Source organism: Carnobacterium maltaromaticum DSM 20342 (genome assembly GCF_000744945.1).
Lineage (GTDB): Bacteria > Bacillota > Bacilli > Lactobacillales > Carnobacteriaceae > Carnobacterium > Carnobacterium maltaromaticum.
Genome location: NZ_JQMX01000001.1, coordinates 115,344 through 173,014, shown reverse-complemented (window position 1 = coordinate 173,014; position 57,671 = coordinate 115,344). Strand labels below are relative to the sequence as shown.

Below are 57,671 nucleotides of genomic sequence, written 5' to 3'. Positions count from 1 at the left end.
TGATATCCATTTCGGCTTTTTTATGCTCTTGTAAATAAAGGAGTAATTCTTTCATAGATTTTGCTGTTGCTGGATCTGTTTGAGTTTCTTGATTAATAAACCAACCATCAAAACCATAATAATCAGCTAATTCTAATAATTTGTCTGCTACAATAAAACGACCATTTTCATCTTTTTCAACAAATTGTTGCACCCATTCTGACTTTCCACCATAAGCTGCCGGTGGAAAAAAGACCGTTCCTAAAACTGGAACTCCATTGCGATGAGCAGAGTCAATAACATCCCCACTTGGTGGAACGATAATGCCTTCACCTGCGGACCCCGCCCAAGCAACCATCGTGTCAATATATTGCCAATAGCTAAAGTTATAAACGGCTTTATCTGAACTTCCTTGTGAGGGTGTTCCACTGGTGTTTCGATTTGTAATAGCCAATGAAACTACCTTTGCTTCCGTACTTTGATCTTGATTTGTTTTCGATCCTTGCACCCGTTTTGCTAAAGGTACATTTGATCTATTGTGACTAGCATTAGCATCTGTCTCCGGTGACCACTTCAATAGCTCTTTTGGGAAAAAATGTGAAGCATATGGTGCTTCTTTTATTTCAGGAATACTCGTGCTTGCTACCTCAGTAGGGCTCTCTTGTGAAGTTCCAACAGCTGTCACAGATTCTTCTAAAGGTAGTATAATAGCTAAAGAACATAAAGCGCTTACAGTTATAAGTGAACGTAAAATTGATTTTTTAATAGACAAAATGCAACTCTCCTTTTTATGTTAATTTTCAACTTAATGCAACACGGTCTCCTTTCATTTTATTCCTTACCTTATTTAGCATAACAAACGTAAAGGGTTTTCTATATAAACATTTTATAGTTTTTTAAGGACATACCATAGTTTTTTAGATTGTATTTGTTTTTCTGCACAAAAAAAATACGAATTTCTAAAACAAGTTTCTTAGCTTGTTTTAGAAATTCGTATGGTTTAACGGTTAAATTTAAAATTAAGTCCGCCAACAGGTTTATGGGTTGGGTCATAATAGGTAACATCAATTTCTTCTGGAGTTGTCTCAACAATCGCATACGTTTTGATACTCGCATATTGCCCTCTAGGTAAGCGAATACTCCCTGGATTTAAAAACAAAATACCATCGACATATTCTACAGCTAGTTCGTGGGTGTGCCCAAAGAAAGCAAAATTAGCTCCAACTTCCTTAGCTGTATACAATAAGGTGTTCATTGTAAATTTGACATCATGTAAATGTCCATGAACTTGTAAAATTGTTTCGGATCCAACTTTTGTTACTCTCGTATCGGGATATGCTGAATCATAATCACAATTTCCTCGAACGGTAAGCATTGTATCCCAAACTGAATCTGTTGCTTCTAATTCTGAATCACCACAATGAAAAAATCTATCTACTTTACCTTCATAAGTGTTAATTAAATCAACCAATACATCACGATCTCCATGATTGTCACTGACAACTAAAACTTTCATTTATTTCACCTCGTTTTATTCTTTTGTTTCAATCCAAGTATCCCAAACTTTTTTTAAATTCTGTAAAGCTATCGCCCGATGGCTTAGTTTATTTTTTTCATCACTCGTAAGCTCTGCCATTGTTTTTTCTTTTTCTGGCAAATAGAACAATGGATCATAACCAAATCCGTTTTCCCCACGAGGTATAGCGATAATTAAGCCCGCTACTTCGCCAGATACAACCAGACTTTCTTTACCAGGCATCGCTAATGCCAGTGTGCAATGAAATTGTGCTGTCTTATCTTCTGGTTTTGTTGAACTCAGTTCATGAAGTAACTTTGCATTGTTTGCTGCATCACTTTTAGGTTCACCAGCAAACCGTGCGGAATACACTCCCGGTTGCCCATCAAGTGCGTCTACTTTCAACCCAGAATCATCTGCTAAAACAAGCATATTTAGTTTCTTCGCAATTGTTTCAGCTTTCAACAAGGCATTTTCAGCAAACGTTGTTCCAGTTTCTTCAACTTCAGGAATTTCAGGGTAGTCTAATAATGTTTTGACTTGCCAGCCTTTTTTGGCAAATAAGGCTTCAAATTCCCGTGCTTTTCCAGGATTATTCGTTGCAACTAAAATTTCATTGGTTGGAATTTCTGCATGTCGCTTTACTGGTGAAGCAGTATCCTTGATCACACTATTTTGAAGTTCAATCAAAGTGGCAATTCCATTTTTCCCTAATGCTAGCATCTGGTTTAGTTCTTCAGCCGAAAAAGTCGCTTCTTCCCCTGTTCCTTGAATTTCAACAAACCGTCCAGAAGCTGTCATAACTAGATTCATATCAACTAAAGCCGAGCTATCTTCTGGATAGTTCAAATCTAAAACAGCCTCACCTGATGGAAGTATTCCAACACTAATTGCCGCCAAATTTTCTTTAATTGGGTCTTGTGTTAATTCACCTGAGTCTAGCAAGGTTTGAATCGCTAATTTTAGTGCCACGAATGCACCAGTAATACTAGCCGTTCTTGTGCCACCATCAGCTTGGATAACATCACAATCAACTGTAATCGAACGCTCACCTAATACTTCTAAATCAACAACAGAGCGTAATGAGCGAGCAATGAGACGTTGAATTTCCATTGTTCTCCCTTTAACCTTGCCTTTGGCCGATTCACGAATAGATCTAGACTCCGTAGCTCGAGGCAACATGCTATACTCAGCATTTACCCAACCACGACCTTCACCACGCATAAAAGGCGGTACTCTGGTTTCAAGAGTTGCATTACAAATTACCTTGGTGTCCCCTACTGAAATTAAAACGGACCCTTCTGGATGTTTTAAATAATTGGTTTCAATTGTTACTTTACGACCTTCGTCATACTCTCTTCCATCACTGCGCATTTCATTGACTCCTCTTTTCGTTTTAGTCATTGCCAAGTTTGATTTGTTCGACTTGCATATCAGGTAAATTAAGCCATTCTGAACCGATTTCTTTGAACATCTGTGCCGAACCTGTCGTATAAAAATGACGTTCTGAAACTAGCTTACTTTTACTATCTTCCGCAATTGCAAAATAGTCTAAAATTGTACTAACTTCACTAACCGTCTCTGCTCCAGAATCAATCAATGTGACTTTAGAACCCATCACGTTTTGAATAATTGGACGTAGTAGAGGGTAATGGGTACACCCTAAAATCAAAGTATCTACTCCCTGTTTCTGCATAGGTTTTAACGTTTCTGCCACAACTTTTTTGGCAATGGCACTATTGTATTTATGACTTTCAACAATAGGAACAAACTTTGGACAAGCTAAACTAGATACTTGTGCCAAACGATCCTTCGAGCGAATCATTTGACGATACATATCACTCTTGACTGTCCCTGCTGTTCCAATTACCCCAATTGCATTCGTATTCGTCGCTTTAATAGCTGCTCGACTTCCTGGTAAAATCACTCCAATAACAGGAATTGCCAATTTCTTTTTAATATCTTCTAGTGCTGCTGCAGTTGCTGTATTGCAGGCAATCACTAGCATTTTTATATCTTTATCTAATAAAAAATGAGTCATTTCCCACGTAAATTGACGAACCTGTGCTTCTGGTCTCGGACCATATGGACAACGTGCGGTATCCCCAACATAATAAATAGATTCATTTGGTAGTTGACGCATCGCTTCTTTAACAACTGTTAGACCGCCTACTCCAGAATCAATAAAGCCGATTGCTTGTTTTTCCATAAACTACCCTCATTTTTTAAATTCATTTAATGATCACTAATTTGATACTAGTTCTATTTTCGCTTTTTTTCAACCAAAATTCAAGTCCTAGGTCAATCTTTTACATTTTTCTTACTAAATTGTCTTTAGATTTTATTAAGGAAATTAAAAAAGATAGGCTTCCTAAGCGTTTCACGTTATAATAGAAAAGAAGACAAAATGAGGTGACTTGAATGAAAAATGAAGAACAAGCAAAACCAATTGATTTAGAAAACTTAACAGGCTCTATCTCCATGTTTGGGTATGAGTTAATTCGTGATAGTCTCATACCTAATCTACTAGGGAAAGAAACGAACGAAATTTTATACTGGGCTGGAAAAGAATTAGCTCGTCAATATCCAGTTGCAAATTATTCTGATTTAGTACTATTTTATAAAAAAGCCTGTTTTGGTGATTTAGTTTTAATTAAAGAAAAAAAACACCAAAAATTATTTACCTTGACTGGACCCACTGTCACTAAAAGGATGGAACAACACAACCCTAATTTTAGTTTAGAAGCTGGATTCCTAGCAGAACAGATGCAAATGTTGCAAGAATTGTATGCTGAAGCTTTATCAGAAATCAATCTTCGAACAAAAACTGTTACGATCACGTTGCAATGGGATGCTAAAGAACCTGTCTCAATTGATCAACCTTTAGAAACAGTCGTTTTAAGCGAGGACTATTTATCTGATGAAGAATTAGAAGCTGAGTATCAAGAACTCGATTTATCTAAAAAAATCATCGATGAACCAGAATTTTCTGAAGATGAACCTGAAGAAATCGCTAGTTTTCCTGATTTCCAAGAATTTAACAAAACTCAGGAATTAGATAATGAAGAAATAAATTATCCTGAACTTGAGGTTAAAGAGGCTGATTTAGAAGAAAATTCACTTCCTGAGGAAACAGAAGAATTGCCTTTGGAAGAAAAAGAACTTGATGACGAAGAAGAAGACATCATTGTGATTGAATCGATTCCACCATTTATTGAAGTAGAACCTGCTATTTTTGATGATTTAACGGAGACTCTTGCTGATGAAACATTTTCAGATTTAGAACACTCTGATTCTGTTATTGTTGAACCAACAATTCCAACTGAACATTTAACAGCTGAAGAAGCCTTGCATGAATTCGATGCACTAAGCCAAGTATTTAGTGATATCAATAATGAAGCGGCTCCGATTGAAGAAGAAGAGTTATCCATTTTCGACTCGCTTCCATCTCGTTCTTCTCGTCACAATAAAAAGAAAAAATAATAAAAAATCTTACTTCAGCTAAATCTAGCTTGAAGTAAGATTTTTATTTAGTTTATTTTTTAGTTCGTTCATTTCGCATAATCACCCAAGAATTTTTCATGGTTTTAAATAAACCTGTATCTGAGTAGACTAATACGTTTGAGCGGTACATCATCAATGACAGATAGGTTACAACGCCAGTAAAGACAAAAGTAATCAAAATTGATGTCAGGACACCGCCTGAACTAACTGTATCATTTGCAATTCTAAATGGCATTATAAAAGGAGTAAATAGGGGCACATATGAGCCGATTTTAACTAACGGCGCATTGGGTGAACTCATTCCATAAATTCCAGCAAAAAAACCAATCATAATGACAAAAGTTAATGGTGTTACAGCTTTACTAGCTTCTTCTACTTTGGATACTAACGAACCTAAGAAGGCTGAAAGAACAGAATACAATAGCATTCCTAAAATAAAGAAAATCAATGAGTAACTAATTAACCCTTTTAGAATTTCAACCAAATCAATACCGTTCATTAAATTCTGAACAAAATCAAGTGACTTACCAAATCGATAAGCAATGGTACCCATCACAATATAGGCAACGATTTGAGTTAAACAAACTAATAAAATTCCAACTAATTTTCCAAAGAAATGTTCTGTAGCAGAAACGCTAGATAAAATAATTTCCATAATACGGGTGCCTTTTTCTGAAGCAATTTCTTGTGCAATAATGGCTGAGTAGTAAATCATCAACATATAGATCACAAAACTAACAAAGTAAGCACCAAATACTTTAATCATTGTATCCGTATCATTATTTGTTTGTTGTTTATCTCCATCAAACTTAATTGTTTTCACTTTGATATCCGCAGGTTGTGTTAAAGAGCCTACTTCTTCTTGACTCAAACCTAAATTGGAGGCAATTTGATTCGTTTGAAGAGCTGTTAATGTTTGTAGCATCAGTGTCGTATCTACATCAGCACTTGTGGGAGTCTTAATAAACTCGCCTGTAATCGCCGATTTAGACTCATTGATGACTAAATACCCAGCAATATCATCTTTTTTCAACGCTTTTTCTGCATCTGCTGTTGTTGTGATTTTCGCGTTTACTTTATAAGACTTCTTGTCTGTTTTTAGCAATTGGACAATCTCTTGATTATCAGATACAATCGCAATTTTTGGTACTTCAGAACTTGAATTAACAAAGAAAGCTACTATTCCAATAACTGCTATAATAATAACTGGCGATAAGACCATTGACAGAAACGCCCCTGATTTTACATTTTTCTTATAGACTTCACCGACGATAATCCAAAATTTATTCATGTAAGTCACCTGCTTTCATTTTGAAAATTTCTTCTAATGTTGGTGGCATTTGACTAAAAGTTGGGATATAGCCGTCTTTTGTCACAATATTAAAAATTTCTTGCCCATAAGCAGGATCTGTTAAATGCAGCACAGATAACCCTTCTGTCGTCGTTGAAACTTCACTTACACCTGGTAACGCTAACAGCTCATTCTGATTTAATTTTGAATCAATAAAGATTTTCGTCCGGCCAAATTGCTCCCGGATATCTTTCACTTTTCCATTTAGAACCATTTCTCCATTTCGAAGCATGACTAAATGATCACAAATTTCCTCAACATTCTCCATTTGGTGACTAGAGAATATAACGCAAGAACCTTTTTCACGTAACTCAATAATGCCTTTTTGTAATAAATCTGCATTGACTGGATCTAAGCCACTAAAGGGTTCATCTAAAATAACTAGTTTAGGTTCATGGATTAATGTGCAAATTAATTGAACTTTTTGTTGATTTCCCTTAGATAAAGATTTTACTTTATCTGTTTTTTTGCCTTTTACTTGAAATTTTTCCATCCAACCATCAATAAGAGGCTTGATTTCTTTTTTACTTTTTCCACGTAAGCGCGCAAAATAATAAATTTGATCTTCAATGGATACCTTTGGATAAAGACCACGTTCCTCAGGTAAATACCCAATAATATCATAATCTGTTTTCTTTAATGGATGACCATTCCACAATACTTCTCCCGAATCTTGTGTTAAGAATTTCAGAATCAATCTAAATGTTGTCGTTTTTCCGGCTCCATTTTGACCAATCATTCCTAAAATTTCTCCATCTTTAATTGTGAATGATAAATCATCCACTGCGGTCAAATTTCCAAATGTTTTCTTTAGATGTTTGACTTCCAACATTGTTCTTCTCCCCCATTCAACAAACTTATTCATTGGTACTCCTTAAAGCATAAGCTTGATTCAAAAAGAAATCAATATAAATTTTAATTTCTTCGTTTTAAAATAACGATTCATATAAATAAAATAGTGTTCCTATGTCTGACTTAATTCAATAAAATCAGCTTTTCAGTTGACTAAAAAAAACTTCCGATAACAGACACTTAAATCACTTTATTTTATCATATCTTCTTGTTCCAAGGCAAAAAAATCCCACTAGTTCAACATGCTAGCGGGATTTTTTTAGTTTATTTAGTTGGAATATCTTTAGCTGGTAAATCCTGCCATTCCTTAGATAGAAAATAATTATTTAAGGTAATCTTGGATTTATCAGGTTTCTCTGCTGATAAAAAGGGGTCTAATTGCTTATCTAAGGCAACCCAACCACGCCATCCAATATGAATCGTATCCTGCATAAAGTAGTCCTCAGATCCGTCACCAGATAGGTCTATTACTTGAAAACCTTGACTAGTTAACTGATGGGTAATTTTTTTCGAGAAGTTATTCAACATTTCTTGTGAAAGTCCTGTATATTCTAGCCATTTTTGATTCACTGGAGGAATCACAAAACGCACATTCATATTGTTCGCTTCCATTTTATCTAAAACAACTTGAAAATCTGAAAATTCTTTTGAGAATTCATAATCAAATGTTTTCTGTGAGCCAGCTAATTCTCCTTCGATTGGTTGAATTCGAGTCTTGTAAAATCCATTTTTGATTTGGTAAGGATTATTTGTACTTGATTTCTTCCCAACTTCATAAGCTTTTTGATCTAGCTGCTCATTGTCATAGGTATTAGGTAAATTCTTAAGCTGATTTTGCACCTTTTTGGCATTTTTGCCAGATACATAAGCGCCAAATAGTTTATCTTCATTACGTAATACTTGTCGTTTCAACTTGGCATAACCTTTTTGTCCTTTAGTGATTGACTCGCCTTTTTCAATTTTATGGAGCATCTTTTCCATATTTTGATCAGAACAAACTGCTTTATACTCTAAAAAACGTTCTGCTGCATAGCGTCTTTGCGGACTATCCACTTCATCGGATAAAATAAATTCATATGTTTGAAGTGGTGAAAAATGGGAATCAAACATCATACTTGGCGCTCCACCTTTGACAAACCATTGTGGAGAAATAATAAAAACAGCTTTTTTATTGGTTAGACTTTCGCCCATCCCTTCCATAGCTAGAAAGTGTGTCAATGATTGTGAACCCGCGTTTCCGATTAAATAAGGTGTGTAGTTACGATCATATTTTTCGGCTAAAACAGAAGGATGAAAAGCATCAAAACGCGAAAGCTCAGATGAGCCAAAAAATGGAATCATCCGTTTTTCTTCCATCGCTGCTTGATAAACTTTTTCACCTTTCATAATATTCGTACTAATTGCTGTTGCTGAATTGTTAATTTGTTTTTGGCCGGTTGGTAAAATGGTAACTGGTAAAAATAAAAGCCCTAGTAGCACGACCACTGCTACAACAAGCGGTCCAACGGCCATAAAGAGTTTGCGTTTCATGGTCATTACATGTTCTCTAACTGTTGTAAAATCAAATTAGGTGTAGCCCACTCTGTACGGTCAAATTCAGAAACAGGTACGGATATTCCCATAGTTGATTCAATTTCAATTAAAAGCTGAACCGTTCCTAATGAATCTAATAATCCTTCATCAAATAAAGCTACATCCATATTTTCACGCGCTTCATCGCTACCTGTTAAATCTTCTAAAATATCTAATAATGCTGCTTTCTTATCCATGTTTCATTCCTTCTTTCATTTTCTAAGTGATTTATTTATTAACTTGATTTCTCTTTTAATGAAGCATTTTAGCAAAAATACCTGAGAAAATCAAAAAGCTAAAACAAACTGTGTTAAAGGTAATAAAAATAGCCAGGGCCTTGGTTGCCCAATTACTTGGTAAATTCTTATGTTTTTTCTTATAGCGCAACCAAGCATCATTGATACACATTGCTACGCCATGAAATAAACCATAAGCGATATAAAACCAAGTTAATCCATGCCAAATTCCCATTAAGAGAAAGAGAGTCATGTACCCAATATTTGAAACTGTAATACGACTTTTAAAGACTTTTTTCTTCATTAAAGTAAAGACCATGCGCATAAAAACGTAATCTCTAAACCAGAATGAAAGACTCATATGCCATCTATTCCAAAATTCTTTTAAGTTTGGACTTGAAAAAGGCTTATTAAAGTTAACTGGTGTTTGAATCCCCATCAGGTAGCTAGTCCCGACTGCGAATAAACTGTAGCCGGCAAAGTCAAAAAATAAATATAAGCTATAGCTATACATATACATTAAGAGACTAATTGAAAAACCTCCCACATCTAAAGCTAATCTTTCAGTATAGGGAACGGCAAAAGTTCCAATGTAATGAGCAATGATAAATTTGTATAATGAACCTAACATAATCATCCAAATACCTTTGCTAATTAAGGCAATGTACTCTTCTTTTACAGGAGGTTGTTTAAAATCTTTCTCAAAGCGACGGTAACGATCAATTGGTCCCGATGAAATTGTTGGGAAAAATAGTAAGAATTGTAAAAACATTTTTGGATCAAATTCTTTAATCAGACCGTCGCGGATTTCCATTACCATTTGAACAGCTTTGAATGTTAAATAAGAAATACCTAAAAAGCCAATAATTGACACATGTCCTGAAGTAAATGGGACAATTTTAACGATAGCTAATGGCGCAATGGCTAAAAGTACTGCACCAACAAATATATTGGTAGCATTCTTTTTTTGGCGATAATTAAAATAGCTATAAACAAGCGCCCATTGCCAGATCAAGTAGATAATAATAGATATCCCTTGATGCCAACTTTTTCCACCAAAAGTCAGAAAGAGCATGATTAGTGTGACAATATTTTGATAGACTAAGTAACGTTTGCCACGCAATAATCCAATAATAATTGGCAGTAACAAAGCACCTATTATAATAAAGTAAGACGGAGCATCATATGGTTGAATCATTTGTTCACCTCATTCATTAGACCCTTACGATCCACCTTGCCATTACTTGTTAGAGGCAATTGATCTACATAGATCCATTTGTTTGGCATCATATAGTCCATAATTAACGGAGCTAGTTCTTTTTTGATTGCATTTGTCAATTGATACTCTTTTTCAAATTCATGAGGCTCTGCCACCACATAGGCAACTAAGCTATGCGCCTTATGCTCTTTTAATTTTGGTACAACCGTCGCAGCTTTAACGTAGGAAACTTGTTCAATATTGTGATCAATGTCTTCTAGTTCAATCCGATAGCCATGTAATTTAATTTGAAAATCAAGACGACCTTGATAAAATAATAAGTCTCCTTCGTATTTACCAGTATCCCCAGTCAAATATGCTCCTACACCATCAATTTCATAAAATGCGGCATTTGTTTTTTCAGGGTTATTCAGATACCCTTTCGAAACACTCGGACCGGTTATAACCATTTCCCCAACCTGACCCGGTGGGACCTCTTTTAAGTTTTCATCCACTAAAATAATTTTTGTGTCTGACTTTACGCGTCCAATTGGTAAACGAGAATATTTGCTAAGTGTCTCTGGTTTGATTTGCACTTGTGTGACTGCAACTGTCGCTTCTGTTGGTCCATAGGTATTAAAAATTTGCGCATTAGGGAAGCGTTGCATTAAAAGCGTCGCCGTACTATTGGTTAATTCTTCACCACAGAACAAGAAAGTTGTCAGACCAGGATATTCTTCACTAGAAAAGTTCTTATCTAATAAGCAAATATCAATAAATGAAGGAGTCGAAACCCAAACATTTACTTTTAGTGTTGGTAAAACTTCAAATAACTGTTTGAAATTATTGGTAATTTCTTTTTCTAAAGGCACTAGAGTTCCTCCTGATAACAAAGCTGGATACAGATCCATTACCGATAAATCAAAAGAATAAGGAGCTTGTGCTAAAAAACGTTGTCCTTTTATTAAATCAAAATCTGACAACATCCACTCACTAAAGCTCAACAAATTATCATGACTGATTTGCACGCCTTTTGGAGCTCCAGTTGTTCCAGAAGTAAAGATAATATAAAAATTATCTGATCCTTTAACGGCTATGTTTGCATCAAGATCTTTCTGCGTTGGAGTTTGTCTAATGCCCTCTAGTTCTTCAGCTGTTATTTCTTTAGTCATTTCACTTAGTTGATGCGGTAATTCAGATAAAGTTACAACTACCTCAGGTTCAGCAATAGCTATAATTTGCTCTAAACGTTCAGAAGGAGTGTGGCTATCAACAGGAATATAGGCATGTCCTGCCTTGATAGCGCCAATAAAAGTAGCCACCATTTCAAATTCTAACCCTCCAAAAACTAAAATTGGACTTTTTGGAGTTAGATTAATTGATTGAAAGTAGACTGCAATCCGATCCGACTGCTCTTTTAAATCTAAATAAGTATATGTCTTTCCTGCTTTTTCATAACAGATCGCTGTTGGATCTGCTATCGCTAGGTCATTTAAGCGTTGAATAATTGTTTGTTTCATATTAATTGCTGTTTTACTTAAGTAAAAACAGCGGCCCTCCTTTTTTATCTAGAATTCATTGTAAATAAAATTCCCACTATTTGTGTTAGTATAATCATATAAGTAAACTAGAATTAGTAATACAACAAAATAAAAAACAGTTTTAGCACAAAAAATAAAAATTTGATTTTCTTTTAATTTTTGAAGTTTGGCAAACATTTTGAAAACCTCCAATCATAAAATGTTGAACTAGTTGTTCTAGGCTCAACTAGAAAATAGGTGCTTGATAAAAGAGCATTTAGTGACGTATTTATCATTACCCCTCTACCTCAAGAGCTACTGCTAAAAACTAACTTTAATCAAACATATCCCCTAGGTTGCTCTTAAATATTATTTCAAATATTACATTTCCATTACGTGTCAAATCATTTTAACACTTATCCGATTGATTTCCTATAGGAAAATTCATAGGATTTCCTAACATTTTTGTCACTTGTGTTAAGAAACCTATAAGAATATAATTTTTTTTATAAAAACAGGATGAATACAAATAACTTAGCTAAATAGTTCATTTTTTGATAAGTACTTTCCCTATTAATAATAGGTAATTCAAACTATTTCAGCATCCGTCTTAAGGTTGATTTCTTTCTCACACCTTTGCCCAATATGTACGGTTTAAACACAGAAAAACAGGAATAAAATCGACATAAATTAGAAGACTTTACTCCTGCTTCATTTTTATTTATCTGAATCTAATTCCGGATTTAATTCAGGTTGCTTAAATTTCTCATAGACATTTTCTGCAACATTCTTAGGCAAGCCAATAGCTTTTAACTCTTCAATACTAGCCTCTTGAATATTTTTCATCGACTTAAAAGCTTTTAAAAGATTTTTTTTACGTGTAGGACCAAGTCCATCAATCCCATCTAATTTTGAAGCAAAGCTATTTTTGTTTCGCAATTGACGATGGAACGTGATTGCAAAACGGTGGACTTCATCTTGAATTCGTTGTAGCAAGAAAAATTCCTGGCTATTTCGCTTCAAAGGAATAGTTTGCAATTCTGGACCAAATAATAATTCGCTTGTTCGATGTTTATTATCTTTAGCTAAGCCAGCAATTGGAATATCTAAGCCTAACTGATTTTCTAAAACTTCCCTAGCTGCGTCAACTTGCCCTTTTCCACCATCAATAACAACTAAGTCTGGCAAAGGTAGGTCTTCTTTCAAAACTCTTGCATACCGCCGATAGATTACTTCACGCATAGAAGCATAATCATCAGGCCCGACAACCGTTTTAATTTTGTATTTTCGATATTCATTTCTGGCTGGTTGACCATCTAGAAATACAACCATTGCTGAAACTGGATCAACACCCATTGTATTAGAGTTATCAAAAGCTTCAATTCGGCTAGGTAAGGGAATGTTCATTGCATCACCTAACTTTTTAACGGCTCCATAAGTACGTTCTTCTTTCTTTTCAATTAAAGAGAATTTCTCGGATAAGGAGACTGCTGCATTTTTATTAGCAAGTTCAACCAATTCTTTTTTCTGACCACGTTTTGGTTGCAGAACATTCGCCGTCACTAAGGCTTCAACGCTTTTAGCATCGCTATCTTTAGGGATTAAGATTTCTTTTGGAATAAAATGGTGATTTTTTTGATAAAACTGACCAATAAAAGCTAAAAAGTCTTCTTCTGGTTCATTATAAAATGGGAAAAGTGAAACATCTCGTTCAATTAATTTGCCTTGACGAACAAAAAATACTTGTACACACATCCAGCCTTTATCAACTGCATAACCAAAAACATCTCGATCAACAAAGTCGGCACTTGTCATCTTTTGTTGCTCCATTGTTGTCACAATAGAATTGATTTGATCTCTAAATTCAGCAGCTTTTTCAAATTCAAGATTAAGACTAGCTTGTTGCATTTTTTCTTCTATCTCTTGTTTTACTTCTTGATAACCACCATTTAAAAAACGTTTAATCTCTTCGACCATTTCAGTGTAAGTTTCTTTGGGAATTTCTTGGATACAAGGCGCTAAGCATTGACCCAAATGGTAATATAAACAAACCCGATTAGGCAAAACTTTACACTTACGAAGCGGATATAATTTATCCAATAACTTTTTCGTTTCATTTGCAGCTTTAACATCTGGATAAGGACCAAAATAAGTGGCTTTATCTTTTAAGACTTTACGAGTAATCAATAATCTAGGATATTTTTCATTCGTAATTTTAATAAAAGGATAGGTTTTATCATCCTTTAACATGATATTGTATTTAGGATCATTTTTTTTAATCAAATTAATTTCCAGCAACAAAGCTTCGATATTTGACCCTGTAACAATATATTCAAAATCAGCAATTTCACTAACCAGACGTTCAGTTTTCGTATCATGGCTACCTCGAAAATAAGAGCGCACACGATTTTTCAAAATTTTCGCCTTGCCAACATAAATAATAGTACCATTCTTATCTTTCATCAAATAGCATCCTGGTTGATTAGGTAGTAGAGCCAATTTGTGCTCAATATGTTCATTCTTCATTTGATAGTAACACCTCCATAAAAAGCTCATTGAGCCGGTTAGCTCTATTAAAAGCTTGTTGAGTTCGCTCAGGCTCGATTGAAGAATAGGGAAATTTGATGTGACGCTTTTTGTCACCTCGAAATTTCATCTTTCTTCCGAGAGGCTAACTCAAAAAAGCTGGCCTTGGCAAGAAAATAGGAAAAATTGATGGGGCGCTTTTTGCCACCTCGAATTTTTATCTTTTTCTCGAGGAGTTGGCTCATAAGAGCTAGCCTGATAAAAAGCTCGTTAAGCCGATTATCTCCATTAAAAGCTTGTTGAGTTCGCTCAGGCTCGATTGAAGAATAGGGAAATTTGATGTGACGCTTTTTGTCACCTCGAAATTTCATCTTTCTTCCGAGAGGCTAACTCAAAAAAGCTCCTTGAGCCATTCAACTCTTGCAGAAAACAAGAAAATTCCTCTGATTCTCGAAAGTTTCATCACTTCAAAAAACTCACTCATAATAAAAAATAATGCCAGACTTTTGCATATAGTTATTAGTTAGCATTTACCTCAGTCTTATCCGAATTAAACAGCAAAAATTCCAAGGCTAATTTGTTAAACATTTCTGGATGCTTCATAATAAAAAAATGATCCGCAGCTGGAATAATGGCTAGCTGAGCATTGGGAATTGACTCAGCAATTAATCTCGTATGCTCTTCTTCAATCATATCCTTTTCTCCAGCAATTACCAATGTTGGAACATTTATTGTTTTGAGTTGATCTGTTGTTAAATTTAATTGTTTTAACATTAGATCAATAATTTGTTTACGTTGGTTAAACTTCGAACTAAAATTCGCTAAAAATGACGTTGTACGATAGGCTAATTTCACCCCTAAAAAAGATGTTTTTTTCATCCCTTTTGGTTCCAAATTCGCTCCAATTAAAATTAAGGATTTTACATAACTTGGATGCTTCACAGTCAAGTACATAGCGCTATTTCCACCGTCACTAAATCCAATAAAATCAGCTTTTTCAATTGATAAATAGTCTAATACGGCCACAATATCCAAAGCAATTCGAGTGAAATTCAAAATATCCGTACCATGTTCTGATCGTCCATGACCTCGTGTATCAATAGCAATGACTTGATAATGCTCGCTGAAAAATAAAATTTGCTTTTCAAAAATACGACTGTCTTCCCCGTTTCCATGTAATAAAACTAAAGGAGACCCTTTGCCATCTATCCGAAAAAAAATTTCTGTTCCCTCAACTGGGATATAGACTGATTTCATAAAAAAACTCCTTAGTAGAACTAACTTATATTTAACTTACAAACGTATATATTACTAATTTCATTTTAAATGTATACAAAAGCAACAATCCTATCTTACCACTTTTTCACTATTTAGTCATTGTTAAAAAAAAGTTGTTATTCATTTTTCACAACTAAAAAGCTTCACTTTCTCAAGTACTTGAGAAAGTGAAGCTTACTTTAAAACTAAGCGTACTTAGCGATAATTTCTTCTAATTGTTCTTTAGCATGGTAGCCAACTAATTTTTCAACTACTTCGCCATCTTTTTTAACTAACAACGTTGGGATACTCATAATTCCAAAATCAGCTGGAACTACTGGATTGGCATCCACATCCATTTTTACGATTTTAACTTTATCGCCAATTTCTGTTTCTAATTCATCTAGGACTGGAGATTGCATACGACATGGACCACACCAAGTTGCCCAAAAATCTGTAATAACTAATCCCTCTTTTGTTTCTGTTTCAAATGTTTTATCTGTTACTGCTAATACCATAATTAATTCCTCCTCGTTATTTTCTCAAAAACTTAGTCTATTAAGTCTAAGTTCGAGTATATCTAGTTACTTTTAACTTATAATTTGTAAGCTTAATGTTATTATAGCAAAAGTAAGGGTAAAAAACTAAATTTTTGCTTCATTATTTATTTTTTAGCTAAAATAAACAATGGTCGCTCCATTTCCACCTTGATTTTGCGGAGCAGTTTCAAATTTTTTCACTGAACGATGATTTTTAAGTGCTTCTGTAACGCCTTGTCTTAATGCTCCAGTGCCTTTTCCATGAACAATAGTGACTTGTGGGTAACCCGCTAATAAGGCGGCATCTAAATATTGGTCCATTTCACTTAAGGCTGACTCATAACGTTCGCCACGTAAATCTAATTGTGTTGATACATGACTATCATTGCTAGAACGAACCGTCGCAACCATTTTACGTGTTGGCTCTTTCTCTGGTTGCGCTAAGGTCATGTCGCTCTCTTTGATTTTCATTTTTAGAATCCCTAATTGAACTAGCCAATTATTGCCTTCGACTTTCTCCATTAGAGTTCCTCTTTGTCCATATGAAGCGACGATTACTTCGTCCCCTTTTTTAAATTGTTGTTTTGCTTTAGCTTTTTTTAGAACTTTATTCTTCGTTAGTGTTTCTTCATGATGAAGATTCGCTAATTTTGATTTAGCGTCAATCAATTCATGCTCTTTAATTCCGCCTTCAAATTGACCAGTTAGCTGCATTTTACGTAAGTCACTCACGATTTTACTGGCTTCTTCTTCAGCTTCTGAAACTATTTGATTCGCCTTTTCACGAGCTTTTTTGACTAAGTCTTCTCGTTCGCCAAAAAATTGCTCTAATGCTGTCGTTAAGTCTTGATAGAGCGTTTCTGCTTCTTCAACATATTGTCGAACTTCATGGTATTCCATTTCAGTCATTTTACGGCGATTCTCTAAGTCCGCAATCATTTCATTTAAATTTTGACTTTCGCCATCAATTAAACTTCTAGCAGAGTCAATAACTGCAGTATCTAAGCCCAAACGTTTTGAGATTTCAAAGGCATTACTTCGACCTGGCACACCAATTAATAAGCGATAAGTTGGACTAAGTGTTTCCACATCAAATTCCATGCTTGCATTGATGGTTCCAGGACGATTATAACCATAGGCTTTCAATTCTGGATAATGAGTAGTGGCCATAACATAACTGCCCACGGCCCCAACTTGATCTAAAATCGCAATAGCTAAAGCTGCACCTTCTTGGGGATCCGTCCCAGCACCTAATTCATCAAATAGAATTAGGCTTTTATCATCAATTTTATTCAAAATCGAAACAATATTTGTCATATGAGATGAAAAAGTACTTAAGCTTTGCTCAATAGACTGTTCGTCTCCAATATCAGCAAATACTTCTGTAAATATCCCCATTTGACTACCTTCAGCCACAGGCAGTTGTAAACCCGATTGGCCCATTAGTTGCAATAACCCTAATGTTTTCAAAGTAATTGTTTTCCCACCAGTATTTGGTCCTGTGATAACCAAAGCTTGATAGTCTCCACCAATTAAAATGTCATTTGCCACTGCTTGTTTTTCATCAATAAGTGGGTGACGTGCTTGAATGAAACGGACATCATTTTCTTCATTAACTAACGGCCTAGTTGCTTTGATATTTTTACCATATGCAGCCTTAGCACCAATAAAATCTAACTTTCCTAACAGAAACATGTTATTTAAAATTTCGGCACCATAAGGAGCTATTTCATTTGATAGCTCAGCCAAAATCCGATCAATTTCTTGTCGTTCTTCTATTTGAAGTTGACGTAGTTTATTATTTAAATCAACCACACTTTGTGGTTCAATAAATAAAGTTTGCCCAGTCGAACTTTGATCATGAACAACACCACCAAAATGGTTACGGTATTCTGCTTTTACAGGAATTACATAGCGATCATTTCGCATAGTTACAAGTGCATCACTTAAATACTGAGCATTTTTTCCTCTGATAAGACTATCTAACTTTTCACGGATATTACTTTCTGAACGTTTCATTCCCGTTCTAATCCCTTTTAAAGCTTGACTTGCATCATCCATGACGTGTCCATCTTCATCAATTGCTTCACGAATCATTTGATTTAAAGTAGGCAATGTAACTAATTTAGCTACGAGCTCATAGAGTCTAAACAATTCTACGCCGATTTCTGATAAATCATCAAAAAAGCGTGTCACTTCTGTAGTTGTTCGCAAAACTTTCCCAATTTGAGCAATTTCAATCCCATTCAACATTGCGCCGATTTCTAAACGTTTTAAATGAGGTTTAATATTTTGTAATTTAGGAATTGGCATCCCGCCTTTTAAGCGTAACAACTTAGCTCCATCTTCCGTTTCTTCTTGCCATTGTTGAACTTTAGTAAGATCTGTCGCTGGCATTAATTCTTCGACTTCCACTCGTCCTAATTCTGAGGCGGTGTAAGCGATTAAAGCTTTTTTTATTTTATCAAACTCTAGAGTTTGCATAATTTTTGTATTCAACTGATTCACTCCTATATAAAAAGTTTGTTGAGTCGGGTAGCTCCGTTAAGAAAATAGGGAAAATTGATATGGCGCTTTTTGCCATCTCGAATTTTTATCTTTTTCTCGAGGAGTTGACTCATAAGAACTAGCCTGATAAAAAGTTTGTTAACTCATTCAATCTTAACAAAAAACAAGTTAGCTATTCAATTCATCCGCATTGTAACGCTAAGAAAAAACGCCCTCCATAACTAAATCATGAAGAGCGTAACTATTACTTAATTGTTCCAATCCACCAATTATAGATTTGATTGGATAAAATTGGTGTATTTTTTACAATCATCTGAGCCAAACCACTTTGTCCTAATGCATTTTGAATACTTTCCATTGGAATCATTGCTAAAATACTCAAAATTAGAAAGACTGCAGTGTAAGAGACGACAAAACCTAACATGCCTCCACCTAAATAATTAGCTTGTCTAACTATCGGAAAAAAGGTCAATGAATTTAAAAAGGAACCAACAAATCTAGTCAGCAACCAGCCTACAAAAATAATCAGCATAAATGCTACTGCATTGTAAAAAGCTTTATCCAATTCTAATCCAAGACTATGATCAAAAAATACAAACGTACTATTTTCAGTTGCTGAGGGATAAGGCACAAATAATTCTAGTTGTGATCCTAATCTTATATAATATATTCTTGCAACTAAATAGGATAGTAAATAACCAATTGTTAGAACGATTTGTAATACTAGGCCTCTTCTTGCCCCGCTATAAAAACCAATTGCTATAATTAATATAATTCCTAATGAAAGCATTCATCTCATCCTTTTCTAAACAGAGCTGACTAGACTACTCTTTTGTTTCAGCCATTTCGAACTGATTAATTTTCTCTTGTAATTCTTCCATTTCAAGTTGCATATTTTCCATTTTTATTTGCATTTCCAATTGATCAGACACAGCATTAACAGCTGCTAATACCGCAATTTCTTCTAAATCTAGTCCGGTTGTTAAAGCTTTGATTTGATGTATCTGTTCATCCACCGTATTGGCCACTAATTGAAGGTGTTCAATTGGTCTAGAGCCAACGATGGTATAGGATTTTCCTGCAATGGTTGCTTTGAAACGTTTTTTACCACCTGACATTGCATATTCCTCCTAGTTTAAAAGCTTCTCGCCTATCGAATTTTTCTATTTTATTAAAAAGACTGATAGTATAAGATAGCTTAATTGACATTTCTCTCATTTTAACATGAATTCGAAAGGAGTGGCATCTTTTTTAGAAATAATTATAAAATTAATGCCAAAAAAGCCTTTTTCAACTGAAATATTCTTCATCTCTATTCTTAAATATGCTAAACTAAAAAGAAAGTCTGTTAGAAATGAGTGAACTTATGGCAAATGAAGTCATCTTAGTTGATAAAAAAACGGTTTTAGAAATGAAGAATTATTATCAAAGTGTTTTAAAATCTCAAACGCCTCCAGGAGCGGTCTTTGCTGCAAAAAAAAATACAGTGAATGTGACAGGCTATAATTCTGGTAAAGTACTTTTTCAAGGTGCTTCGGCTTCTCAGGAAGCACAAATTTGGTCTAGCAAAGTCATAGATACTGGTTCAACCACAAAAAAGAAAGCTTCCTCCAGTAAAAAACCAATCGATACACCTTTACCTAGTGGTTTTAGTAATTGGTCTGTGATTGGAAGTGACGAGGTTGGAACGGGTAGCTATTTTGGGCCTTTAACAGTCGTGGCTGCTTTTGTTTCTAAAGAGCAAATTCCACTTTTAAAAGAGCTAGGTGTAAAAGACTCTAAAGATTTAAAGGACCCACAAATTTGTGCTATTGCAAAAGATTTATTGACGTTTTTACCTCATAGTTTATTAAATGTTATGCCCGAAAAATACAATAAAATTCAGCCAACTATGACTCAAGGAAAAATGAAAGCTGTCTTGCATAATCAAGCGTTGGGTAATGTCTTAGCTAAAATACAACCTGAGATTCCTGATGCGATTTTAATTGATCAATTTGAACTTCCTAGCACTTATTATAAACATATTGCTGATCAACCAAATCAAATCAAAGATAAAGTCTATTTTCAAACTAAAGGTGAAGGTCATCATCTAGCGGTTGCTGCTGCTTCAATTTTAGCACGTTATGCCTTTTTAAAAGGGCTTGAAGAGATGTCTAAAGATGCCGGTACAACGATTCCGTCTGGTGCTGGTAGCACTGCCGACTTAGTTGCTGCTAGGCTCTTAAAACGTGGAGGTATCAACCTTTTAGGTAAATACGCTAAACTACACTTTGCAAATACCGAGAAAGCAAAAAAAATTGCTGGTTTAAATAAAAAATAACTTAAAAAAGAAGATTGCCAAGCATTTATGCCTGCAATCTCTTTTTTTATTTCTTTTGACTATATAAATAAACTGGTAAGCCCAATAAAGTTAAACCTAGTCCTAATAAGGCATTAGCAGGCTGTACATATAACGTATTCAAGATAATGTAAAATCCACCTAAGATAGCAATCAAGGGTACAACTGGATAAAATGGAACCTTATATGGGCGTTCAATACTAGGAGCTGTCTTCCTTAGTTTAATCACTGCCACAAATGTCAACGTATTAAAAATCCAAATAACAAAAACAATTAAGTCTGTCAGCTGATTAAATTGTCCTGATATAATCATTATAATTGAAATCAAAAGCATCACAATACCGCCATTTACTGGCATGTTTCCTGTTTTACCTAGTTTTCCAAACCATTGGCTAAAAGGCAATAGATTTTGACTAGCTAATGTATACGGAATACGTAATCCTGAGATGGTGTATCCATTGATTCCACCAAAAACCGAAATTAAAATTCCAATGGTTACTAATTTCCCACCAAAATTACCAAATAAAAGATGCGCCACTGCTGCTGCAGGAGTATCTGTAGCAGCCAATTGACCTGCGTCTAAAACAAAAAGATACGCTACATTAATCAAAATATAGATAGCTGTAACAATTGATAATCCTCCAATAATAACTTTAGGCAAGACCTTACCAGGATTCTTCATTTCCCCAGCTAATGTTCCAACATTCATCCAACCATCATAGGCAAAAACTGTTGCAACTAAAGCTGAACCTAAACTTGTTACAAAAGGATGATCTGTTGCGCTTATTGGAAACAACCGGACAACGCCACCACCAGAATAGACTAAACCGGCGATAATAATAACCGCAATCGGAATTAGTTTTAAAAAAGTAGCTATATTTTGCACAAATCCACCATATTTTGTTCCTAATAAATTTAACCCCATTACACCAGCAGCAACTATAATTGCAATTGGAACAATAATACCATCTTTTAAATCAAACAAACTAACAACTTGAGTTGCAAAAATAATAGCTAATGCAGCAATATTAGCTGGGAAATAAACAATCATTTGCGCCCAACCAACTAAAAAACCTAACCATTTTCCAAAAACTTTTTCTAAATAAATCATCATACCGCCAGTTTCAGTGTAGATGGTCCCGATCTCTGCAACGGTTAAACCGCCTGCGATAGCAATAATACCACCTAAAATCCAAGCGATTAATCCTAACCCTGGTGATCCTGCAGCACCATATACTGCCGTTGGTTTAAAAAATATTCCTGCACCAATAACAGTTCCAACAACTACTGTTAAGGCTGTTAAACTACTTACTTCTTTTTTTAACTGTCTTTCGCTCATAAAACTCTCCTTATTGCTTGTATTATAGTATAACTGAGTAAAATAATCATAATAAAGTAGGGTTTAAGTTGTATTTTCACTCCAATCCTAACCATTTGATTATTTCTGTTGAAATCATTTTATATTCATAGTTATGAACAAAGTGAGGGCAACTTAAATATACTAGCTTTGAATATCTTTGTTGACTACAGAAATCATTTTGTATTTTTTGCCATTTGTCCTTTTTAAATCCGGTTCCAATCCCATTAGACACAAATAATAACATAGGGGTTTGATTATTGTTATCCATCACAATTTTTTCAGCATTTAATTTAATTTTGCTAATTTCGTTCAACATAGTTTTAGACATAAAACGAGTTCCAAATATTTCCTTATAAAGCTTTTTTTCTTCATGAGTTAAGTCACCATATTTAACAGCATCGCCCATAATTTTTTTCGGAATAAATAGTGAGATACCTGTTTTATTTATATATGATAGTACTTTAAAGAAGGTTTGATTAATTTTACTATTTTCATACGCTTTAGGAGTAGCCATATCAAGACCAATAATGGCTTCAATTTCTTCTGGAAAAACTTGTTTCCAATACAATGCTTCTATCCCAGACATTGAATGAGAACATAATGTGTATGGAGGTAATATCTGATTTTCTTTAAGTACTTGCCGAGTATCATTAAGAATTGAATCTATATCCCGTGACTTGTCCAGAATATCACTAAAACCATAGCCAAATTTTTCTATCACTACAATTTTATAGACATTACTTACCCTAGAATATAATGATTTAAAATCAAGTAAAGGGCTGACCGTACCGCCACCAGACATAAAAATCAATGTTTTATTTCCTCGTCCTTCTATATAGACATTCATTAGTCCCCCATTAGCGTTCGTTAAACATCCAATAGTGACTTCTTTTATTCTTCTCTTTATTTTATATTGGTAAGCTAGACATATTATAATAATGACAAAAACTATACTTATTCCCAAGATTACCATTCAAATTCCCCCTTATCAAAACCGCACCGTCATTCTTCTGTAGTAAGTAATCATTTAATACTAAATCTATTATTTTTAATAGTGTCAAAAATATAGTTTTTAGCGTCTAGTTTGTTCTTCTCAATAAATAAGAGACTCTATTGAGTTAATAGAGTCTCTCATCTAATTCTAATTATCTTACCACAACATGGAAGGTTTCTACTAGTGCTTTTTGAACTTTATCAAAAGCAAGTGTCACTTCTTCTTCAACTAAAGTAGCTTCTGGATTTAAATAAGATAATTTATAGGCCATTGATTTTTTACCCGCTTCAATTTTATCTCCATTATAGATATCAAATAAATGGACATCAGCCAAATATTTTCCACCTTTAGCTTCAATCAACTGAGTAATCTCTTGATTCGTAACAGCTTCATCTACTAACAAAGCAATATCACGAGTCATGCCAGGGTACTTAGGAATCGTTTGATAGATTGTCGGTTTTTTCTCACTATCAAGTACTTTTTGTAAATTAATTTCAAAACCATAAGTGTCTTTTAAATCATATTCTTTTGCGCGTAGTGGGTGAATTTGACCTAAATAACCAATTTCAGTTTCTCCAACTAAGATTGTTGCTGTGCGCCCTGGATGCATGCCATCACGATTTTGATCTGCTTGATATGAAATATCAGCAGTAAAACCATAAGTGTCAAGTAATCCTTCGATAATTCCTTTTAAGAAAAAGAAATCTACCGGTTTTCCATTACCATGCCAATCATTGTTCACTTGCAAACCTGTCAATACTCCAGCTAAATGTTCTTCTTCAATTGGTAAAACGCGTCCTTCTTCATGATAAAATACACGCCCCACTTCATACAAAGCTACATCTTGATTCTTACGAGCTATATTGTAGTGAACATCATCTAATAAACCACTTAATAAATTCATTCGCAATGTGCTACGATCTTCTGTCATTGGCAAGTCTAACAAGGTCGGCTGACTTTCTTGTAGCATAAATTGTTGTGCCTTTTCTGTTGTTGTTAACACATAACTGATGGCTTGCGACAATCCTGCCCCCTCTAAATAGTGTCTAGTATGACGAACTAAACGCTGTTTTGGACTAAGGCTACTTGCAGTTGTGCGCCCTTTTGGTAACGTTGAAGGAAGATTATTGTACCCATAAATTCGAGCTACTTCTTCTATCAAATCAGCCTCGATTGAAATATCCCAACGACGTGGGGGAATCACAACTTCAAACAACCCGTCTGCATGGTTCACTCCAAAGCCTAAACGTTGGAATATCGCCACAACTTCAGAACTAGTAATATCTGTCCCTAATGAACCATTAATTCTTTCTAGAGTAATGTTTAATGCAACATCAATTGCTTTTAATTCGCCTTTTGACGCTACGCCTGAAACCACTGTCCCACCTGTTAATTCAGCAATTAAACTAGCTGCATGTTTAGATGCTTCTATTACAGTAGCTTTATTAATCCCTTTTTCAAAACGCGAGCTTGATTCACTGCGTAAATTTAATGCTTTAGCCGTTTTACGAATTGAAATGGGTTCGAAAACAGCTGATTCTAAAGCAACAGTTACCGTTTGGTCGATTATTTCAGAATCTAATCCACCCATAACTCCAGCTAATGCTACTGGTTTTTCACCATTTGTAATCACAATCATTTCATTTGTTAATTCTTGCTTTTTATCATCTAAAGTAACTAATTCTTCCCCAGTGTTTCCACGACGAACAACAATCTCTTTTGAACCTAAACGATCATAATCAAACGCATGTAAAGGTTGGCCATATTCTAATAAAATATAATTCGTAACGTCAACAACATTATTAATTGGGCGAATTCCAGCATTCATTAATTTTGTTTGCAACCACATAGGGCTTTCTGCAATCTTCACATCTTTAATGACTCGAATTGTATAAATCGGTGCATCTTCTTTAGCTAATACATCAACAGTTAAATAATTTTCAATTGTATCATCTGCTGCTTCATTTAAAGCAAAGTCTTTAAATTCTGGTTTTTGATTGTAAATAGCACCAACTTCATAAGCGACTCCTCGCATACTTAAAGCATCTGCTCGGTTTGGAGTAATGGATAAATCTAAAATCGCATCGTCCATTGCTAAAATTGGAAAAACACTCTCTCCTGGAATCGCATCTTCAGGTAAAATATAAATGCCTTCTGCATATTTTTTAGGAACAACATTTTCAGAAAAAGCTAATTCTTGTAACGAACAAATCATTCCATTTGAAACTTCACCACGCATTTTACTTTTTTTAATTTTAGCATTTCCAACAATTCTAGCGCCTGGTAATGCCACGATTACTTTTTGACCTGTCGCAATATTTGGTGCGCCACAGACAATTTGTGTTGGTTCCCCTTCTCCAATATCCACTTGACAAATATGCAAGTGATCTGAGTCTGGATGGTCAACAACAGATAAAGTATGACCGACAACAATTTTTTTCAAACCTGTTTCGCCATAAAAAACATCCTCAACCTCAATTCCAGTCCGAGACATTTTATCTGCTAACGCATCTGGTGTGATTTCATCTAAATTTAAATATTCTTTTAACCATTGATAAGATACATTCATTTTCGTCTACTCCTTTACCTTGAATTGATTTAAGAATCTGACATCGTTTTGATAGAAATGACGAATATCATCAATTCCGTATTTCAACATAGCTACGCGATCTGGTCCTAATCCAAAGGCAAATCCACTATATTTCGCTGCATCAATACCAGCCATTTCTAAGACATTTGGATGAACAATCCCAGCACCTAAAATTTCAATCCAACCTGTATGTTTGCAGACATTACATCCTGCTCCACCACATTTAAAGCAACTAACATCCACTTCTACTGAAGGCTCAGTAAACGGGAAATAACTAGGACGTAAACGAATTTCACGCTCTGCACCAAAAAGATGCTTAGCAAATAACTCTAATGTTCCTTTTAAATCGCCCATTGTAATCTGTTCATCAACCACTAATCCTTCAATTTGATGGAACTGATGTGAGTGAGTTGCATCATCGCTATCTCGGCGATAGACACGTCCTGGACTAATCATTCGTAGTGGTCCTTTAGAAAAATCATGTTTTTCCATCGTTCTAGCTTGAACTGGTGAAGTATGGGTACGTAACAACACCTCTTCCGTAATATAAAAAGTATCTTGCATATCACGTGCTGGATGATCCTTTGGTAAATTCATCATTTCAAAATTGTAACGCTCCTCTTCAACTTCAGGACCTTCAATAATTGAATAACCCATACCAATAAACAAGTCTTCGATTTCTTCGATTATCTGAGTCAACACATGCGGTTGTCCCACCCCAACATGGTTACCTGGCAAAGTCACATCAACTGTTTCAGCTGCTAAAGCTTGATTAATTTTTTCCATCTCTAACAATGCTTTTTTCTCTTCTAGCATAGTCGTGATTTCGTCACGAACAACATTGGCTAAAGCCCCAATTTTCGGACGTTCCTCAGCTGATAAATCTTTCATCCCTCTAAGTACCTCTGTTAAGGGACCCTTTTTTCCTAAATATGCAACGCGGACTTGATTTAAACTATCTAAATTCTCAGAAGCCTTAATTTTTGCTAAAGCTTCTTCTTTTAACGCATCAATTTTTGCTTTTAACTCCATGTTCTCTACTCCTTTAGTTCATATTTTATTTTTGAGAACGACAAAAAGACCTCGTTCCCCATAAAAGGGACGAGGTCTGAAATCGCGGTACCACCCTTGTTCAATTCTATTATACCTAGAATTGCACTTCATTTAGATAACGGCAAAAGCCGGAACTTTTTTCACTACAAAGCACTAAATTTAATGCTTATTGTAATATCCCAAAGTCAACTCAGGAATTGAAATTTTCATTTAACTTCTCTAATCGATACTTCCAGCCATCGGCACCGACTCTCTTTTTAGAAAGGGCTAAATTACTTTTTTCCATCATTGTTTTATTTATATATTTAATTGTGTTGAACATACTCTCTTAGTTTACGAAAATTTTGGCAAAACGTCAAGTGGTAAAGAATATTTCCTTTATTTCTCAAACTTATTATAAATGAAACCAATCTTCTACTCTTTTTTTAATAAAGGCCGTACGTTGCTCTTGTGAGATTGTTTTGATTCTGCCTAAGTGACGCCACTTAACTCTACGAATCCCATTATCTTTTAGAGTTCTATTAATCAACACTTTTTGGATATAATTTCCAACAATATATTTTAAATACCATTTTGGCGAAGTTGCCGTTGTAATTAGATGGGTTCTTTTTATATGCGTTAATTTCCCAACTAAATGAGTTGCTTTTTCATCGTAAGCAAAATCTTTTAACATGACCTTATCAATAAAACCTTTAAAAATTGCGGGTAGCTCATACCACCAAATAGGTGAAATAATAATAAGCTCGTTGGTTTGATTTAAAATAGCTTGATACTTTGAGATCAGAGGATCCGTTGTCTCCCCTTTATTGTATAAAGCTAAATCTCCTTTAGTCATTATTGGCTGAAAATCATCTGCATATAAATCAATTAACTGATACTCCGTTTTCTCTTGTTTAAATTTTTCTTCAAAAGCCGTCAATAACGCTTTATTATAGCTACCTTCCCAGGGATGCACAAATAGTATGGTCGGTTTCATTTTATTCTCTCCTCTTCTTCTACAATATCTTGATAAATTGCTGTGACTTGCTGAACTAACGCCTTTTCATTTTCGGCATAATTTGCTGCTATGATGTTTGGTTTTAAAGAGTTTAGTAAACCTAAAAGCAATTGATCCTGTTTGATTCGTTGTGTAATTTGACGTTCCTTTTCTGTAATCAATTGATCTGATAATAGACTGCAATTTGGAGTTGATGGAACATCCAATAGTTGGATAAATTGCTTCATCTCATCGATAGAAAACCCCGCATGCTTCATGACCTTAATATATTTTATTTTTAAACTATCCACTTCGTCAAAGCAACGATAATTATTTTCACTACGTTTTGGTTGAATTAGTCCTACTCTTTCATAATAACGGATAGTTGAAATTGGCAGTAAAACTTCTTGAGCTAACCCTTTAATTGTATACATATCCTAATTCCTTTCTACCAGCTGATAAACAAAGTGTAACATTGAACCAAGGTTCAATGTCAACTGTTTCATTTAAATAAACTATTCTATGAAAAAAAACAGTTTCAATCAGAAGAATCCGGCTCTGATAAAACTGTTTTTTCTTTCCACTATTTAGTTTCTTTGACTTCTGTACAATTAATGAAATAACCACCTCGACTTTGAGCTTCATTAACTTCTGCTTGATAGAGAATACCATCTAAATAAAATGTTACAGGCTTTTTTTGACTAAGAAACTCTAATTTTTGACTCGGGCTAATGAATTCTTCAATTGACTGACAAACACTTTGGTCTGAACTTGGATAAACTTCCCCAGTTGCCTCAACAAGAAAACCTCTTTTAAAAAAATTATTCACTGTTTATTCCTCCTAGATAAAAAGTTTGTTGAGCCGGTTAGCTCTGACAAAAAGATAGGAAAATACACACAAAGTATCTTTTTACTTTGAGAGTATTTTATCTTCTTTTCGAAGAGTTGGCTCATAAGAACTATCCTCTTATTCTACTACATTGGTTGCTCTCTTTCTGACTACTTAGTTTTATAATCACTGTAAAATAAAGTAAGCCCTCATATGAATTCACATATGAGGGCTTACCAGTATGACTTATTTTATCTAAAGGATACTTAACCGACCCATTTATCCGCCCAACATTGAACTTCATCCATCACTGGTTTTAATGATTCGCCTTTTTCAGTTAAACTATACGCAACTCTAACTGGAGAATCGGGATAAACCGTACGTGTAACAATACCGCACTGTTCAAGCTCTTTTAATCTTTCTACCAAAACACGGTCACTAACACTAGGAATTTTAGCAGCCATATCTTTAAAGCGCTGAGGACCCTCTAATAAAACATCGATAATCAGACCCATCCATTTTTTACCTAAGATAGAAAATGTTTGTTCAAATTTTGGACAAATTGTTGCCTGCTTTTCTTCACATGTCTTTGTTTCCATACTCTTCACCTCTTTTTCATATTATAGCACCATTTGGTTATAAATAATAAGTAACTTGCTTTTATTTGTCATTTTTTATTTCTAACTACAGCTCTACTTTTATTCTAGGCTAATCATACCATTATTTTAGAGGAATTAAAAGAGACTAATTATTTATTAGTATCCATTCTTATCTCTCAAATTAGGTCCAAATGAATATTTTATTTTTTACAGAATATATTAGTTGCTTATTTTTAGTAACTAGAGTATAACCACTTATATAAAGTAAGTAAAAAATAATTGGAGGAATTTAACATGTCAAAAACAAATGTCGCTGTAATTTACTATAGTTCAACTGGTGGAAATACCCAAATGGCTCGTTGGGCGGCTGAAGCTGCTAAGGAAGCTGGTGCAGAAGTTCGTTTAGTTAAAGCACATGAATTAGCTCCTGATGTTGCTATTGATTCAAATCCAATCTGGCGTAAAAATGTGACAGATACGGCTGATATTCCTGATGCAACTAGTGTTGATTTAGAATGGGCAGATGCTATTATTTTTAGTTCTCCTTCAAGATTCGATGTTATGGCTAGTCAATTGAAACAATTTATTGATTTACAAGGTGGGCTTTGGGCTGCTGGTAAATTAGCTAATAAAGCTGTTACGGCTATGGCAACTGCAGGGAATCCACATGGTGGACAAGAAGAAGTTATCCAAAGTATTTATACAGTTATGCAACATTGGAGTACTATTATCGTTCCAACTGGCTATATTAATCAAAGTACATTTGCTGCTGGTGGAAATCCTTATGGAACAAGTGCAACTATTGGAAATGAAGGCAATGTTGTGGACGCTGAAAACATTAAACCTGCTGTTTATGATCAAGCTAAACGTGTAACCGCAGTTGCTACAGCTTTGAAAAATAATCTTTAATCATTAAAAAGGCAAGGATTTTAATCCTTGCCTTTTTTTAGTTGTTTTTTTTAAGTTTTTTCTTCTTAACTAAATAGTAGCTACCAAAACCAATCAGACCAACCAGTAGTAGATAAAGACTATTCGCCAATATCCAGACAATTAAATTGATAAAAAATGTTTGAATTTGGATTAAACTATTTTTAAATCCTTCAGAAATACGCTCGCTAATAACTTCATTTTTAACACTTTCTGTATATGCCTTTACATCTCTTAAGCTGACATATATTGTTGTATAGTTTATTTGATTATCAAAACTACGTAATTGACTTTCTAAATTTTCTATTTCAACTCTAATTTCAGATAGTCTTTTTTCTAAAACAATCATTTCATCTACATTCGTTGCTTTACCAAGTAGCTCCATTAATTTATCTTGTTCAAGTAATAAAACCTTTTTACGAGATTCTGTATCTTGATAATTTAACGTAATATCTTGATTGGTTGTATTTTTAGAAATTATTCTGCCACTTTTTTCAATCAATGGTAAAACCTCTGCTACCTTTTCTTCTGGAATGCGTAAAACAAAATCTGCAGTACGATTATTGAATGAAGGACTTTCATTGGTTTCACCAAAAGGTTTCACTTCTGGACTTACTGACGATGGATTGCCATATAAACTATAATTTTCAATATAACCATTTGCCTTTTTTACAAGTGATTCAATTTCCTTAACACTCTTTGAAAACTCTTTACTTTCCAATTCCATTGAAACCGTAGAAATAATTTTCCGATTGGGATCAGTGACGGAACTGGCTTCATTATTCGTTTCAGCTTCTGGTTCATCAGTAGTATATTCCGCCTTTTCCTGAACTTTTGTATCTTCTGATTGGTTTGTTTTTGGAGTATTTTCAAGCATAGCTTTAGAATTTAATTCCGTCTGGCTCTCTGAAGAAGTGTACTCGCTATTCTTATTAACGTATAAAGCGACTCCTCCGACAGCCAATAGTCCAACACAAGCAACTGTTATGAAGCTTTTCTTTAACCAAAAGGGTTTTGATTTTGGACTTCTGCTGATCCCGGCTTCAATTGCTTGAAAAACTTTATCAGTCGGTACATCTATTTTTTCAAATTCTTCTTTAATTTTTTTATCTAAATTATCCATCCTACTCCGCTCCTCCTAGTAGTTTTTTTAATGTTTTTCGAGCTTCATGTAAATTGTATTTGACGGTTCCTTCCGGATACATCACAATAGTCGCAATCTCTTTAATTGAAAAATCCTGAAAGTAAAATAAAATGACCACATTTTGATAATTCAATGGCAGTTTTTCAATCGCTTCAAATAAAGTTAGATGTTCAATTTGTTGTTGATTTGGATTCTCAGATTCACTACTAAATTTAGTTTGTGATACTTGATTAAGATCTTCTACCGGCTTCTTTTTATCTAACACATCATATGCACACCGAATCAAAATTTTAATTAACCACGTTTTAAAGTACTGATTTTCTTTTAATGTATCTAATTTCATAGTAACCTTATAGGCTGTTTCCTGGACAACATCTAAAGCATCTTGTTCGTTTTTAACATAAATAAGAGCAGTTTTATACATTTGCTGATAGTTCTCTTTCAAAAGCAATTCTAAAGCTTTACGATTGCCCTTTTTAGCTTTGCGAACTAATTTTTCTGTTTCTATTTCCACAATCTCCACTTCCTTTCACCCTATTAGACGCCATCTGTTGATAAATGGTTGGAATTTTTTATTATTTTATTTAAGTATAGCCGATTGACTCTATTTTCCCAATTTTTTACTTTTAATTAGGAAAGTAAAAAAAGACTGTTGATCCATCAAATTGATGAATCAACAGTCTTTTTTTTAAGATTGGACAGATAATTTTAGCTTGGACCATTTTTGTTTTACACTTGTTCTAGCTTTCCCCATCAAAGGGCTAAAAACTTCAGCACAAGCACAATATTTATCAACAAAAGTGACAACATAGCTTTCTTTATAACGAGGTGGAGCAATCGTAGCCAACCACATATGTTTCACGATAATATCGCGTTCTAAGTCAGTTAAAGGTGTTAGTTTTTCTGCATTTTCACAAGCTATTCGTGGATGGACAAAAGCATGAGTGCCTTCATCAAATTTTGTATCTCTCCAGTCATAGTAAAATAAATCATGTAGCAAACCAGCACGAGCTGTTGAACGTGCATTCCAACCAAATTTCTTGGCAATTCGGTAACTACGATAAGAAACACTAATTGAATGCTCTAACCTTGTCGTAAAGTGATGCTGAGTATATTCAGCAAGCTTTTGTACCTCTTCTCGATGAATTAAATCTTCAATGTATCCAAGATATTCAGTATCTGTCTTCCATTTTGCTTCGCTCATGCAACGCCTTCCTTTTCATTAGAGTTCAATCATTTTAGATATCTACTATTTTACACTTAATCATTCCGTTTTAGAAGGCATATAACCTAAATTTACGAACTTTAAACAATCCTTAATAATTAGCTTAGTAACCTTCTGTCAAAGCAAACATCAAAATGCCGGCTGCTACAGCAACATTTAAGGATTCAGCTTGACCTACTATTGGAATATAGAGATTTTTTGTTGTTTGTTTTAAAAAGTCCTCACTTAATCCATTGCCTTCATTTCCCATGACGAGAGCAAATTGTTTTGCTCTAGGAATCGTTAAATAACACGCAGCAGTTTCATTTAGTTCAGTCCCATAAACGGGAATTTTAGTAGCTTTCATTAAATCAAACCATTCTTGCAGGTCCCCTTGATAGATTGGTAAATGGAAATGGCTCCCTTGCATCGAACGAATGACTTTACTATTATATAAATCAACTGATCCTTTTCCTAAAACAACTCCGCCAAATCCTGCTGCATCGGCTGTACGAATCATTGTTCCAACATTCCCTGGGTCCTGAACGTTATCTAAAAATAGCAAAGGCTTGGTTAAATCGGGGTCATTTTCAGGTACTAGCATTTGAAGCACTGCAAAAACACCTTGAGAAGTCTCTGTCTCACTTAATTGCTTTGATATTTCTGCAGAAACTAAAATTTGTTTTTCAACTGGGTAGTCAATATCTAAATTTAGTTGTTTGTCTTCACTTATAATCAACTCGCTAATAGAAGCTTGATTTTTAATTGCTTCATCAATTAAATGAATTCCTTCAATTAAATAGGCTCCTGCTTGTTCGCGACCTTTTTTAGTCTGTAGTTTTTTCCAATTTTTTACTCGTTCATTTTTAGTTGAAAGAATTGTTTCCATTCTTGCTCTCACTCTTTTCTATGCTAGTTTCTATCTTCTATACTAACAAGAATCGAGCCGTTTTACAATCCGATAAACGGACCAGGGTTGACAGGATTATTGTTCTCACGAATTTCAAAATGTAAATGAATTCCTGTTGACGAACCAGTTGTTCCCATAACGCCAATTTGCTCGCCTTGATTGACCGTTTGTCCAGGTACTTTAGTTAAGCTCCCTGCAGCCATATGAGCATAATAAGTTTTGTAATTAATACCGTTAATTACCCCATGGTCAATAATGACTAAATATCCATAGCCACCATTATTATAGTTAGAATATTCAACAACTCCAGCTTTTGACGCAACGATTGCTCCACCACCAGCAATATCAATGCCTTTATGAAAGGTAGTTGCGCCAGTAAATGGATCACTACGATATCCAAATGGTGAAGTTACAGGTCCATTCGCCGGAACTATAAAACCTGTTCCATTTACGTTAGGAGTTGGAGTTGACTGAGTGTTTGTCTGCTGCTGTTGCGCCGCTAAATTCATAGCCTCTGCTTGTAGATCTGCAGCAATTTTAGCTTGTTGCTCGGCTACTATTCTTGCCTCTTCTGCTTGTAGTTTATTGCTTAACTGACTGGCTTGACTAGCTAATACAACTTTTTCATTAATCAAATCAGTCTTTTCATTTTCTGTTAATTGATACTTTGTCGCAATTTGGACAATTTTATCATCTATTTCAGACTTTTGAGCAAAAAGATTATTTTTAGACAATTCGATTTCATTTTTCATAGCAGTGGCTGTTACTTTTTCAGATTGTGCATTTTCTTCAAGTACTTCTAACTCTTGTTGATCTCTTTCTTGCTCGGAAACAATGGCTTTATTTGCTGAAACTAATGTAGTCACGGCTGAGACACGGCCAATTAAATCTGGAAAACTCTCTGCTGTTAAAACGACAGAAGCTAAATTAGCTGCATCACCATTTGTTTGAACATATCGCGCTTGATTGTCTAACTTATCCGTTCTTTTTTCAATTCGTTCTTCTAGTATTTTTATTTCTTTTTTCAAAACCTTAATTTTTTCTTCCGTTTTAAGCAAGGTTTCTTCTTGTTTTTGAAGCTTGATGATAATTTCATCAATTTGTTTTTGCAAGTTTGTTACATCTGTTTCTAATGCTTTTTTTTCTGTGGTTAAATTTTCTAAAGAGTTGGTTGACTCGGTAATTTTATTGGTTACTTCATTATTTTTTTCATCTATTTCTTTGGCTTTTTTATTGATTTCATCCACCGATTCCGCTTGAACTATTGAGCCTAAAGCCATCGGATTAAACGCCAATAAAGTCGTGATTACGCCAAGTGTTATTCTTTTCTTCATAAAATCCCCCTTTGAATCTGTTTCCATAACATTTTGTCTTTAATCAAAGTATAACATAATTCCTATTGTAACAATTTGTTATTTCAGTGTCATCTCTACGACAAATATTACTGACTCGAAATAGTAAACGCTTAATTTTTATGGTAAAATGATTTAAAATCAAGGGGGAATAGATGATGGCAATCAGATTAAATAAGCAACAGGTTATTTATAATTTTTCTAAGGAGCATCCACCTGCATTAATCGTGGAAAACGGAGCAACTATTCAAGTTGAAACTGCAGACTGCTTTACTGATCAAATTGATTCAGCTAATTACGCTTTTTCTGGGTTAAACTGGGACCAAATCAACCCAGCAACTGGTCCAATATTTGTGAAAGGCGCTGAACCAGGAGATGTATTGAAAGTCAAAATTAAAAAAATCGAGTTAGATTCTATGGCGACAATGATAACCGGACCAGATATGGGGGTTTTAGGTTCTGAATTAACTCAGACTACGATAAAAAAATGTCCCATAAAAAATGATTTTGTTCAATTAACTTCTACATTAAAGGTAAAAGTAAACAAAATGATTGGCGTTATTGGAACAGCTCCTAAAGATGAAGCTATTTCTTGCGGCACACCAGATGCTCATGGTGGCAACATGGATTGTAAAGAAATTACTGAAGGTGCAGATTTATACTTACCAGTTCATACCAAAGGTGCTCTATTAGCCCTTGGAGATGTTCACGCCGCAATGGGCGATGGAGAAGTTGCCGTTTGTGGAGCAGAAGTTGCAAGTCTTGTAACAATTGAAGTGCACATTTTGAAAAACAGCTCTTTACCTACACCACTATTAGTAAATTCAGAAAAAATAATGACAATTTCTAGTTTCCCTACATTAGATGAAGCTTCTGTTGATGCCACAAAAAAATGGTTTCCTTACTTCAAGAAAAGAGTCAACTTTCTTCAGCTGATGCGATTTTATTATTGAGTCTAGCAGGTGATTTGCGCATTTGCCAAATTGTTGATCCAAACAAAACAGTCAGAATGGAATTAGATAAACACTATTTTAAATTGCCCTTGGCTGATTAACTAGTAAAACTGGCTTCGACAGATTCCTAAAGTAAATTAGACGAAATAAATAATACAAACCTTTAATTTAGGCAGGAGGATTCATTTTATGACTAGCATCCGAGATATTGCGCGCCTATCTGGTTTTTCAGTTAGTACCGTTTCTCGTGTTTTAAACGACCATCCTTATGTATCGGCTGAAAAAAGAGCCCATATTCAAAAAATAATCAAAGAATTAGACTACACTGTTAACCAAAATGCCGTCAATCTTAGTATAGGAAAAACAAAAACCATTGGTATTATCCTCCCCTATGCCAATAATCCTGGATTTGATAAAATTATTCAAGGAATCTTAACTACTGCGATTAAGCATAAATATAACTTGATGCTTTTGCCAACAAATTATAGTAAAGATGAAGAAATCAAACACTTAAATCTTTTAAAAAATAAACGAGTAGATGGAATTATTATTACATCTAAAGCCAACTCTTGGGATGTATTAAATGACTATGCAAAATATGGCTCAATTGTTACATGTGAAGAAACACCTTTACAGACTATTTCAGCAGCTTATACTGATCGACTCAGGTCTTATTTGGAAGTCTTTCACTATTTAAAAAAACGTGGCCATACGAATGTCGCCTTTACTAGCGTTCGATCAGCTGAAAAAAGTAACAGTACAAAATCCGTCTTAGTAGCCTACGAACAGGTTTTTGCTCCACCATTAGAAAAAAACTATCGAACAAATTGTTTTACTTATGAGGATGGTTTACGGGCAGGAGAATATTTTTTAAATCAAGCAAATCCACCGACTGCTATTTATGCTAACGGGGATGAAATTGCAGCAGGTATTTACCATGTTGCTATAGAAAAAGGCTTACGTATTCCAAACGATTTAGTTCTGATTGGTGAAGAATACCTACCAGTTGGAAAAGTTTTAGAGCTCTCTTCAATGGACCATCAATTAGAATTACTAGGACAAGTTGCCTTTGAGTTAGCTATCCAACAAAGAATTAAAAAAAAGAAAATCCCGCATATTTTGAGATGTGCTCCGAACTAAAAAACAAGCCTTGATAGTGACTATACTAGTCCATCATTGCTTGTTTTTTTAACGTAAAGCTCTACTCGAGCAGCTCAAAAACTTTAGCGTAAATCACTTGTTGCACATTAATTGGAACAACAATCATCTCTTCATTCTAATAGTGCTCCTAATCAGAAATCTCGCAATCTAAAAATACACTTATTATTCACTTTTCCTTATTTAAACGATAAAAAAGAAAAATAGGTTGCTTTTACTAACAAATGTTTTATATAATCTAATGTAGTTAAAAAGAATCAAAGATTGGAGAAAAATATGTACGACTTCCTAGATAAATATACAAAACGAAAAATAAAATTAGTCCAATTACTATTGTCTGAAGATCGTTACTGGTCATTAAATGAAGTTGCTGCTTACTTAAATTGTTCAAAAAAAACAGTTCAAGCAGATATAAGAAATTTAAAGAATGAACTTCTTCTTTGGACTCCAGAAATTTCGCTTGAAAGTTCAAGTAAAGGCTATTATTTAACTAAAGAACCTCACTTTAATAGCCAAAAAATAAAAATTCACTATTTGCAAACATCGGTTAGTTTTTCACTTTTTTATCATCTCTTTTTAGGTGATATTGTCAGTTTTACTCACTTTGCAAAAAAGCAATTTATTAGCTATTCCCTAATGAATAAGGAAGTCAATTTATTAAAAAAAGAATTAATGTTTTATGACCTTTCAATCTCAGCCAATCCACCTACCTTAAACGGTTTGGAAACACAAATTCGTTACTATGCCCAATGCTTTTTTTGGAATTCATATTCAGGAATTGACTGGCCTTTTAGTGAAACAAATCGAGAAGAATTACTAGGATTGATTCTCGAAATTGAAACACTTTTTGAACATCCATTCAACCAAATTGAACGAGAACAGATTGCGTATGGAATTGCTATTGCTCGTTCCAGAATTAGTAGAGGGTTTTTAATTCAAGAAGAAATCCATTTCCAAAATTTAACTGCTTTGGCACCTTTTGATAATCAACTGATTCCACTTTATAAAAAAATGCTTGCCAACTTAAAATTAACGCCACAACAGCTTGAACGAGAAATTGAGCATCTTTTCAGTTTGATGGCTATTATCCCAACCGCTACTCAACCAACCCAAATAATAAAAAAATTACTAATGAACTATGAAGTCCAAAATCCGATTTATTATCAAGCTACAAAAGCTTTTCTAAATGCTTTTAATCAAAATGTTAAAACGATTGATTTTGATTTTCAAGATCCAACTTTACAATTTAACCTGACAAGTATCCATACACATGCCTATTTTTTTATTGGTTTACCAACTCACCATATTTCTCGTACTATCATCCCTGCTAGTCAAGAAGCCAAGGACACTCTTGGCAAACTTTATGATGATTTTTTCGATACGATTAAAGATGACTATGAATTAAAGAATATCTTTCAACAAAAAGAATTTCTGTTATCCTCGTATGCTCCACATCTAATGCCTTATTTAGATCGCAACTACTATGAGAAAAAAATCCGTATTCAGATTATATCAAACAATGGACGCCATTATGAAAGTAAACTCAAACGAGATCTCATTGATTATTATAATTTTAACATTGAAATTGTTTCTTCCTTTGAGGATACTGCTACTATTGATTTAATTTTAACAGATGTAATGACTACTCAATCTCTGAATTCATTGAATTGCTTTCTTTGGTCATCTACACCATCCAGAGGTGACTGGGATCGTTTAACCAACCATTTGAAAAAGTTAATTGACCATGCATAAGAAAAAGCCACGGATTTCATTACATCCGCGGCTTTTTCTTATAATATCGGCGTAAATAAACTAGCCAGTGTTTCTTTTATTTTTTGGCTTCTTGATTTATTATTTAAGCTTTCTACTGTATTTAGCTGACTTTCTTTCAAATCATTTTCAAAATCCATTTTCATTTTATTAATGGCTTCAGACGGCTCATAAACAAAAACCATTAATTCATGATTTAAGCGGAAACTACGAACATCAAAATTCGCCGTTCCAATTGCAGCTCGTTTTCCATCGATAATCAATAGTTTTCCATGAATAAATGAATCATTTCTATAACTATAAACCTCTGCACCAGCTTCGGTTAAGGTTTTTATATAGGCGTTACTGCCATGAAACGATAAAGACATATCTGCTTTTCCTGGAATCAATAATTTTACATTAATCCCACTCATTGCCACACGTCGTAAAACAGCCAATGATTCTTCATCGGGAACTAAATATGGGGACATAATCCATACAGATTCATCTGCAGAGTCAATTAAATCTAGCAAAGCATCACGAATTAATTTTTCTTTATCATATGGACCACCATAAACCACTTGAATCCACTCATTTCCAACAGAGTCTGATTTCAAATAACGCTTAACTCCTTCATCACTTATAAACTCAGAGGCTGCATTTTCTCGATTCTCCATATAAACCCAATCATATAAGAACGCTTCTTGAAGCTCCAGTACACCTTTTCCTTCCATTTTCAAATGCGTATCACGCCAAAAGCGAAATCGTTGGGTAATACCTAAATATTCATCGCCTACATTTAAACCACCAGTAAAACCAATGTCGCCATCAACCACAATTATTTTGCGATGATTTCTCAAATTAGCAGTTCGAGCAAACCAAATTGAATAAATAGGATCATATGCGTATAAATGAACCCCAGCCTCGACTAACGGAGCTAAAAATTCTTTGGTTAGCTTCTTCGAACCAAACCCATCATATAAAAAACGAACGGTTACACCCTCCTTAGCTTTTTCAACTAAGATATCCCGAATTTCAGTGGAAATAGTGTCTTGTTTAAAAATGTAATATTGAATATGAATATGGTCTTTAGCCCCTTGCAAAGCCTCTAGTATCGCTGAAAATGTTTCCTGACCGTCTGTTAACAAAGTTAGACGATTGCCTCTCATCGCATGAATGCCAGTTAAAGCTTCAATCCGCTGAGATAATTTTGGCGTTTCATTCGGTTCAGATTCACAAGATACCTGATGAATTCTTTCAATCAATTTTGCACGTTCTACATTTTGATTCGTAGAAAAAATCCTATTTTGTGGATTTCTACCAAAAAATAGATAACTAATCACTCCAAAAACAGGAATAACAAAAATAATGGCAATCCAAGCTACTTTAGAATTTGTACTTCTTTGGTCTACTAGTAACAAGCGCAGACCTATAAAAACACCTAGCAACTCAATTCCAAAACTAATTAAAAAGAATAGTTGCTGAGACCACGAGCTAAGAAAGTAGGCTAAACCTATGGTTAAACTAATAATTATTACTAATTGAATACTTTTATTTTTCATATTCTCCTCCAATAGCTAAAACAGCCAATTTAAATCTACCAATTTCTATTGTATTTTACTACGAAGCAAAAAACAAATTTAGCCGCTAAATCAAGGTCTAAATTTAAAAGTGATGTATGTATCAGAATAGGGATTATTTTGATCCCTATTCTTAATTTAGTTCGATTGTATCTTCTCTATAAAATAATTCATAACTTGGAGATTATCCGTTAATTCAGGATGAAAACTAGTAACCAAAACCGTTTTGCTTTCAGCAGCAACCACAGTCCCTTCGAAACTTGCTAGAACAGTGACACTATCCCCCATTGAACGAATATAAGGTGCTCTAATAAAAACAGCTGGTATATCTGTTTTTATTTTTTCCATCCAAACTTGAGTTTCAAAACTATCTTTTTGACGACCAAATCCATTCCGCTCTGCCTCAATATCTATTATTCCTAAGCGAACTTCATCGAATTGAGTTTGTTCAGTCTTCTTGCCACACAATATTAATCCTGCACAAGTGCCAAAAATATACTTTCCTTCTTTAGAAAATTGTTTAATCGGTTCAATCATTTGGTTTGATCTTAGTAACCGTCCAATCGCTGTTGATTCCCCACCTGGAATAATTAATCCCACTAAATCATATAAGTCAGTTGGCTTTTTTACAAGAACAACTTCTACACCCAACTGCTCTAACATTTTTTGATGCTCTGTTATCGCTCCTTGAAATGCAAGTATGCCAATTTTCAACAATTTTACCAACCTCTTTCTTGCATTCTTTCCGTTGCTGGAATTTGGCTGATATCAATCCCTTTCATAGGTGTTCCCAATCCTTTAGATAACTCAGCTAATAATGCATAATCTTCAAAGTGAGTTGTTGCTTCAACAATAGCTCGCGCAAATTTTTCTGGGTGCTCCGCTTTAAAAATACCCGACCCCACAAAAATACCATCTGCACCTAGACTCATCATTAATGCTGCATCTGCTGGCGTAGCAACACCTCCAGCTGCAAAATTAACTACTGGTAACTTGCCTAATTGTTTCACTTCTTTAATCAATTCATATGGAGCACCAATGTCTTTAGCGAAGGTCATTAATTCATCTTCATTTTTGCCACTTAAACTACGAATTTGTTGATTGACTTTGCGCATATGTCTAACAGCTTCGACAATATTTCCAGTTCCAGGTTCTCCTTTTGTACGAACCATTGACGCACCTTCCCCAATGCGACGCAATGCCTCTCCTAAATCACGACACCCGCAAACAAAAGGAACCGTATAACTAGATTTTAGTAAATGAAACTCTTCATCCGCTGGAGTTAATACTTCACTTTCATCAATGTAATCCACTCCCATAGCTTCTAAAATCCGAGCCTCGGCAATATGTCCAATTCTCGCTTTAGCCATTACTGGAATACTTACAGCTGCCATCACCTCTTCAACAATAGTTGGATCTGCCATTCGAGCTACTCCACCTGCTGCACGAATATCTGATGGAACTCTTTCTAATGCCATGACAGCTACAGCTCCTGCTGCCTCAGCAATTTTTGCTTGCTCGGCGTTGATGACATCCATTATTACGCCACCTTTTTGCATTTGCGCCATCCCTCTTTTAACTAGTTGACTTCCAATAACTTTTTCTTCCATCATATACAGCCTCCTTTAATCTTCCTTTTATCATAAGCAATTCTTTTATAAACCTCTACACCCAATTGGATTGTTTTTTACCCATCCAATTCTAATTTTATGCTATACTTATCCTAAAATTAGAAATAGGCGGGTGATTCTATGTGGGACTTAAGTCTTTATCAATCTAAAAAAATTCCTCTTTATCAAAAAATCATGCTCTTAATTCAGGATGGGATTAAAAATGGAGAGTTAGTAGCAGGAAGCCTGTTGCCTTCTGAAAGAAAATTGGCTCAACTCTTACAAGTAAACCGTTCCACAGTTATTCGAGCATTTGATGAATTAAGTGATCGAGGCATTCTCATTCGAAAAAAAGGCAGTGGAACCTATATAAATGCTGAAAAATGGGGCTTAAAAACACAACCTATCATTAATTGGCAAGCAACTGTTAGTCCGCTAGGAGATATGGAAAGCTCTTTTTATCAAAAGCAAGTAGAACAGATAAAGCAAACACAAATTTCTAGTTCTTATCTAGATTTAGGCAATGGCGATCTACCAACAGATTTATTACCGGCCTTGAAAACACCTGAACTTTCTTGGAGTCAGCTTATTCAAGAAGAAAAAGAGCTTTATTCAAATGAGTTAGGCTTAACTTCTCTTAGAAAAAGCATCCAAAGTTACTTAAAAAAAACCTATCATTTAACAGTTCCTTTGTCTGAAATTTTAGTCACATCTGGAACGCAACAAGCTTTATTTTTAATTACACAAGGATTACTAAAACCTGGCGATACAGTGGGGATCGAAGCCCCTTCTTATTTTTATTCATTAAAACTCTTTCAAGCAGCTGGCGTTCGGCTTATTCCACTGCCAATTGATAATGACGGTCTTCTTTTAAATCGTTTAGAAGAATTAAACTTAAACTTTCCACTTAAAATGATTTTCTTAAATCCTATTTTTCAAAACCCAACCGGCTCAGTTATGAGTTACGAACGCAAAAAAAAGTTGTTGGATTATTGTAAATTAAAACGTATTTTAATTATTGAAGATGATGCCTATGGTGGGTTAGCTTTTTCACCCACTGTTGATACAAGTCCAATCAAAAAAATCGATCAAGACCAACAAGTCTTATATGTTGGTTCCTTATCAAAATTAGTCGGGCAAGATATTCGGATTGGTTGGATGGTTGGACCTAGCACGATTCTAAAGCAATTAGCAAAAATTAGAAGTCAAATTGATTCTGGCTTAAGCATACTGCCACAACTTTTAGCCGACAGCTTTTTAAAAAATGACCAACCTACTCAACAAGAACACTTAAAACAAACGCTTAAAACGCGTGCTCATGATTTAGAAGAATGGCTGATGGGACGCTTCGGGGAGGAAATTCGTTTTCAACCTGCTAAAGGTGGATACCATCTTTATACCTATTTTCCTTACTATTCAACTGCGCAATTTTCTCAGTTGCTTCAAGACTTGTTAAATGAAGGAATTTTTGTAGCAGAAGGTCGCTTATTTGGTGAAAAACAACAGGCTATCCGCTTTAGTTTTGGACACTTTTCAACTCAATTTTTTCTGTCTTAAACGTTTACTCTGTCATTTTAAAAGATAAATCGCACATTTTTCAATCGTTATATTGCGTTATTAAAATAGATTTCCATCCTAGATTACCTAAGTTGGAAATTTTTCATTTAATTCCTAAGACTAAACTGTCACGAGCTGCCTCTACAACATCTGTCGTAATTAAGCTTAGTTTATTTATTTTAAGAATACGCTCAATCTGAGAAAATAGACTTTGTAAAATTTGAAAATGAGACTTTTTAATTGTCTCATAAATCATCGTTTTAGATATTAAAGTAACTCAAAATTGATTGTTACTTTAATATCATTTTATCCCAAGTCATTTATCATCAACAATCTTTTTAATTTCTAATCTATAGAAAATGGTAAATAAAATGTACAAAACTAAATAATTACATGCTAACATAAGAAGAATTATAATCAAATTCAATCCGTTTGCTTGTTTTAAATAAATTAATACACCAAAAACAAACAAATTAACGACTCCTGTAATTGCCAATGCTAATTTTTCTTTCCCAACAGCTTGTAAATTGAATTTTGCTACTTCAAAGAATGGTTGAGCCAAAGATGTAAATAAAACGATTAGCAAAATGGAACTTGCTGTTTCGATTACCTCAGGCTTATTTGTAAAAAACGCTATTGAAAGTGGACGTATTACATATAAGACTGTTGCGATTATGGTATAGAAAAATAAAATTATTAGTAAAGCTATTATTGGAAGGTTTAGCAACTTTTTTTTATTTTTTTCGGCCATATACTCTCCTGTTAGAACAACGACCCCACTACAATACATAAACATAGGGGTCAAACATAGATCAACTATTCTACGACAAACACTATAAGCTGAAAAACTAACAATTCCTAATCTTGCTAATAATGCTGTTACTCCAACATTAAAAATTGACCCTTCAAGTATTTCCTGAGCAAACAATGGAATACTTTTTTTTAATAAAAATAATTTTTTAGAACTTTTTATCGTACGTAGTGCATTCAAGTCTTTGCGTAAAATAAAGAAATAACAACAAATTTCAAAAAATTGCGTACATGAATTTGCTAAAGCAATTCCAACAACACTATATTCATTATTATTAAAAACAAAATAAACTAGAAACAAGGAGCTTAAAATTTGAAATATTGAACCCATAGCACCAATCATTAAAATATTTTTGGTTTGTTTCTTTACTTTCATTTGATTTGATAGTGAAAAAATAATCATATTAAACAAGATTTGAAACGCTGAGATTTGTGCGTAAAATACAGCGATTGCTAATACTTCATTTTGAAAACCATAAAGAATTTCTAGAAAGGAATGGCTGAAAAAGATAATAACTACTGTTGAAATGCCTCCAATCAATAAATTCAATTGAATAATGGACTTAAAAAAATTCTTAAACATTTCAGGATTAGATAATCGAATTCTAGAAGAATAAATATTAAAAGATAGACTACCAACGCCCAAAATTCCAATCAGTGAATAAATAAACGTATTCACAACTTCTGTTGCTGCAATAGCATTAATGGAAATCCGACCAATAATTGCAGCTAATAATGAACTAATTACAATTGAAAAAAAGTTATTAGCAACTAACGGTAATGAAAAATGATTAAGTTCTTTCGCTATATTTTTATTCATAATTTTCCTCTCATATCATACTACTAGTAATTGAGCGCTAATAAAAAAGTATTTATTTGAATGGAGGTAATTCTAAATATATATCATTGTCAATTAAGTTATGATAGATAATATTTTTAAGTGGGAAATTATCTAAAAACGATAAAACAATTTCACGGCATTCATTTTTTTCAATTTTATATTCGTCAATAAATATATTAACAATAGTATCTAACTTACATTTTTTTGAAACTAAATATAGAATATATGCACCTGTTACATTAATATGGAAGTATTCTAATTTTATCGGATCAAAACAAATATAAAAATTTTGCTCCCTTAACAAAGTTAATCTTTTTTTACCTTCTATATAAAATAATTTTTTATCCACTTATAGATACCTCACTCTCATTCCAAAAACAAGTTAAATCTGATCCATAAAGTGAACCATCTAGCTCTAAAGCTGTGCATCTGCAGCCCCCACCACACCATTCATGAGGACAGAGAGAGCATTTTCCTGTTAGTGATTCAAAACTAATTTCTCTTAATTTTTTAAACACCTCAGAATCATTCCAAATTTCACTGAATTTTTGTGTTTTAACATTACCTGCAATCAATTCCTCGATTCCATTCATCAAGTCGCACCCATAGACATTTCCTTGATGTGATATAGAACAGGCTTTAACTCCAGCTTGACAAGATACTTCTCTTTTAGAAAGTTTTTCAAAACCTTCTAAATCTTGTCCCCAAGCGCTTAATAAGTCCAGTCGATCATAGTGTGCTAACGGAAAATAATGAGTCCAAAAAATATCACTCTCATTTGGTGGCACGATTTTAAAATTCACCTTAAATTCATTTTTTTTCATTAATTCACTTAATTCTAGAAAAACAGGATACCAATTCTCTTTGTCTGTTAAAATACTTGCATCTGATGCTCTTCCAGTGGGACAAACTACCATCACTGACATATGCTCAATTCCTAATAGATCATTTAATCTAATTGTCTTTATTAAATCATTTACATTGTTTTTATTTAATGTAAATAATGTAGACACAGGTAAATTATATCTTTGCAAATGTTTAATACCATTTATTGCTTTTTTAAAACTACCTCTACCTCTACCTCTACCTCTAACGCAATCATGTCCCTCTGGCGAATAACTATCTATTGTTACACAAATTCTGTCTAAATTAAGTTTAGATAGCTGTTGAGCAACTTTATCATTAATTAATGTTCCATTAGTATTTAATACTTTCGAAAAATTATATTTATTAAAATTTTCAATAATTTTGAGCATATCTTTTCGAGCAAAAGGCTCCCCACCAGTTAAAGCTACCCTATGAACGTTCATATGATGTAGCTCCATAAATAATTGATCTAATTCTTCTACAGTCATCTCACCTTCTTTGCTAGCAAAAGGCCCCGATTCTGCTGAACAATAGTCACACTTTAAATTACAACGATTTGTTACTGCTATATCGATTAAGCACGGACTATCATAATATTTTCTCATCGTTATCTAATCCCCCTGTAAATAGAAATAAAGGATAGCAGCAAAAGCATGCTATCCTATTTTTATTAATTTTTACCCCAATTAGCGCTCATTACAACAGTTGGTTTTTCAAATTCTTTTTTCTTCATTTGTTATTCCTCCTCAAGTTATATTTAATCATTTAAGAAAGCTCAAATATTCACAATAAGATTAAAAAAAAATGAGACAACTTTATGTTCCCTAATCTAATTCTAACATAAAAATTTCATTCAAACAATAATTATTAAATATGTATATCGAAAATTTTTTACTTTTTCTTAAGTATCTATCATATTTATCTTACTATCATTTTTCAGAACTTTAAATAAAAAGAATACTATTATAATTAAATTTCAGATTTATTTTAGAAAAAAGGAAGAAATATGCAATATAACAGTTGAAGTATGTGCAATTTATTTATTGAAGTCACAGTTTACTCTCATAAGCTAACCAAAAAAAGCTAGAATTCGTTTATTACTATACGAATTCTAGCCTCTCTATTCCTGAATAAACATGCGAATAGCGTTTTTTCCAATTAAGTTTGTTGAAACACCATCGATTGTTCCACCAATTACACCGCCTGCCAAAGGAACTAATTTAGCCAAACTGACAGCGCCTTTTTCTCCAAATTTTACTACTAAAGTAAAACCAATTTTCTGATTCAATTTTAATAAAACTGCCGATGGAATTTTCTGAATACCCATCAAAGCCGCTTGATTCCCAACACGAATCCCTGTTGATTTGACTACTTCTGCCATACTTGTACCGACTAAACATAGATAAACAAACGTCCGAACTTGATCAGATTTCAAATCATAGCCGCCCATAACAGCAAGCGCAGCTATCATTTGTAATTGAATCAACAATACCGCGGATATATTTGCAGGCATAGCGACTGGTAAAGTCAGCAAACCACCTAAATTTGTTACAAATCCAGTTGTCATACTTTTACCATTTTGCATTCTGATTAAAGCTTGAGCGCTTTTCTTTACCGTTTTATGCTTCGTTAAATAATCTTGTGCCAATGATTCTGCCGAAGTCATGCCTGGCATACTTCCATCTATTATTTTGCCATATGCCCAATCTAAAAGGCTTAATACTTTATTCTCAGTTAAAGCTTGAACTGCCATTCTAAGTACCTCCTACTAAAAGAATCTGACTGCTAAATTCTTTTTATTATTTTACTCTTTAATCAGAAATCTGACATCCGCCTTAAGTCTGAGTATTTATCGTAAACCAACATTCTAGGATCACAGTCCATCTTTGATGGATGTGTATCATGTTTCTAAGTTGCTAAAGCAACAAGAACCTCTGTATACCAACATTTTAGGATCACAGTCCATCTTTGATGGATGTGTATCATGTTTCTAAGTTGCTAAAGCAACAAGAACCATGATAAAGCAAGCAAGAACCATGATAAAAAAGCAACCTAAGAATTAATTCTCAGGTTGCCTCTATCTTAAATTTAGTTAAATTGTGGTAAATATTGTTTATGAGCCTCTAACAATTCATCCATCACCTGTTTGCCTTCGTTTCCACTAGTTATAAGTGGATTCGTTGTAAAGGCTTGTAACAGTGTACCATAGTCTCCAGTAACGGCTGCTTCAATTGTTAATTCTTCCATAGCTTTCATTAATTGCAATAAACCACGTTCTGCTGGTGCAAATCCGCCAAATTGGAACGGAACAGGACCATTTCCAGTAATCATACAGGTTACTTCTACAGCAGAATCAGCTGGTAAATCAGTAACAGTCCCATTATTTTTAGTACTGACTGTCATAATTAAACGTTTGTCATTGTAGATAGAATTGATAATGTTACATGCAGCATCACTATATCTTGCTCCACCACGTTCTGCCAATTGTTGCGGTTTGTGGTCTAATTCAGGATCTTTATACAGTTCAAATAGCTCTTTTTCAATTGCTTTAACTTTTTCTGCACGTGTTCCATTATTTTTAAAATCTTCTAATTCATCTTTCAACATTTCATCTGTCATATAATAATACATATGGTAAGGACATGGCACCATGTGTAAGTTCTCTACTTGTTCAAAAATCAAATTATTATCTTTAATATTTGCTACAATACTCTTACCATCTGCATCTTTTCCATACATTTTTGCAATCAATTCATCCGTTAAATCCTTGCCTTGATTATCAACTACTGTATGCCAATGTAAACGATTAATTCCTGCAAATTGGAAGAACAACTCTTCTTGTTTGCGCCCTAGAATTTCAGCCTCTTCAACTTCAGCATTGACAGGAATATTACATAAACCGACAACTTTATCCCATTTTCCATAACGCAACACAGCTTCTGTAACCATACCTGCAGGATTTGCAAAGTTGACTAACCAAGCATTAGGACAAAGTACTTTCATATCTTCAACAATATCAAGAATAACAGGAACTGTTCTAAGTGCTTTAAATATCCCACCAGCTCCATTCGTTTCTTGGCCAATCATGCCATGACTTAATGGAATTCGTTCATCTAAAATACGTGCATCTAGTTGACCAACCCGTAATTGAGTTGTCACAAAATCAGCATCTTTTAAAGCTGACTTACGATCTAATGTTAAGTGAACTTCACAGTCAATCCCAGCTGCTTTAAACATTCTTTTTGCCATTTCACCAACGATATTTTGTTTTTCTTCTCCAGCTTCTACATCAACTAACCACAATTCAGTTAATGGCAATTCTTCATAACGTTTGATAAATCCTTCAACTAATTCAGGGGTGTAACTTGAACCGCCGCCAATTGTAACAATTTTCAAGCCTTTTTTCATTATAAATTCCTCCAGACATTGTCTCTAAGTTCTTTACTTCTCCCTAAGTATACCTTGATTTTAACAAAAATAAAGGGCTTTCTAAGTGATTGGAACTTATCTTAGTCATTAAAAACTCGTTACATTTAAGTAACGAGTCGTTACGTAAACAATTTAAAACAACCTTAAATTTATCTATTCAGCTAGACATCAACTTTTAAAGAGTGTATTGTAATAAAGGAGATACTCATCCCTATATTGGAGGCTTAAAAGCATGCTATTTCTTGATAAAACACCCGACCTAACTTCATTAGATTTAACTTTATATAAATATATTTCTGAACATTCTGAGGCTGTCACAAAAATGAAAATCCGCGAATTAGCAGAAGCTACCCATACTAGTACTACTAGTATTTTACGTTTTTGTAAACAATTTGAATGTACTGGTTTTTCAGAGTTTAGAATTAAGTTGCAACTCTATTTAAAAGAACAAAAACAACTTAAAACGTCTTCAAAAATTAGCGATGAAACGAGTTATATTGATTTTTTACAACGAACAACCGAACCTTTTTATCAAAGTAAAATTAAAGAAGCCGTTGATTTACTTAAAGATAAAGAATTAATTTTATTTATTGGAGAAGGCTCTTCTAACGTAATGGCTTTGTATGGTGCACTCTACTTTTCATCTATTTTCAATATGGCCTTGCATATCGAGGATCCAACCAATCACCCTGTTGACTTTTTATCGTCTTCCTTATCCGATAAAGTTTGTATTGTAGCTTTATCAGTTAACGGTGAAACTCCCGAGATTATTCATTATATTAGCCATCTTAATTTTAGTAAAAGTTCCGTTTTATCAATTACAAACAGCTCAAAATCTACAGTCGCACAACTTTCAGATGTAAATATTCCTTATTATATTACGAGAGAAGTAAAAAATACTGCTGATATTACCTCTCAACTTCCCGCCCTTTATACGATTGAATACCTTGCTAAAGCAGTTGGAAATCAACTAAAAAAAGACTGAATTCATTAGAAAAAGTCGCTTTATCCAGTAACATAACATGGATAAAACGACTTTTTTTACTTATACCTTATTTTCACTATTCTTTCGAACAACTAATACATCACAACTGGCCTCACGAATCACATAACTTGAAACGGATCCCATAAAAAATCGCTCTAATGCATTTAAACCTGTAGCACCGATCATAATTAAATCAATTTTCTTTTCCTCAGCTAGATCTTTAGCTATGATCCTTTTAGGTGAGCCATACTCAATTGTATAACTTACATTTTTAACACCTAACTCTTTAGCTGTCTTGAGATAATCTTCCATATTCCCTTTAACTTGCTCACTAATTTGAACAATCACTTGTTCATTAATTAATTCCTCTGAGCCTGAAAAACTTTGAAAAGCAATTGGGTCAATAACCTGAACTAATAACAAAGTTGCCTCATTACGGATTGCAACCTGGACAGCTTTTTGAAAAGCTAACTCAGATTCAGTCGAACCATCAATTGCTACCAAAATATGTTTGTATTCCTGTTTCATTTCAGTTCACTCCATTCTTGCTAAAATCTTTTTATAGGTTAAGTGTACACTAGATGATTCATAAAACCCACTGAAAACCTTTTTCTCTTCAACATAAAAAGAACAAATGCCAGAATATAAATCGACATCTGTTCTTTTTTTAACTGTCGGATTTTTTAAAATTGAATCGGTTGATTTTCTAAATCTGTCCGAACAACTAATACATCACAACTTGCATTTTGAATAACATAGCGTGAAACAGATCCCACAAATAAGCGTTCAACAGCATTTAAACCAGTCGCACCTAGCATAATCAAATCAACTTGATATTCTTTTGGAACATCTTTCGCAATCAAAATTTTAGGGGAACCATACTCAATTAAATACTGAAACTCTTCAACCCCTTGTAATTCAGCATATTTTTTGTATTCTTCTAGCGTTTCTTTAACTTGATCTGTGACATTTTCAGTAATTAAACCTTCATACCCTGAGACACTTTGAAAGGACATTGTATCAATTACATGTAGTAAAAATAGACTTGACTGGTTCCGATTTGCAACATGGACAGCTTTTCTAAAAGCTGCTTCCGATTCATCAGATCCATCTACAGCGACTAAAATTCGTTTATATTGTTGTAACATCGTAACCACTCCATCCATTTTTTAATCAATCGCTTTCATTTCCTATAGTGTACACGATTTTCAAAAAAAAAAACATAAAAATGCTCGTTTATTTCAGACTAAAATCAGCTTACTCTGTTAATAACATTTCTTTAGAGCAACTTTTTTTCTTTAAATGCCACCCGTCATCTAAGAAATCAATAAAAGTAATTGTATCTATTCCAGAAACTTTTTTTAAAAATAATTCTTTGACTTCTTCAATCGATAGTTCCTCTTCGATTACAATTGTGCGGGTAATTTTTTTTAATTCTCTAAAATTACTTAATGGTTTAAATTCAATGATATAGATAAAAACATCTGCCCAATTTTCTTCAATTTTCATAAATTTTTAACTCCTCAATTTTTCATTATATTTTGCTTTATTCCTTGTTAAATACACACTCAACTAAATTCTTATTAACTTAAATTTTAGCATGGCCACTCTATTTTGTCGTGATTTAATTTTTACTAAATATGCAAAAAAATTAAAAGCAATCGTATGTATCCATTGATAAACTTCAATTAAATCAAAAAAGTTGCCCCTAATTTGAAGGCAACTTTTTCTTTATTATTTTTTTGTAAAAAAGTTTTTTTGAATTTCAACGAATACAAGAGGTGACATGGCTAACACAAAAGAAATAATCCAGTGCGTTAAGCTCATTGGCACTAAAAAGAAAATCGTTGCTAAACTAGGAATTAAAGCTAAACCTAAAATAATTAACATTGATCCAAGTGCACTATAAAACAGTCTAGGATTAGATAAAATACCCACTTTAAAAATGGATTTATCACTTCGGACATTGAAGATATGCGCAACTGATGACCATGCTAAAATCACAAATGACATCGTCATTCCTACTTCATAACTTGCCCCAATACTGCTACTAACCGTCACAAATTGACCAATATAAAAACCAATCAAGGTTACAATTGTAAAGACTACAGCTTGCGTTCCAACTTTCTTGCCTAAACCATTTGCGAAAATACCAGCATCTTTACGAATCGGTTTTCTATTCATAATATCAGCATCTGGTTTTTCAAGGCTTAACCAAAATCCTGGAATACCATCTGAAACAACGTTAATTAATAATAATTGTACGGCTACAACTGGAACTCCCCAGCCTAAAATTACCGCGATTAACATGATGAATATTTGTGAAAAATTCGTACTTAATAAGAAATAAATAGTTTTACGAATATTTTCATAAGCTGTTCGTCCTTCTGCAACTGCATCAACAATTGTAGCGAAATTATCATCCGTTAAAATCATATCCGCAGCATTTTTAGAAACATCTGTACCTGTAATTCCCATTGCAATCCCAACATCTGCCGCTTTCAATGCAGGCGCATCATTGACTCCATCACCTGTCATTGCAACAATTTCACCATTGGCTTGCCAAGCTTGAACGATTCTAATTTTATCTTCAGGACTGACACGAGCATAAACGGAAACATCTCGAACTTTTGCTTCTAATTCAGCTTGGTTCATCTTATCCAAATCTTGCCCAGTAATAGCTAAATCACCTTCTTCTAAGATGCCAATTTCTTTTGCAATAGCTGATGCAGTCACAATATGATCCCCAGTAATCATGACTGTCTTAATCCCAGCTTTTTTAGCTGCTAATACGGCAGGACGACTTTCTGGTCGTGGTGGATCAATCATTCCAACCATACCTAGAAAGATTAAATCATGCTCTAAAGCTTCTGCGGTTAATTCTGTTGGCATTGTATCAAATGTTTGATACGCAGCTGAAATAACTCGCAGTGCATCTTCAGCAAACTCATCATGAACCCGTTTAGCTTCATTTAATAATTCAGGGCTAAAGGTTACTGGAATTCGATCAAAGGCTCCTTTGGTAATTGCTATATATCCATTATCAGTTTTATGAATAGTCGTCATCAATTTACGCTCTGAATCAAATGGCAATTCAAAAACACGGGGGTACTTTTCTTCCAAACTCGCTTTGGTAATGCCTTTTGCTTGTAGTAAGCCGATAATAGCCGACTCCGTTGGATCGCCAATAATTTGTTCCTTTTCCTCAATCAATTCAACTGTCGCATTGTTCGAAATACTCAACAACTCTAATAATTGATTTTCTTCATTTGTGAAAAGTTCATTAACTGATTTAGGCAACGCATTAGCTGCCCAAATTTTTTGAACTTGCATTTTATTTTGTGTTAGCGTCCCTGTCTTATCTGAACAGATGACAGAGGTGTTTCCAATTGTTTCTACAGCAGGAATACGGCGAATAATCGTATTCTTCTTGACCATATTCTTAACACCATACGTTAGTGTCAGTGTTACAATAACTGGTAATGTTTCAGGAACAGCTGCTACTGATAACGAAATAGCTACCATCAACATCTCAATCATTGTTTCACCATGAATCAAAACACCAATTCCGAAAATTAAAATTCCAGCAACTATAGCTACTAAACTTAAACGTTTAGCTAATTCTTTTAAGCGGATTTGTAAGGGTGTTTTTAACTTAGTTGTATTGTTGATTAAACTGGCAATTTTCCCCATTTCGGTGTCCATACCTGTTTCAACTACTATCGCTTTTGCACGTCCATTGGTCACTAAACAACCCGAATAAACCATATTTAAGCGATCTCCTAAAGGTACATCTTCCGTTATAGTCAAATTTCCGTCTTTTTCAACAGGTAAACTTTCGCCTGTCAAAGCGGATTCTTCTACTTGTAAACTGCTACTTTCAATAATTCGTGCATCTGCTGGGACTAAATCTCCCGCTTGCAACTCAATAATATCTCCTGGTACTAATTCTTTGGCGTCAATCGGTTTTCTGACACCACTTCGAATCACTGTGGTTAAATGAGCATTCATATTTTTCAGAGCATCTAGTGCCTTTTCCGCACTATTTTCCTGATAAATCCCTAGAACTATATTTAAAACCACAATAGCTAAAATAACAATTACTTTAGCCCAACCATACCCAGTTGTTAAAGCTAAATACGCTGAAATAGCTGCAGCAACTAACAAAATAATTGTTGTGATTTCAGCTAAGTGATGTCCTACCTTTTCTAAAGTAGTCTCCTTTTTACCTTCCTCAAATTCATTTGCACCATATTTCTTTTGTTTTTCCAAAATGCTTGCATCATCCAAGCCTTTGTCTTCATTTGAACCTAATTTTTTCACGATCTCATCAATTGATTCCTTAACCCATAACATAGTATTACCCCCTCTGACAAAATACTACAGTTCTCAAAAGCACACCTCTTCATAAAAGTAATCCTTATTGAAATCTAGTTCACCAGTCTATTCTTTAGAAACTCTTTTGAAGCAGTCCTCTACATTAGATTACACTATTTTAAAGCTCTCGTAAAACAAGAACCTCCCAAACTTAAAAAAGAAAGTTCAGTTATAATTTACTTCATTCATTTCTTATTTAAATTGACATTATGCATGAGAAATTTGAGGAAATTTAAACTGACTCGGCCAGTTCCTTTGAAGAGGTTTAACAAATAAAGTATCATCATTATCAACGGATGGTGTTACATCAATTTTATCCATCCAATCTTCATCTGGCATAAAATGAAATTCTACTTTTTCAAATGTAAATTCTTGTTCAATTTCGTGCAAAAACTCATCTAGTTTAAGTTTTCCAGTCGTCAGAATATCAAAAATATCCAATTTACCTGCTTCACAGCTTGCTAAAATAATACTATCTAAAGAAGGTAGATAATAAATAGCATCTGCTAATGCTGTATGATAATAAAACCATTCTAGATGCTCCATAGTTAAAATTTGGAACTCTTGATTTATAGATACTCTATTAGCTATTAACCTTTGGATAAGCTGATGATGTGCTTGATTTTGACTGTCTACTTTTTCTACTGAACTTGAATTTATTTTCTTTTCCGACTGATAATTTAGAGTATAACAACTTTCAATTTGCTTTTTATAGCCAAATTTTGGATAAAAATCTAAGACTTGTTCATTTGCAAATAAGTAAAATCCTCCCACTTTATCTTGGTAATCTGCTTCAATTTTTTTTATTAATTCACGAATTAACCCTTGATTTTGATAGTCTGGATGCGTCATGACTGTGCCAATTTGAATCATTGGATAGCTCTCACCTTGATAACGTATTTGCATATGGTTGATGGAAACATTCGCGATAACTTCATTTTTAGCGAGGTAAGAATAACATTGATAGTTTTCGTTCCATGCTCCAAGTTGATACCAAGCCTCAAAATTAAAGCCGTATGTTCGTTCTACAAGTTGGTTAAAAGAATTTCGATAGTGTTCTTGTTCTTTATAATCTTTGATAAATTGATAATCTTTCATTGCTTTTCCTTTCTTATTCCTAAATTTATACTCATTTAAAAAACAATATTGCTTCTTAACTCTACTGCAAAATGTAATTATTTTTAAATTAACTATTTATATTGCTTCCTTAAAATAAACTATTCTCTTTTTTTAATTGAAGTTATTTTATTCATTTGAGAAGCGTTTCATTTATTATACCAAATTATCGTTTGAATTGACTGATAAGTTTATTAGATAGGAGGAAACTATAAAAAACAGTTCGCTACACTTTTAATTGTAGCAAACTGTTTTTCTTCAAGAATTTAATGTCTAAGCCAACATTTTTAAAAATTAAACAACTTTTTTATTTCCAAGTCGTAAATTTTTCTATTGGCAAACGAATAGAATCGTAGCCTGTCTCAACTGCTTTTCCTATTGAAACAATCATTACTGGTACATAACGTTCAGGGTCTAAATCAAGTGCTTCCGCTAGTTGATCTGCTTCAAATCCACCAATAGGATTCGTTTCATATCCGTGGGTACGTGCTACAAGCATCAATTGCATTGCCGCTAAACTGGCATCAATTTGAACGATTTCATTCATTTTCTCTTTTGATAAATTTTGATAAAGAGGCATAATAGCAGCTAATTGTTGCTCTTTAACTTCTTCCATCATTTTTCCTTCTGCTACTGCTGTCTCATAAATTTCTGGTCCATATTCATAGCATTCTAAATCTCCAAAAATAACAATCATTGCTGCTGAAGTTTCATTTTGACGAGTATTAAAACGGACTAATGGATGTAGTTTAGCTTTTGCTTCATCACTTTCCGCCACAACAAACCGCCATGGTTGCATGTTCACAGATGATGGTGCCAATGTTGCTTCGGTCAATATTTCGGTCATCTCTTCTTTTGATATCTTGACTGATGGGTCGTAAGCTCTCACTGATTTGCGTCCTTTGATGACTTCTTTTAAACTCGTATTTGTTTTCATTTCATTCGCTTCTTTCTATTCTCAATTTTTTAATTTATTGTACTGATATTTTGAGAGATTTTCTCTACTATCCCTGTTAATTCTTTTCTTTGCTCGTTAGTAATACCTTGGTATACTTGTTCTAATGTGTCCACAGTCTTTGATTGGCAGGCTTGCATTCTTGTTAATCCAATAGGAGTAATTTGAACATAAACTTCTCTATTATTTTGAGAATTACGTTCTCGAACGATGCACTTTTCTTCCTCAAGTTTCTTTAGATGACGCGTAACAGCAGCTGGATCAATCTTTAATGCTCTCTGTAAGTCACCTTGTAAAACTCGTTCTTTTTTCGCCAAAATATGCATTATTTCATAACGAGTTAAACTGCATTCTGTTCTTTTCTCAAAACAAAGGTTCATTTGATTGCTTAAATTTTTTAATAAAAAAAATAGCTCTTCTGATTGTTTTTCTTGATTATTCACCTTCTTCATTCCTTTCTTTTGATTAGTCCATAAATGACTCGTCCATCGTTGACTTGTCAATAGTAACTCAATTTGATAAAAATGGCAACTAAATTATTTATAATTAGATAACTTTTTTTGAGAAAAGCATTATTTCACCTGAAAACAAATAAAGTCATATAAATTTTGCAACTAAATTTAAATTCGTTCGTTTTATTTATGAGAGGAGTTGAAAATGTGAAAATCTATCAGTATGAAGATAGGTTAATCCAACTGTCAAAAGAATTGATTTTTTATTTGATTAAAACGGGTTCTACTAAAGAAGATGCGCAAGATATTGCCCAAGAAGTCTTTGTAAAAATACTTGAAACCGAACTTATCCTTCCAGTGGATAAGGTTAGAGCTTGGATGTACCGCGTTGCTATTAG

The 57,671-nt window shown here is 33.9% G+C and carries 55 protein-coding genes and 1 other annotated feature (2 of these 56 cut by a window edge); of the genes, 9 read left to right on the top strand and 46 right to left on the bottom strand.

Annotated elements, in window-relative coordinates; genetic code table 11:
• The 4 genes from BR77_RS00820 to racE all read right to left on the bottom strand — a co-directional run.
• A protein-coding gene (locus tag BR77_RS00820; RefSeq protein ID WP_035063730.1) for an endo-beta-N-acetylglucosaminidase crosses the window boundary here: on the bottom strand, window positions 1-751 show its start. It extends 3,968 nt beyond the left edge of the window; only the first 751 of its 4,719 coding nucleotides appear in the window; the start codon lies at window positions 749-751; its stop codon lies off the left edge, out of view.
• Between the two features lie 228 nt (window positions 752-979).
• Window positions 980-1,495: a metallophosphoesterase gene (locus BR77_RS00815; protein ID WP_015076810.1), complete on the bottom strand. Its 516-nt coding sequence runs from the start codon at window positions 1,493-1,495 to the stop codon at window positions 980-982.
• Between the two features lie 15 nt (window positions 1,496-1,510).
• Window positions 1,511-2,869 (bottom strand): ribonuclease PH, encoded by a 1,359-nt coding sequence (gene rph, locus BR77_RS00810; protein WP_016356507.1) that lies wholly within the window; start codon window positions 2,867-2,869, stop codon window positions 1,511-1,513.
• Between the two features lie 22 nt (window positions 2,870-2,891).
• Window positions 2,892-3,704 (bottom strand): glutamate racemase, encoded by an 813-nt coding sequence (gene racE / locus BR77_RS00805; RefSeq protein WP_010049681.1) that lies wholly within the window; start codon window positions 3,702-3,704, stop codon window positions 2,892-2,894.
• A 212-nt stretch (window positions 3,705-3,916) separates the two neighbouring features.
• Between racE and BR77_RS18525 the strand changes: the two genes are divergently transcribed.
• Complete coding sequence (locus BR77_RS18525) at window positions 3,917-4,978, top strand: YslB family protein (protein ID WP_016356508.1); 1,062 nt, start codon at window positions 3,917-3,919, stop codon at window positions 4,976-4,978.
• 52 nt (window positions 4,979-5,030) lie between these two features.
• On the opposite strand, the gene BR77_RS00795 is transcribed toward BR77_RS18525, so the two are convergent.
• The 13 genes from BR77_RS00795 to BR77_RS00730 form a co-directional block, all read right to left on the bottom strand.
• Window positions 5,031-6,290 (bottom strand): ABC transporter permease, encoded by a 1,260-nt coding sequence (locus BR77_RS00795; RefSeq protein WP_015076814.1) that lies wholly within the window; start codon window positions 6,288-6,290, stop codon window positions 5,031-5,033.
• Window positions 6,283-7,182, bottom strand: a complete 900-nt coding sequence (locus BR77_RS00790; RefSeq protein ID WP_010054047.1) for an ABC transporter ATP-binding protein — start codon at window positions 7,180-7,182, stop codon at window positions 6,283-6,285. The genes BR77_RS00795 and BR77_RS00790 overlap by 8 nt, the downstream gene beginning before the upstream one ends.
• Before the next feature lie 284 nt (window positions 7,183-7,466).
• The gene (gene dltD, locus BR77_RS00785; RefSeq protein WP_010054046.1) at window positions 7,467-8,738 is read right to left on the bottom strand and encodes a D-alanyl-lipoteichoic acid biosynthesis protein DltD; all 1,272 of its coding nucleotides are present in this window, start codon (window positions 8,736-8,738) and stop codon (window positions 7,467-7,469) included.
• Complete coding sequence (gene dltC / locus BR77_RS00780; RefSeq protein WP_010054045.1) at window positions 8,738-8,971, bottom strand: D-alanine--poly(phosphoribitol) ligase subunit DltC; 234 nt, start codon at window positions 8,969-8,971, stop codon at window positions 8,738-8,740. Before dltC ends, dltD begins: the two co-directional genes overlap by 1 nt.
• A gap of 55 nt (window positions 8,972-9,026) precedes the next feature.
• Window positions 9,027-10,208 (bottom strand): D-alanyl-lipoteichoic acid biosynthesis protein DltB, encoded by a 1,182-nt coding sequence (gene dltB / locus BR77_RS00775; RefSeq protein ID WP_010054043.1) that lies wholly within the window; start codon window positions 10,206-10,208, stop codon window positions 9,027-9,029.
• Complete coding sequence (dltA, locus tag BR77_RS00770) at window positions 10,205-11,728, bottom strand: D-alanine--poly(phosphoribitol) ligase subunit DltA (RefSeq protein ID WP_015076816.1); 1,524 nt, start codon at window positions 11,726-11,728, stop codon at window positions 10,205-10,207. Before dltA ends, dltB begins: the two co-directional genes overlap by 4 nt.
• A gap of 48 nt (window positions 11,729-11,776) precedes the next feature.
• Entirely contained in the window at window positions 11,777-11,926 is a 150-nt protein-coding gene (locus BR77_RS00765; RefSeq protein ID WP_010054039.1) for a teichoic acid D-Ala incorporation-associated protein DltX, read from the bottom strand.
• A gap of 519 nt (window positions 11,927-12,445) precedes the next feature.
• Window positions 12,446-14,254 (bottom strand): excinuclease ABC subunit UvrC, encoded by a 1,809-nt coding sequence (uvrC, locus tag BR77_RS00760; protein ID WP_010054038.1) that lies wholly within the window; start codon window positions 14,252-14,254, stop codon window positions 12,446-12,448.
• 519 nt (window positions 14,255-14,773) lie between these two features.
• On the bottom strand, window positions 14,774-15,511 hold the full coding sequence (locus tag BR77_RS00750) for an alpha/beta fold hydrolase (protein ID WP_015076823.1): 738 nt from the start codon (window positions 15,509-15,511) through the stop codon (window positions 14,774-14,776).
• 206 nt (window positions 15,512-15,717) lie between these two features.
• On the bottom strand, window positions 15,718-16,029 hold the full coding sequence (gene trxA / locus BR77_RS00745) for a thioredoxin (RefSeq protein WP_010054034.1): 312 nt from the start codon (window positions 16,027-16,029) through the stop codon (window positions 15,718-15,720).
• Window positions 16,030-16,182: 153 nt separating this feature from the next.
• Window positions 16,183-18,549, bottom strand: a complete 2,367-nt coding sequence (locus BR77_RS00740; RefSeq protein WP_015076824.1) for an endonuclease MutS2 — start codon at window positions 18,547-18,549, stop codon at window positions 16,183-16,185.
• A 253-nt stretch (window positions 18,550-18,802) separates the two neighbouring features.
• Window positions 18,803-19,348 (bottom strand): CvpA family protein, encoded by a 546-nt coding sequence (locus BR77_RS00735; protein ID WP_010050841.1) that lies wholly within the window; start codon window positions 19,346-19,348, stop codon window positions 18,803-18,805.
• Between the two features lie 34 nt (window positions 19,349-19,382).
• Window positions 19,383-19,676 (bottom strand): cell division protein ZapA, encoded by a 294-nt coding sequence (locus BR77_RS00730; protein WP_010050840.1) that lies wholly within the window; start codon window positions 19,674-19,676, stop codon window positions 19,383-19,385.
• 248 nt (window positions 19,677-19,924) lie between these two features.
• On the opposite strand from BR77_RS00730, the gene rnhC reads away from it, so the two are divergent.
• A complete protein-coding gene (gene rnhC / locus BR77_RS00725) occupies window positions 19,925-20,878 on the top strand; it encodes a ribonuclease HIII (protein WP_016356510.1) in 954 nt (317 codons plus the stop codon).
• 46 nt (window positions 20,879-20,924) lie between these two features.
• Here the strand turns inward: rnhC and BR77_RS00720 are convergent, their stop codons facing one another.
• From BR77_RS00720 to BR77_RS00685, 8 genes are all read right to left on the bottom strand, one after another.
• On the bottom strand, window positions 20,925-22,235 hold the full coding sequence (locus BR77_RS00720; RefSeq protein WP_010050838.1) for an APC family permease: 1,311 nt from the start codon (window positions 22,233-22,235) through the stop codon (window positions 20,925-20,927).
• A 76-nt stretch (window positions 22,236-22,311) separates the two neighbouring features.
• Entirely contained in the window at window positions 22,312-23,229 is a 918-nt protein-coding gene (locus tag BR77_RS00715; protein ID WP_035063729.1) for an alpha/beta fold hydrolase, read from the bottom strand.
• A 172-nt stretch (window positions 23,230-23,401) separates the two neighbouring features.
• Window positions 23,402-25,819 carry a phenylalanine--tRNA ligase subunit beta gene (gene pheT, locus BR77_RS00710; RefSeq protein ID WP_016356511.1) on the bottom strand — a complete coding sequence of 806 codons (2,418 nt, stop codon included), beginning with the start codon at window positions 25,817-25,819 and terminating at the stop codon, window positions 23,402-23,404.
• 6 nt (window positions 25,820-25,825) lie between these two features.
• Complete coding sequence (gene pheS / locus BR77_RS00705) at window positions 25,826-26,872, bottom strand: phenylalanine--tRNA ligase subunit alpha (RefSeq protein WP_015076831.1); 1,047 nt, start codon at window positions 26,870-26,872, stop codon at window positions 25,826-25,828.
• A gap of 62 nt (window positions 26,873-26,934) precedes the next feature.
• Window positions 26,935-27,191, bottom strand: a binding site (T-box leader).
• A gap of 96 nt (window positions 27,192-27,287) precedes the next feature.
• On the bottom strand, window positions 27,288-27,869 hold the full coding sequence (locus BR77_RS00700) for an NAD(P)H-dependent oxidoreductase (RefSeq protein WP_015076833.1): 582 nt from the start codon (window positions 27,867-27,869) through the stop codon (window positions 27,288-27,290).
• The gene (locus tag BR77_RS00695; RefSeq protein ID WP_010050830.1) at window positions 27,866-28,303 is read right to left on the bottom strand and encodes a MerR family transcriptional regulator; all 438 of its coding nucleotides are present in this window, start codon (window positions 28,301-28,303) and stop codon (window positions 27,866-27,868) included. Before BR77_RS00695 ends, BR77_RS00700 begins: the two co-directional genes overlap by 4 nt.
• 149 nt (window positions 28,304-28,452) lie before the next feature.
• Complete coding sequence (locus BR77_RS00690; RefSeq protein ID WP_010050828.1) at window positions 28,453-28,698, bottom strand: DUF4318 domain-containing protein; 246 nt, start codon at window positions 28,696-28,698, stop codon at window positions 28,453-28,455.
• A 266-nt stretch (window positions 28,699-28,964) separates the two neighbouring features.
• Entirely contained in the window at window positions 28,965-29,297 is a 333-nt protein-coding gene (locus BR77_RS00685) for a winged helix-turn-helix transcriptional regulator (protein ID WP_010050826.1), read from the bottom strand.
• A 294-nt stretch (window positions 29,298-29,591) separates the two neighbouring features.
• Between BR77_RS00685 and BR77_RS00680 the strand changes: the two genes are divergently transcribed.
• Window positions 29,592-30,206, top strand: coding sequence for an NAD(P)H-dependent oxidoreductase (locus BR77_RS00680; protein ID WP_015076834.1), 615 nt, complete (start codon window positions 29,592-29,594; stop codon window positions 30,204-30,206).
• Window positions 30,207-30,243: 37 nt separating this feature from the next.
• Here the strand turns inward: BR77_RS00680 and BR77_RS00675 are convergent, their stop codons facing one another.
• From BR77_RS00675 to BR77_RS00655, 5 genes are all read right to left on the bottom strand, one after another.
• Window positions 30,244-31,347: a DUF4349 domain-containing protein gene (locus BR77_RS00675; protein WP_016356512.1), complete on the bottom strand. Its 1,104-nt coding sequence runs from the start codon at window positions 31,345-31,347 to the stop codon at window positions 30,244-30,246.
• Between the two features lies 1 nt (window position 31,348).
• Window positions 31,349-31,882, bottom strand: a complete 534-nt coding sequence (locus BR77_RS00670; protein ID WP_135027423.1) for a sigma-70 family RNA polymerase sigma factor — start codon at window positions 31,880-31,882, stop codon at window positions 31,349-31,351.
• A gap of 174 nt (window positions 31,883-32,056) precedes the next feature.
• Window positions 32,057-32,572, bottom strand: coding sequence for an HD domain-containing protein (locus BR77_RS00665; RefSeq protein WP_010050820.1), 516 nt, complete (start codon window positions 32,570-32,572; stop codon window positions 32,057-32,059).
• 124 nt (window positions 32,573-32,696) lie between these two features.
• Window positions 32,697-33,461: a TrmH family RNA methyltransferase gene (locus tag BR77_RS00660; protein ID WP_015076838.1), complete on the bottom strand. Its 765-nt coding sequence runs from the start codon at window positions 33,459-33,461 to the stop codon at window positions 32,697-32,699.
• Between the two features lie 62 nt (window positions 33,462-33,523).
• A complete protein-coding gene (locus BR77_RS00655) occupies window positions 33,524-34,816 on the bottom strand; it encodes a murein hydrolase activator EnvC family protein (RefSeq protein WP_015076839.1) in 1,293 nt (430 codons plus the stop codon).
• A gap of 176 nt (window positions 34,817-34,992) precedes the next feature.
• On the opposite strand from BR77_RS00655, the gene BR77_RS00650 reads away from it, so the two are divergent.
• From BR77_RS00650 to BR77_RS00640, 3 genes are all read left to right on the top strand, one after another.
• Entirely contained in the window at window positions 34,993-35,787 is a 795-nt protein-coding gene (locus BR77_RS00650) for an acetamidase/formamidase family protein (RefSeq protein ID WP_201784007.1), read from the top strand.
• Between the two features lie 189 nt (window positions 35,788-35,976).
• Window positions 35,977-36,927 (top strand): LacI family DNA-binding transcriptional regulator, encoded by a 951-nt coding sequence (locus tag BR77_RS00645; protein ID WP_035063728.1) that lies wholly within the window; start codon window positions 35,977-35,979, stop codon window positions 36,925-36,927.
• 294 nt (window positions 36,928-37,221) lie between these two features.
• Window positions 37,222-38,697 carry an AcpB/EbpR/MafR family transcriptional regulator gene (locus tag BR77_RS00640; protein ID WP_015076841.1) on the top strand — a complete coding sequence of 492 codons (1,476 nt, stop codon included), beginning with the start codon at window positions 37,222-37,224 and terminating at the stop codon, window positions 38,695-38,697.
• 38 nt (window positions 38,698-38,735) lie between these two features.
• On the opposite strand, the gene cls is transcribed toward BR77_RS00640, so the two are convergent.
• The 3 genes from cls to pdxS all read right to left on the bottom strand — a co-directional run bounded on the left by cls (window position 38,736) and on the right by pdxS (window position 41,884).
• Window positions 38,736-40,256, bottom strand: coding sequence for a cardiolipin synthase (cls, locus tag BR77_RS00635; RefSeq protein WP_015076842.1), 1,521 nt, complete (start codon window positions 40,254-40,256; stop codon window positions 38,736-38,738).
• A 156-nt stretch (window positions 40,257-40,412) separates the two neighbouring features.
• Complete coding sequence (gene pdxT, locus BR77_RS00630; RefSeq protein WP_197537123.1) at window positions 40,413-40,988, bottom strand: pyridoxal 5'-phosphate synthase glutaminase subunit PdxT; 576 nt, start codon at window positions 40,986-40,988, stop codon at window positions 40,413-40,415.
• Window positions 40,989-40,993: 5 nt separating this feature from the next.
• A complete protein-coding gene (pdxS, locus tag BR77_RS00625) occupies window positions 40,994-41,884 on the bottom strand; it encodes a pyridoxal 5'-phosphate synthase lyase subunit PdxS (protein ID WP_016356514.1) in 891 nt (296 codons plus the stop codon).
• A gap of 141 nt (window positions 41,885-42,025) precedes the next feature.
• Here pdxS and BR77_RS00620 point away from each other — a divergent pair, with 141 nt between their 5' ends.
• Window positions 42,026-43,441 (top strand): aminotransferase-like domain-containing protein, encoded by a 1,416-nt coding sequence (locus BR77_RS00620; protein ID WP_035063727.1) that lies wholly within the window; start codon window positions 42,026-42,028, stop codon window positions 43,439-43,441.
• 103 nt (window positions 43,442-43,544) lie between these two features.
• Here the strand turns inward: BR77_RS00620 and BR77_RS18930 are convergent, their stop codons facing one another.
• The 6 genes from BR77_RS18930 to BR77_RS00595 all read right to left on the bottom strand — a co-directional run bounded on the left by BR77_RS18930 (window position 43,545) and on the right by BR77_RS00595 (window position 49,367).
• On the bottom strand, window positions 43,545-43,697 hold the full coding sequence (locus BR77_RS18930) for a hypothetical protein (RefSeq protein WP_015076847.1): 153 nt from the start codon (window positions 43,695-43,697) through the stop codon (window positions 43,545-43,547).
• A gap of 60 nt (window positions 43,698-43,757) precedes the next feature.
• Window positions 43,758-45,071: a tryglysin-associated MATE efflux transporter WgkD gene (gene wgkD, locus BR77_RS00615; protein ID WP_016356516.1), complete on the bottom strand. Its 1,314-nt coding sequence runs from the start codon at window positions 45,069-45,071 to the stop codon at window positions 43,758-43,760.
• Between the two features lie 52 nt (window positions 45,072-45,123).
• A complete protein-coding gene (gene wgkC / locus BR77_RS00610) occupies window positions 45,124-45,441 on the bottom strand; it encodes a PqqD family peptide maturation chaperone WgkC (RefSeq protein WP_035063726.1) in 318 nt (105 codons plus the stop codon).
• Window positions 45,434-46,564: a radical SAM/SPASM peptide maturase WgkB gene (gene wgkB / locus BR77_RS00605; protein WP_016356517.1), complete on the bottom strand. Its 1,131-nt coding sequence runs from the start codon at window positions 46,562-46,564 to the stop codon at window positions 45,434-45,436. Before wgkB ends, wgkC begins: the two co-directional genes overlap by 8 nt.
• A gap of 515 nt (window positions 46,565-47,079) precedes the next feature.
• A complete protein-coding gene (locus BR77_RS00600) occupies window positions 47,080-47,712 on the bottom strand; it encodes an EcsC family protein (RefSeq protein WP_035063725.1) in 633 nt (210 codons plus the stop codon).
• A gap of 335 nt (window positions 47,713-48,047) precedes the next feature.
• Window positions 48,048-49,367 (bottom strand): 6-phospho-beta-glucosidase, encoded by a 1,320-nt coding sequence (locus tag BR77_RS00595; RefSeq protein ID WP_035063724.1) that lies wholly within the window; start codon window positions 49,365-49,367, stop codon window positions 48,048-48,050.
• Window positions 49,368-49,620: 253 nt separating this feature from the next.
• Between BR77_RS00595 and BR77_RS00590 the strand changes: the two genes are divergently transcribed.
• Complete coding sequence (locus tag BR77_RS00590; protein WP_010050799.1) at window positions 49,621-50,373, top strand: MurR/RpiR family transcriptional regulator; 753 nt, start codon at window positions 49,621-49,623, stop codon at window positions 50,371-50,373.
• Window positions 50,374-50,433: 60 nt separating this feature from the next.
• Here the strand turns inward: BR77_RS00590 and BR77_RS00585 are convergent, their stop codons facing one another.
• The 7 genes from BR77_RS00585 to BR77_RS00555 all read right to left on the bottom strand — a co-directional run bounded on the left by BR77_RS00585 (window position 50,434) and on the right by BR77_RS00555 (window position 57,273).
• Window positions 50,434-50,901, bottom strand: coding sequence for a universal stress protein (locus tag BR77_RS00585; protein WP_015076855.1), 468 nt, complete (start codon window positions 50,899-50,901; stop codon window positions 50,434-50,436).
• A gap of 155 nt (window positions 50,902-51,056) precedes the next feature.
• The gene (locus BR77_RS00580) at window positions 51,057-51,521 is read right to left on the bottom strand and encodes a universal stress protein (protein ID WP_010050794.1); all 465 of its coding nucleotides are present in this window, start codon (window positions 51,519-51,521) and stop codon (window positions 51,057-51,059) included.
• Between the two features lie 109 nt (window positions 51,522-51,630).
• On the bottom strand, window positions 51,631-51,882 hold the full coding sequence (locus BR77_RS00575) for a hypothetical protein (protein WP_016356518.1): 252 nt from the start codon (window positions 51,880-51,882) through the stop codon (window positions 51,631-51,633).
• Between the two features lie 225 nt (window positions 51,883-52,107).
• Entirely contained in the window at window positions 52,108-54,729 is a 2,622-nt protein-coding gene (locus tag BR77_RS00570; RefSeq protein WP_015076856.1) for a cation-translocating P-type ATPase, read from the bottom strand.
• 228 nt (window positions 54,730-54,957) lie between these two features.
• A complete protein-coding gene (locus tag BR77_RS00565) occupies window positions 54,958-55,848 on the bottom strand; it encodes a GNAT family N-acetyltransferase (protein ID WP_015076857.1) in 891 nt (296 codons plus the stop codon).
• A gap of 325 nt (window positions 55,849-56,173) precedes the next feature.
• Entirely contained in the window at window positions 56,174-56,803 is a 630-nt protein-coding gene (locus BR77_RS00560; protein WP_010050789.1) for a nitroreductase family protein, read from the bottom strand.
• A 29-nt stretch (window positions 56,804-56,832) separates the two neighbouring features.
• Complete coding sequence (locus tag BR77_RS00555; RefSeq protein WP_202882771.1) at window positions 56,833-57,273, bottom strand: MarR family winged helix-turn-helix transcriptional regulator; 441 nt, start codon at window positions 57,271-57,273, stop codon at window positions 56,833-56,835.
• 207 nt (window positions 57,274-57,480) lie between these two features.
• On the opposite strand from BR77_RS00555, the gene BR77_RS00550 reads away from it, so the two are divergent.
• Window positions 57,481-57,671 carry the 5' end (the start) of an RNA polymerase sigma factor gene (locus BR77_RS00550; RefSeq protein WP_015076859.1) on the top strand. 289 nt of this gene lie beyond the right edge of the window, so 191 of the gene's 480 nt are visible here — the first part of the coding sequence; the start codon lies at window positions 57,481-57,483; its stop codon lies off the right edge, out of view.

What these genes read in the sequence shown, in the direction of transcription:
- BR77_RS00815 (WP_015076810.1), bottom strand. Translation starts at nt 1,495, where the DNA reads ATGAAAGTTTTAGTTGTCAGTGACAATCATGGAGATCGTGATGTATTG.
- rph (WP_016356507.1), bottom strand. Translation starts at nt 2,869, where the DNA reads ATGCGCAGTGATGGAAGAGAGTATGACGAAGGTCGTAAAGTAACAATT.
- racE (WP_010049681.1), bottom strand. Translation starts at nt 3,704, where the DNA reads ATGGAAAAACAAGCAATCGGCTTTATTGATTCTGGAGTAGGCGGTCTA.
- BR77_RS18525 (WP_016356508.1), top strand. Translation starts at nt 3,917, where the DNA reads ATGAAAAATGAAGAACAAGCAAAACCAATTGATTTAGAAAACTTAACA.
- BR77_RS00795 (WP_015076814.1), bottom strand. Translation starts at nt 6,290, where the DNA reads ATGAATAAATTTTGGATTATCGTCGGTGAAGTCTATAAGAAAAATGTA.
- BR77_RS00790 (WP_010054047.1), bottom strand. Translation starts at nt 7,182, where the DNA reads ATGTTGGAAGTCAAACATCTAAAGAAAACATTTGGAAATTTGACCGCA.
- dltD (WP_010054046.1), bottom strand. Translation starts at nt 8,738, where the DNA reads ATGACCATGAAACGCAAACTCTTTATGGCCGTTGGACCGCTTGTTGTA.
- dltC (WP_010054045.1), bottom strand. Translation starts at nt 8,971, where the DNA reads ATGGATAAGAAAGCAGCATTATTAGATATTTTAGAAGATTTAACAGGT.
- dltB (WP_010054043.1), bottom strand. Translation starts at nt 10,208, where the DNA reads ATGATTCAACCATATGATGCTCCGTCTTACTTTATTATAATAGGTGCT.
- dltA (WP_015076816.1), bottom strand. Translation starts at nt 11,728, where the DNA reads ATGAAACAAACAATTATTCAACGCTTAAATGACCTAGCGATAGCAGAT.
- BR77_RS00765 (WP_010054039.1), bottom strand. Translation starts at nt 11,926, where the DNA reads ATGTTTGCCAAACTTCAAAAATTAAAAGAAAATCAAATTTTTATTTTT.
- uvrC (WP_010054038.1), bottom strand. Translation starts at nt 14,254, where the DNA reads ATGAAGAATGAACATATTGAGCACAAATTGGCTCTACTACCTAATCAA.
- BR77_RS00750 (WP_015076823.1), bottom strand. Translation starts at nt 15,511, where the DNA reads ATGAAATCAGTCTATATCCCAGTTGAGGGAACAGAAATTTTTTTTCGG.
- trxA (WP_010054034.1), bottom strand. Translation starts at nt 16,029, where the DNA reads ATGGTATTAGCAGTAACAGATAAAACATTTGAAACAGAAACAAAAGAG.
- BR77_RS00735 (WP_010050841.1), bottom strand. Translation starts at nt 19,348, where the DNA reads ATGCTTTCATTAGGAATTATATTAATTATAGCAATTGGTTTTTATAGC.
- BR77_RS00730 (WP_010050840.1), bottom strand. Translation starts at nt 19,676, where the DNA reads ATGTCAGGTGGTAAAAAACGTTTCAAAGCAACCATTGCAGGAAAATCC.
- rnhC (WP_016356510.1), top strand. Translation starts at nt 19,925, where the DNA reads ATGGCAAATGAAGTCATCTTAGTTGATAAAAAAACGGTTTTAGAAATG.
- BR77_RS00720 (WP_010050838.1), bottom strand. Translation starts at nt 22,235, where the DNA reads ATGAGCGAAAGACAGTTAAAAAAAGAAGTAAGTAGTTTAACAGCCTTA.
- BR77_RS00715 (WP_035063729.1), bottom strand. Translation starts at nt 23,229, where the DNA reads ATGGTAATCTTGGGAATAAGTATAGTTTTTGTCATTATTATAATATGT.
- pheT (WP_016356511.1), bottom strand. Translation starts at nt 25,819, where the DNA reads ATGAATGTATCTTATCAATGGTTAAAAGAATATTTAAATTTAGATGAA.
- pheS (WP_015076831.1), bottom strand. Translation starts at nt 26,872, where the DNA reads ATGGAGTTAAAAGCAAAAATTGATGCGTTAAAAGAAGAAGCTTTAGCA.
- BR77_RS00700 (WP_015076833.1), bottom strand. Translation starts at nt 27,869, where the DNA reads ATGAAACCGACCATACTATTTGTGCATCCCTGGGAAGGTAGCTATAAT.
- BR77_RS00695 (WP_010050830.1), bottom strand. Translation starts at nt 28,303, where the DNA reads ATGTATACAATTAAAGGGTTAGCTCAAGAAGTTTTACTGCCAATTTCA.
- BR77_RS00685 (WP_010050826.1), bottom strand. Translation starts at nt 29,297, where the DNA reads ATGGAAACAAAGACATGTGAAGAAAAGCAGGCAACAATTTGTCCAAAA.
- BR77_RS00680 (WP_015076834.1), top strand. Translation starts at nt 29,592, where the DNA reads ATGTCAAAAACAAATGTCGCTGTAATTTACTATAGTTCAACTGGTGGA.
- BR77_RS00675 (WP_016356512.1), bottom strand. Translation starts at nt 31,347, where the DNA reads ATGGATAATTTAGATAAAAAAATTAAAGAAGAATTTGAAAAAATAGAT.
- BR77_RS00665 (WP_010050820.1), bottom strand. Translation starts at nt 32,572, where the DNA reads ATGAGCGAAGCAAAATGGAAGACAGATACTGAATATCTTGGATACATT.
- BR77_RS00660 (WP_015076838.1), bottom strand. Translation starts at nt 33,461, where the DNA reads ATGGAAACAATTCTTTCAACTAAAAATGAACGAGTAAAAAATTGGAAA.
- BR77_RS00655 (WP_015076839.1), bottom strand. Translation starts at nt 34,816, where the DNA reads ATGAAGAAAAGAATAACACTTGGCGTAATCACGACTTTATTGGCGTTT.
- BR77_RS00650 (WP_201784007.1), top strand. Translation starts at nt 34,993, where the DNA reads ATGGCAATCAGATTAAATAAGCAACAGGTTATTTATAATTTTTCTAAG.
- BR77_RS00645 (WP_035063728.1), top strand. Translation starts at nt 35,977, where the DNA reads ATGACTAGCATCCGAGATATTGCGCGCCTATCTGGTTTTTCAGTTAGT.
- BR77_RS00640 (WP_015076841.1), top strand. Translation starts at nt 37,222, where the DNA reads ATGTACGACTTCCTAGATAAATATACAAAACGAAAAATAAAATTAGTC.
- cls (WP_015076842.1), bottom strand. Translation starts at nt 40,256, where the DNA reads ATGAAAAATAAAAGTATTCAATTAGTAATAATTATTAGTTTAACCATA.
- pdxS (WP_016356514.1), bottom strand. Translation starts at nt 41,884, where the DNA reads ATGGAAGAAAAAGTTATTGGAAGTCAACTAGTTAAAAGAGGGATGGCG.
- BR77_RS00620 (WP_035063727.1), top strand. Translation starts at nt 42,026, where the DNA reads ATGTGGGACTTAAGTCTTTATCAATCTAAAAAAATTCCTCTTTATCAA.
- BR77_RS18930 (WP_015076847.1), bottom strand. Translation starts at nt 43,697, where the DNA reads ATGATTTATGAGACAATTAAAAAGTCTCATTTTCAAATTTTACAAAGT.
- wgkD (WP_016356516.1), bottom strand. Translation starts at nt 45,071, where the DNA reads ATGAATAAAAATATAGCGAAAGAACTTAATCATTTTTCATTACCGTTA.
- wgkB (WP_016356517.1), bottom strand. Translation starts at nt 46,564, where the DNA reads ATGAGAAAATATTATGATAGTCCGTGCTTAATCGATATAGCAGTAACA.
- BR77_RS00600 (WP_035063725.1), bottom strand. Translation starts at nt 47,712, where the DNA reads ATGGCAGTTCAAGCTTTAACTGAGAATAAAGTATTAAGCCTTTTAGAT.
- BR77_RS00595 (WP_035063724.1), bottom strand. Translation starts at nt 49,367, where the DNA reads ATGAAAAAAGGCTTGAAAATTGTTACAATTGGCGGCGGTTCAAGTTAC.
- BR77_RS00590 (WP_010050799.1), top strand. Translation starts at nt 49,621, where the DNA reads ATGCTATTTCTTGATAAAACACCCGACCTAACTTCATTAGATTTAACT.
- BR77_RS00585 (WP_015076855.1), bottom strand. Translation starts at nt 50,901, where the DNA reads ATGAAACAGGAATACAAACATATTTTGGTAGCAATTGATGGTTCGACT.
- BR77_RS00580 (WP_010050794.1), bottom strand. Translation starts at nt 51,521, where the DNA reads ATGTTACAACAATATAAACGAATTTTAGTCGCTGTAGATGGATCTGAT.
- BR77_RS00575 (WP_016356518.1), bottom strand. Translation starts at nt 51,882, where the DNA reads ATGAAAATTGAAGAAAATTGGGCAGATGTTTTTATCTATATCATTGAA.
- BR77_RS00570 (WP_015076856.1), bottom strand. Translation starts at nt 54,729, where the DNA reads ATGTTATGGGTTAAGGAATCAATTGATGAGATCGTGAAAAAATTAGGT.
- BR77_RS00565 (WP_015076857.1), bottom strand. Translation starts at nt 55,848, where the DNA reads ATGAAAGATTATCAATTTATCAAAGATTATAAAGAACAAGAACACTAT.
- BR77_RS00560 (WP_010050789.1), bottom strand. Translation starts at nt 56,803, where the DNA reads ATGAAAACAAATACGAGTTTAAAAGAAGTCATCAAAGGACGCAAATCA.
- BR77_RS00555 (WP_202882771.1), bottom strand. Translation starts at nt 57,273, where the DNA reads ATGAAGAAGGTGAATAATCAAGAAAAACAATCAGAAGAGCTATTTTTT.